Origin of the sequence: Aurantimonas marina (genome assembly GCF_017183135.1) — a bacterium.
Taxonomy (GTDB): domain Bacteria; phylum Pseudomonadota; class Alphaproteobacteria; order Rhizobiales; family Rhizobiaceae; genus Aurantimonas; species Aurantimonas marina.
This window is the reverse complement of the sequence record NZ_JADDXW010000012.1, coordinates 55,985-113,655: the sequence shown is the minus strand read 5'-3', so window position 1 is coordinate 113,655 and position 57,671 is coordinate 55,985. Positions and strand designations below refer to the sequence as shown.

Genomic DNA, 57,671 nt, shown 5'->3' with positions numbered 1-57,671 from the left:
AGCCGCCTGATCTGTGGAGAGAGGGTTCCGGTCACCAATGATCTCGAACTCCGCCCAAATGGGCAGGTGGTCGGAAGCGATCCGGGCGAGCCTGTCGGCGATGACGGCGCAATCGGTGAGAGCGAGATGATCATTGTGGTAGATGCGGTCAAGCGGGGTCAAGGGCCGCCGGGACGGATAGCTGGGCCCGGTCGGGGTCAACGACATCTCTTTCTCAAACAGGCTCAGGCTGTTGGGAGTGCGTCCCCATCCATTGAAGTCACCCATGATAATCGCCGCACGTTTCACGTCCAGTTCAGCTGCGGCGAGCAGCGCTTGCGACTGTCTATAGCGGTACCGGGCGAGCAGGCCCAAATGTGTGGCAATCATCCGCAGGGGGCGCTCTCCGGCGGTCAAATCGGCAAGGACCGCGCCTCTCGGCTCCAGGCCGGGCAGCTCGAGACAACGTGTCTGCCGCACGTCGATGCGGTCGCCAACCAGCACAACATTGCCATGCCAGCCGAGGCCTGGCTCATCGTGGTCAAGCGCGGCGAGCCGAAGGCCGGTGCGTTCATGTATCTTGGCCGCGTCGAAAATCGCCCGTCGTTGGTTGAAGCGATAATCAGCTTCCTGCAACGCAACGATGTCAGCGTCCAACGAGGCGACCAGACCGAGGATACGTTCCGGGTCCCGTCTTGCATCGCGACCGATCGCCTTGCGGATGTTATAGCTGGCAATCCTGATCCGCATCGTAACCTCGTCGCTTTGCGTCCCGCCGACCTCCAGCCATGTAGAACGAGGCAGAGCAAAACCAGGGCAACGACGAAATCCCTGAATCGGTCACCATCGCATGCAAGGGTCATTGGACCTCACTGACGTCCATGCCGCCGTGTCTGCCCGTGGGATATCTCATGTGGTCAATGTTTGATGGTGGCTTGGCTCAAGCCGTCGTCAAGTGCTCTTCCTGTCGGCGCCCGCGTCCTATTCGGTCAATTGCCCCGCCGGCCTGTCGTCTTGGGCCGCGACGTGATGCTCGTCCGGCGCGTCCGGTATAAACCGCGAGACGAAACGGCCCAGCAGACCGCCATAGGTGAGGCATCGGCACCACGACGAGCATCAGCAGAGTCGAATCTGCCGCCATGGCGGCATTGTAGCACACCTTCTTCGCGGCTTTCGTGGAGGGCGCGCGCTTGCCGAACAGCTTGTGCGCCTCCGCCGACATAACCGCATCGGCCTAGGCGTGACGTGCTTGTGCTATCGCCATCATATTCTTTCTTTTCCCGTGCCCGGCCGCGCCTGCCTGTGTTGCAGGACCGCGCCGAGCACGGCGAGGACGAGCGTTCCGACAATGAGCAGCAGGGCGGCCGCGGCAACGGCGGGGCTGATATTCTCGCGGATCGTCGAGAACATCTGGCGAGCCAGCGTGCGCTGATTGGGCCCGGCGACGAACAGCGTCAGGATCACTTCGTCGAGAGACGTCGCGAAGGCGAAAACCGCACCCGAAACGACGCCGGGGAGAGCGAGCGGCAAGGTGATCTCGCGAAATGTCCGCACCGGTGAGGCGCCGAGGCTCGATGCGGCGCACTCTATCGCCGGGTCGATACCGGCGAGCGAGGCCGAAACAGTGACCACGACGAAGGGTACGCACAGGACGGAATGGGCGACGATGACGCCGAGATAGCTGCTGGCCAGCCCGACTTTGACAAACAGGATCTGCATCCCGACGCCGAGAACGACAGGTGGCACCACCATCGGCAGGATGAAGCCGGTCCGCAAGATCCCGGCCAGCGGAATCCGGTCGCCCCGCAGACCGAGCGCGGCGAGGGTGCCGATGCTGGTTGACAGGACGGTGGCGCTGGTCGCGATGATCAGGCTGTTGACGATCGACCGGCTCCAGGTCTCGTTGGCGACGAGTTCCCTGAACCACCGGCCGGAAAAGCCGTTGATCGGATAGGACAGGAAGATGCTGTCGGTGAAGGCGAGCGGCAGGATCGCCAGGATCGGCGCGATCAGGAAGAACACCACCGCCGCGCCGTAGATTCCGCGCAGGATTCGCCCGGTCATACGCCGAGCCCCGGCGGTGTGCGGGAAAAGCGGCGATAGACCGCGTAGAGAACGAGGGTCGCCGCAAGCAGGATGATGCCGAGCGCCGCTGCCATTCCCCAGTTCGCGGTGCCAGTCGCATAGAACGCGATGACCGACGAGATCATCTGGTCCTCCGCTCCGCCGACCAGCGCCGGCGTGATGTAATAACCGAGCGCCACCATGAAGACGAGCAGCGAACCCGACATCAGGCCCGGAAGCACGAGAGGCAAAAGCACGTGCCGGAACGCCCGAAGCGGGTTCGCGCCGAGCGTGGCCGCCGCCGGCATCAGGTTCGACGGGATCGTCAGCAGCACGCTGTAGATCGGCAGGACCATGAACGGCAAAAGCACATGGGTCATGGCGATCACCACGCCCGCGCGATTGAAGATCAGCGGCAGCGGATGGTCGATCAGACCGATGGTCTGGAGGAATCCATTCACCAGCCCGTTGTTCTGCAGGAGCACCACCCAGGCCGCGGTGCGCACCAGCAATGAGGTCCAGAGCGGCAGCAGCACCGCGAGGAGGAGGAGGGTCCGCACCCAACCGCCGGCAGCGGCGATCAGCATGGCGTAAGGCAGCCCGATGGCGGCGCATAGCGCGGTGACGCTTGCCGCGATGACGAAGGTTCGCACCATGATGACGCGGTTGGCCGAAGCCGCCTCGCCGACTTGGCGGATGTCGCCGTAGGGGCCCCGTTGAAGATCGACGGCGGCAAGGAGATTGCGATCCGTATAGGGTGGCACGGCCCTTGCGAAGCCGCGCCATACCGCCGGATCGCCCCATTGGACGTCGATCGCGGTGAGGTCCACCGGCGCGTCGGCATTCTGGCGAACGGTACGGTAGGTCTTGGTGATCAGCGAACGAAAGCCTGGCACCGCACTGTTGAGGCGACGCACGGCGTCGCCGAGGACGCTGCGATCCTCGATCACGCGCAGGTCTTTCGCCACCGCCGTCTGGATCGCCGCATCGGGCGGCACCGTGCCGTCCCACGATGAGAGCGCCGCCGCCGCCGTCGGAAACGCCTTGCCGACGGCATCGTCACTCACAGCGGTCGTCAGCATGGTGGCCAGCGGCCAGAAGAAGAACACACCGAGAAACAGCACGAGCGGCAGGACAAGGCCGGCCGATCTCAACTCCGCCGCGTTCACGTGTCGACCAACGCACAATCGTCCGGAGCGAAAGAGGCATAGCCGCGCGCGCCGGTTCTAAAGTCGGCGCGGCTGCGATCCCTGCGTCCGACCAGCGATACGCCATCGCCCTCGAGCCGCAACCGGATGTGGTCGCCCTGATACACGCTATCGGCGACTTCGACAGGAATGGTGTTCGCGGCGCCGGGATCGTCCGAGACGGCGATTCGTTCCGGACGAACACAGACGAGCAGCCGCTGCCCAGAGGTAAGATCGCGGTCGGTCCGCGCGAGGAATGTTCGTCCACCCCCGACTGCCAGCCGCGCGACGCCCTTCTCCAGCGACACCACCGTGCCTTCCAGCACATTGGTCTCGCCGATGAACTCGGCGACGAAACGTGTTCGCGGACGGTCGTATATCTCCTCCGGCGGACCGATCTGCTCAATGCGGCCCGACTCGAAGACCGCGATACGGTCGGACATCGTCAGTGCCTCGGACTGATCGTGGGTCACGAAGACGATGGTCAGGCCGAGCGAGCGGTGCAGGTCCCGCAATTCGAGCTGCATCTGCTCGCGCAGTTGCTTGTCGAGCGCGCCAAGCGGCTCGTCCATCAGCACCACCTTCGGCTCATAGACCATGGCGCGGGCGAGCGCCACACGCTGCTGCTGGCCGCCTGACAGTTGCGCAGGCCGCCGGGCGCCGAGTTTGCCGAGCTGGACCATGTCGAGCGAACGCGTGACGCGCTCGCCGATCTCGGCCTTGCCTACCCCGCGCATGCGCAAGGGAAAGGCGATGTTTTCGGATACGGTCATATGCGGAAACAGCGCATAGCTCTGGAAGACGACGCCGAGATCGCGCTTGTGCGCGGGTACGCCTTGAATCTCGCGTTCGTCGAGACAAATCCTGCCCTGCGTCGGTGCGACGAAGCCGGCGAGCATCATCAGGATCGTTGTCTTGCCCGAGCCCGACGGTCCAAGCAGGCTGAGAAATTCACCCCGCTGGATCGTCAGATCGAGATTGTCGACTACGGTCTGCGCGCCAAACGCCTTCGAGATGTTCTCGAACCTGATAAACGCGTCCATTGCATCCCTTCGCGCCCGCATAGCCGCAACGCTCCGACCCGGCGGAACGCGCCGGATCGGAGCAATTTCATCCCACAGCTTACTGTGCGAGCCAGGCGTCGAAACGCTTGGTCAGCGCCTCGACATTGTCGGTCCAGAAGCCGGGATCGAGCGCGACGGCATTTTCGATGTTCTGCGGTGCGGTCGGAAGGTCGGCCTGCAATTCGGCCGGCACTTGCGCCGCCGCCGCTTTGTTCGGCAAACCATAAGCGATGTATTCGGGCAGCTTCGACTGGTTCTCCGGCGCACTGGCGAAGGCGATGAAATCCATCGCATCTTCGGCGTTGGGGCTATCCTTGAGGATGACCCAGCTGTCGACTGCGTAGATGCTGCCGTCCCACACGACCTTGAAGTTCGTGCCCTCGGCTTTGTTGATGCCCGAAATGCGCCCGTTATAGGCGGTCGTCATCGCCACCTCGCCCGAGGCGAGCAACTGCAACGGCTGGGCGCCCGACTCCCACCAGACGATGTTCGGCTTCAACGCGTCGAGCTTGGCGAAGGCCCTGTCGACGCCCTCTGGCGTGGCGAGAACTGAATAGACCTCCGCCGGCGCCACACCGTCGGCCATCAATGCGAATTCGAGCGAGTATTTGGGTCCGCGTCGCAGGCCACGTTTGCCGGGAATTTTCTCCACGTCCCAGAAATCGGCCCAGGAGGTCGGCGCCGTCGTCAGCTTGCTGGCGTCGTAGCTGATCGCCGTCGACCAGACGATCGCCCCGACGCCGCAGTCGCTGACCGCCGCATCGATGAATTTGTCGCGCCCACCGAGCGCCTCCCAGTCGAGCGGCTCGTACATGCCATCGAAACAGCCGAGTTCGAGCTCCTCGGCCTCGACCTGAACCACGTCCCAGTTGGGCACGCCCGCCTGCGTCTTCGCGGCGATCACGCCGATGCCGCCATCCCAGCTCTCGTCGAGAACCGGCTTGCCGATCTTCTGCGAGAATGGCTCGAAATAGATTTTCTTCTGGGCGTCCTGGTAACTACCGCCCCAGGAGACCACGGTCAGGTCCCGCGCCTGCGCGCCGGCGGATGCAATCAGTATCAGGCTTCCAAGCGCCGCGGCGACAGCGCGGTGCAGGTTGGTCGTGCTCATTGACTTTCCCCATTTCGAACCGGTTCGAAATGGGACCACGCTTTGCCTGCCAGCACAATATGCTTTTTCGGCCGTCTCCGTCACCTCTTCAACCTGGCTGTGTCCCGCCTCGCGCAGCCCCTCCTCGATGATGGCGGCGGAGGGGGGGCGGCGACCACGAGAATGGAAAGGGCAGCGCTCATGTCACGGGATCGCGTGTGCGGAGGGCTGTGGCACGGCAATACCAGATCGCCTCAGCGTGTTGCGTCCAGCTTCGGAACCAGCGCGCGCGCTTCCTCGAACGACAGGCCGCGCACGGCCTTGCCGTCGAAATAGACGAAGGCGAGGGACTCGCGCCGTGGCACCATCGCCGCCGGCAGCGGATCATAGCGAAAGCTCTCGCCGCCGAGATGCGGCGCCAATGTGCCGATATCGACGACGTTTTCCTGCGCGACCCCGAGCAGGGACAGCGTAGCGCCGTCCTCGGCCACGGCAACGAGCCGGATGCCGGTCAGCCGCAGGAAACTGATCGGGACCTTGACGGCCGGAAAGGCGTCGGTGAACGCCTTTTCCACCAGATCGAAATCCGGCTCGTGGGTATGATCGTCAGCCGGATGCGCGGCGTCGGGCTCATGCGGCGTCTGCCACTGGGCCGTCGCCTCGGTGTGGTTGCGGCCACGGGCGCCCGTTGCGGGTCGAAAGGGTGGAAGTGGTAGTGATCGTGACGTGGCTGCGATGCATGGCCGGTTGTTCCTCTCGCGATCAATAGGTGACCGGCTTGTCGATGATGCCCTTGTGGTTGCCCATGTTGCCATGGGCGACCATCGAACCCAGCGCCTCGACGCAGACGCCCATTAGCGCAGTGATGTCGGATGTGTTATAGGGCGGCGAGACCTCGACGACCTCCGGCCCACAAATGCCGGGGCGCAGACGAGGCCGAGGATCTTGAGCGCCGCGCGCGGCAGGAAGCCACCCGGCTCGGGTCAGCCGGTGCCGGGCACGAAGCCGCAATCGAGAGAATCGACGTTGAAAGAGACATAGACCGCGCCTGCATCCTTCCAGGCGAGTTCGAGAGCGATTTCGGCGGTCTTCTCGAGGCCGTAGTTTTCGATGTCCTCGACGGTCAGGACATTGGTCCGATGTCCGATGCGATGACGCCTGCACGAATGGTCGCGGAACAGCCCGAACGACGCCGCGGCACGCCTCAGCACCAGCTGGCTTCGTCCGCCGCGGCATTGTGGAACAATTCATGAACATTCGCCTCGAGCAGTCGGTAACCGACATTGCCGAACAGCTTTTGCCGTCCCTCGTTGAGGAGGAAGGTGGGGCTACCCTCGGCGCCGTGTTTGCGGCTCATCTGGTCGTCGGCGGCAAGCCGCGCTAGCGCTTCGGAGGATCTGATCTTGCGATCGACATTGCTGTAGTCGATGCCGAGACGATCGGCGATTTCCTCCTGGACCCGCCAGTCGGAAATATCCTTCGCCGACACGAAGAAAGCGCGTCGCAGTTCCCAACTCGCGTGTGTGGAAAGCCGGTCGAGGTAAGGCAGTTGCTCGGCTTCGCCACCGCTCGCGTCGGCTTCGACCAGTTCGACAGCCTTGACGAACAGGTGAGCGCTCGCCGAGCTTCGCGGCCGGGTTTCGAGCCACAGGCGCTCGTGAACCTCGATATGGGGAAACTTTCGCGCCACCTCGTTGATGTGGCGATTGAAACCCTCGAATCCGCCACGATTCTTCCAGTTGGTCTCGATTTTTCCCCAGGCGTCGGGGAAGACAGGGCAGAAATGCGCGTCGATCGTTAGGTCGGAGCCGAATTTCTCCACCAGTGCCTCGAGGCGGCGCTGAGCGGCATAGGCCCAGATGCACAAGATATCGGAATAATATGATAGCTGGACCGGGGCCATGAGAGTGCCTCTTCTTGCAACGAAAACGAAAAACGGATTGCCAGCGGCGGCTGGCCCGATCGACGGGCCGAGTATTCGCGACCACAGGCGCGAAGGCGGAGACACCGCCAGAAGTCCCCCAGCCAAGATCGCCTGATCTCTTCCGGTCAAGCCGGTTCGCCGGCCGCAACCGCCTCGCGATCATGCCCCAGATATCAGGTGGTCAATCAGTCTTCCGACCACCGCGGGTGCTGGCGCCGAACAGGGCGTAGGCGGGGCAGAAGCGGACCAGCGCGGTGATGATCAGGATCGCCGCAACGGCGAAAGCCACCCACTGCCAAACAGATGCCAGCCCGTAGACGGCATAGAGTGCAAGGGCGACACCGACGACGATGCGCAGGATGCGATCGTTGGTGCCGATATTGGCGGATTTGAACATGGGATGATCTCCTTGTCCGGTTCAGGCTGCCGCAACGTGGCCGGGCGGTGCTTAGCCGAGCCAGGCGGTGGCGCTCTTGTAGAGCATATAGAGGGCAACGACGAAGATCAGTCCGGCGAAAGCCGTGTTCAGCGCGCCCTTCTTCTCCGCGAGCGCGCGTGCAGCGGTGGCGCCGACCAGACCGCCGGCGATCCCGCCACCGATGAAGACGAGGGCGAGCGTCCAGAGCACGTAACCGGAAAAGGCGTAGCTCAAAGCGGTCGTCAAGCCGAAGGAGGCGACGGCGACGAGGGAGGAGCCGACCGCGTTGAGGATCGGCATGCCGGTCGAGGCGATCAGCCCCGGCACGATCAGAAAGCCGCCACCGATGCCGAAGAAACCCGAGAACGCGCCGGTGGCGGCGCCGAAGCCGAGCACTTTCGGCGCGTTCTCGCGATTGCATTCGGCACAGGCATCGCCCGCACCGCCGCGGCGGCGGAACATCAAGACTCCGACGACGAGCATCAGGATGGCGAAAAGAAACAGCAGTTGCCGCCCGTCGATGGCCTTGCCAACGGCCGCCCCGCCGAGAGCGCCGAGGACGCCGGCGCCGCTGTAGAGCGCAGCGCAACGCCATTTCACATTGCCGTGGCGGGCGTGGCTCACCAGATTGGCACCGGCATTGACCGCGACCGCCAGGGCGCTCGTGCCGATCGCCATATGCGCGCCGGGCACGCCGACGAGATAAACCAGCAGCGGCACCGCCAGAATCGAACCGCCGCCGCCGAACAGGCCGAGGGTGAAGCCGACGAGCGAGCCCGAGAAGGCGCCGAGCAGATATTGGGTGAGGTCGAGGGCCATCGGACAAGCTTTCGGCGGCAGCGGAGCGCGGGCCACCTGGGCTCGCGCTTCCGGTTTCTTTTACAACGGTCGGACGGGAATCAGGACGTCTCGACCGGCAGGCCGCATTCGCGCCAGCCCTTAAGGCCGCCCTCGATGCTCCTGGCGGTGTAGCCCATGGCGGTGAGTGTCTTGGCGGCCATGGCGGCGCGGGCACCCGATGCGCACAGCACGTAGACCGGCTGGTTCTTGTCCAGCGCCTCGGTCAATCCGGCATGTGCGGTCTCCGCCGATGGATCGGCGCGCGCTTCCAGAAATCCGCGCGGGACATGCACCGACCCGGCGACCCGGCCGGTCTGCGCGAGTTCTCCGGCCTCGCGCACATCCAGAATGACGGCATCGGCGCCGTGCGCGTCACGCGGGGAGATCGAGCCTGCCGTCGCCATCGCGGCGGCGATGAAGTCTTTAATACCCATGGTCATCAATTGCTCCCTTGGAACCGGTTTGCGGGAATCTTGAAATAATGGTGCCCGTCGCCTTCGGCGGGCGGCAGCCGTCCGCCGCGCAAATTCACCTGCAGCGCGTGGAGCATCCGGTCGGGCAGTGGCAGGGTGCGGTCCCGCTTCTCGCGTGTCTCGACGAAGTCGCTCTCCGACGTTCCGTCCTTGACGTGGACGTTCTTGCGCTTGTGCTCGTCGACCGTTGCTTCCCAAGCCGGACCGTCGCGCTCGTCCGACCCGTAGTCATGGCCGACGAACAGGCGCGTGTCGCCGGGAAGTGCCAGGATCGTCTGGATCGAGTTCCAAAGCTCCTTCGCCGATCCGCCCGGAAAGTCGGCGCGCGATGAGCCCTTGTCGGGATACATCAGCGTGTCATGGACGAAGGCTGCGTCGCCGGCGACATAGGTGATCGAGCCGAGCGTATGGCCTGGCGACAGCATCACCCGGACGTCCAGTTCGCCGATCTTGAAACTCGCTCCGTCGTCCCAGAGGACATCGATGTCCCGCTCGGGATCGAAGCCGCCGGGCAAATTGTAGAGGCCTTCCCAGAGCGAGGCGATTTCCTTGACCTTCGCCCCGATCGCGGTAGGAGCGCCGAGTTTCTCCTTCAGATAGGCCGATGCCATCATGTGGTCGGCATGCGGATGGGTGTCGAGAATCCACTCGACGTCCAGGCCTTCCCTTTGCACATGGGCGAGAATCTCGTCGGCGGCGTCGGTCGATGTCTGCGCCTCGCTCGGGTCGAAGTTCAGCACGACATCGATCAACGCTGCTTTTCGCGTAGTCGGGTCGGCGCAGACATATTGAACGGAGCCGGTGTCTTCCTCGTAGAAGCCCCAGATGTCGGGACTTCCCTTGCCGCGGGATGGGCTATGTCGCGTGAGCGTCATTGAATACCTTTCCTTTCCAGATTCAGGGGGGGTGAAGCGTTCCGCGAAACTGTCAGCGCGGGCGGATTTCTTGCCCGGATACGTCCGACGTCCCCAGCCGCACTCCCGACGATAGGGGTTGGGCAGCCGAGCCGGCGTCCAGCGTGGCCGCTGGGAGGGGCGCCAACGTTCCGTGGGCCATCAGGACTTCGTCCGGGATCGGCGAGGAAGCGGCCGAGACCTAACGGCAGCCGCCATGGCTACCTTAGTCTCACCGCACGCGCGGCTGGACCGGCCAGGCTTGAGAGCCGGATCCGGGCAGAACGCCTTCTGCAACGCTTCGATGACCAGCAGGAGTTCGCTCCGAGCAATCTTATAGTAGACGGTCGTCCCGACGCGTCGCGCCTCGACCAGTCCATCGGCCCGCAGCCGCATGAGCTGCTGGGACATCGGCACCTGGTCGATCGCGAGCTCTTCGCGCAACTGACTCACGGGCTTCTCCCCGTCGGCCAGCGCGCAGAGCACGAGCAAGCGTTGCGGATGGGACAGGCTGCCCATCAGATCCGCCGCTTCTTCCGAGGCCTGAATCAAGTCATCTACTTTCATGATCTTGAATTTAAGGAATTTGAATGTTAGATGCAACCCCAGTGGGAAGCCCTCGGATTTCGGAGGGTGCGGGCGTGGCCCGGCTGTTGACAAAGGAGACGAAGATGACGCTCGATCGTGTGGTATTGTCCTTCGCGGGAATGATGGTCCTGCTGTCGGTGGCGCTCGGGGTGTATGTTTCTCCGTACTGGCATCTGTTGACGGTCTTCGTCGGCCTGAATCTGATTCAGTCCTCGTTCACCGGCTTCTGCCCCGCCGCCATCGCATTCAGAAAGCTCGGCGTGAAGCCGGGTTGCGCTTTTTCCTGAGGGTAGGCGGGCCGTTCGATCGGCCCGTCAGCCCGAACTTTTGATGCGGAGACCTTTCATGGAATCATTGCGGGCCGGAGGGTTCATGATCCTTGCCGCCGTAATGTCGTGGTCGGTCGCGGCCGCAGGCGCGGCGGAATTCGTCGTGCGCGTGCAGACGATCGAGGAAACGAAGGCCGTCTTCGGTCAGGTCGAGAGCCGCGACGTAGTGCCCGCCCGGGCCCGCATCGGCGGGACCCTGCGGCAGATCTCCATCGACGAAGGCGTGCAAGTGGAGAAGGGCGAGGAGATTGCGCTTGTCGTGGACGACAAGATCGCGCTTCAGCTTGATGCCGCCGACGCGCAGATCCGAGCGCTGCAATCGCAACTGGCCAATGCCAGGAGCGATTTGAGCCGTGCCCAGGAGTTGTTGAAGCGCGGGATCGCGCCACAGTCGCGCGTTGATCAGGCCAAATCCCAGGTGGATGTCCTGACCAACCAGATCACCGCCGCCGAGGCCGACCGTGCGGTCATCGAGCAGTCCTCGCGCGAAGGCAAGGTTCTTGCGCCCGCATCGGGTCGGATCCTGACGATTCCGGTGACGCCGGGCTCGGTCATCATGGCCGGCGAGACGGTCGCTCGCGTCGCCGGCGGGGGCTATTTCCTCCGGCTGTCACTGCCCGAACGCCACGCGGCGGCCATCGTCGAGGGTGACACGGTAAAGGTCGGTCAACGAATGGTGTCGCGATCCGCCAACGGCCATCCGCCGGAACTGCGCGAAGGCCGCCTGGTCCAAGTCTATCCGGAAATTACCGAGGGCAAGGTTCAGGCCGATGTCGAGGTGGAGGGGCTCGGCGATTACTTTGTCGGCGAACGGACTTTGGTCTGGATTCCCGTCGGTCGCCGGGATGCCATTACCATTCCGCCGGAAGCGGTGATCACCCGCCACGGCGTGGACTATGTCCGCCTGGCAGCCGAACCGGACCCGCTTGATGTGGCCGTTATCCTGGGCGACAGGGTCGTGCTCGACGGAAGCGAAAGAATCGAAGTCCTGAGCGGCCTGCGCGAGGGCGACCGGATCGTGCTGCCATGAATCTCGGCATCGCCGGTCGCCTGACCAAGAGCTTCATCAACTCGCCGCTGACGCCGCTCTTCCTGCTCGCGGCCTTTGCGCTCGGATTGGTCGCGCTGGTTTCCCTCCCGCGCGAGGAAGAGCCTCAAATCTCGGTGCCGATGGTCGATATCCGTGTGCGTGCGGACGGGCTCAAGGCGGAAGATGCAGTCAAGCTTGTCACCGAGCCGCTGGAAACCATCGTCAAGAGCATCAACGGCGTCGAGCACGTCTATTCCCAGACGCAGGACGACGGTGCCCTTGTCACCGCGCGGTTCAAGGTCGGCACCAGCGCGGATTCGGCGATCCTGCGGGTTCATGACAAGGTTTTCGCCAATCTCGACCGTATCCCGGTCGGCATCCCGGAACCGCTCATCGTCGGGCGTGGCATCGACGACGTCGCCATCGCCGTCGTTACCTTGACGCCGACAGCCGAGGCTGCCGAACGCTGGACGGCCAACGGCCTGACACGGCTTGCGCGCGAACTCCAGGTCGAACTGTCCAAGCTTCCCGATATCGGCCTGACCTACATCGTCGGACAGCAGCCCGAAGAGATCAGGATCGAGCCGGATCCCGAGCGGCTGTCGCTCTACGGAATCACGCTGCAGCAACTCACCGGCAAGATTCAGGGAGCCAACCGCTCCTTCCAGGCAGGATTGATCCGCGGAGGCGGTCAACAAGAGGTTCTTGTCGCCGGGCAGACGCTGCAGACGCTTCCGGAAATCGGCAATCTGCTGCTCACCGCCCGCGACGGCCGTCCGGTCTATGTGCGCGACGTCGCCGATGTGGTGCTCGCCACGGACCCGAACGAGACGCGGGTGACCGCGGTGCGCAGGAGCGGAGAGGATCTGGAGCGCGTGCCAGCGGTCTCCCTGGCGATCGCCAAACGGGCGGGAACCAACGCCGTGGTCATCGCGGAAGAAATCGTCCATCGCCTGGAACAGGTGCGCGGCCAGATATTCCCGGCGGATGTCGAGATGACGATCACGCGCAACTATGGCGAGACGGCCAACGAAAAAGCCAACGAACTGCTGTTTCATCTCGGTCTGGCGACTATTTCGATCGTCGTGCTGGTGGCCTTCGCGATCGGCTGGCGCGAGGCGATGGTCGTGGCCGTCGTGATCCCGACGACGATCCTGCTGACGCTCTTCGCCTCATGGCTGATGGGCTACACCCTCAACCGCGTCAGTCTTTTCGCGCTGATCTTCTCGATCGGCATCCTGGTCGACGATGCGATCGTGGTGATCGAGAACATCGCCCGCCATTGGGCCATGAAGGATGATCGCAGCCGTGCCCAGGCGGCGATCGAAGCCGTGGCCGAGGTTGGCAATCCGACCATCGTGGCGACATTGACGGTGGTGGCGGCGCTTCTGCCGATGCTCTTCGTCTCCGGGCTGATGGGCCCCTATATGAGCCCGATTCCCGCCAACGCTTCGGCGGCGATGCTGTTTTCCTTCTTCGTCGCGGTGATGCTGACGCCCTGGCTGATGCTCAAGCTCGGCGGCAAGGGCGGGCACGGCGATTCGAACGGCGGTCACGACGCGATCGGACGTCTCGGCCGCGCGTACATGGCGGTCGCGCGCCCGATCCTGAAGACGCGGGCGCGGTCCTGGCTGTTTCTCGTCATTGTGGGCGTGGCGACGCTGGCCTCGCTGACGCTGCTTTATACCAAGGACGTCACCGTCAAGCTTCTGCCCTTCGACAACAAGAGCGACCTCCAGGTCGTGGTCGATCTGCCGGAGGGCTCGACGCTCGAGGATACCGACCGCGCGCTGCAGGCCATGGTGGAGCGGATGTCCCCGATCCCCGAGGTCGTCTCCTTCCAGACCTATGCCGGGACGTCGGCGCCGTTCAACTTCAACGGCCTTGTCCGGCATTACTACCTGCGAGCGTCGGCGGAGATGGGAGACGTTCAAGTGAACCTTCTTCCCAAGGGCGAGCGCGACCGGACCAGCCACGACGTCGCCCTGGACATTCGCAGCCGCCTCGACGGGCTCGACCTGCCCGAAGGTACGAGCGTCAAGGTGGTGGAGCCGCCGCCCGGCCCGCCGGTACTCGCCACGCTGCTGGCCGAGATCTACGGCCCCGATGCGCGGACGCGCCGGGCCGTGGCGCAGAAGGTGCGCGAGATCTTTGCCTCGGTGCCGTTCATCGTTGACATTGATGATTCCTACGGTGTCCAGGCCACGCGCGCCCGCGCCAGTATCGATCAGGACAATCTCGAATATTACCGGGTCGAGCAGGGGGATATCTACGACACGCTTCGCGCGCTCTATTCCGGCAACACGGTGGGGTATTCGCATCGCGGCGAGGGACGTCAGCCGATCCCGATAACGATCGCGATGGCGAAAGGCGATCAGCGGCTCGACGAGCGCGCGCTCGCCACGCCCGTCCCCGCCAATGCCTTGCCGGGAGACCGGGGCATCGTGGAACTCGGCGACGTCGTCTCGATCACGCGGGAGCCGGCGTCGTTCCCGGTGTTCCGTCGGAACGGGCGGGCCGCGGAAATGGTCACGGCGGAACTCGCCGGCACGTTCGAAGCGCCGATTTACGGCATGCTGGCCGTGGCCGACGCGATCGAAAAGGCCGACTGGGGCAACCTGCCCAAGCCGGTCATCGCGTTCAACGGCCAGCCGGATGACGAGAGCCAACCGACCCTTCTGTGGGACGGTGAATGGGAGGTCACCTGGGTGACCTTCCGGGATATGGGCGCGGCGTTCATGGTGGCGATTCTCGCCATCTACATTCTCGTCGTCGCCCAGTTCAGCTCCTTCAAGCTGCCGCTGGTCATCCTGACGCCGATTCCGCTTACCTTCATCGGGATCATGTTCGGCCACTGGCTGTTCGCGGCGCCGTTCTCGGCGACGTCGATGATCGGCTTCATCGCGCTCGCCGGCATCATTGTGCGCAATTCCATTTTGCTGGTCGATTTCATTCGCCACACCCGCCACCCGGACCGCCCGCTCGCCGACGCGCTCTTGGAAGCCGGCGCGATCCGCTTCAAGCCGATCCTTTTGACCGCGCTCGCCGCCATGATCGGCGCGGGCGTGATCCTGACCGACCCGATTTTTCAGGGGCTGGCGATCTCGTTGCTGTTCGGGCTTGCGTCATCCACGGTGCTGACCGTTCTGGTCATCCCGGCGATCTACGTGGCGCTGAGGGGCGGGCGCTCCTCCAAGATCCCCGTGGAGGACACAGAGCCGAACGCCGCGACACCCGGCTGATTCATCATCGGCGAAGCGCAACTGCGATCCGGGCACTGCAACATCACGGCGATCAGTCCCACGCATACTTCGTGCGATGCTCCGAGGGCCGCGGGTTAGTGTAACGTCCGCTGAAACCTCGCGGAAGCGCGGGTCAACCCACGCTGGTGTCTCTGTCGGCCAACAGGCTGGCGAAGAGACTTTGGAGTGTGATGAGCAACTCCGTGATCTGCGGGTTCGCGAGGCTGTACCTGACGGTGGCGCCGTCCCGTCGACATGTGACCACTCCCGCCGCCCGCATCTTGGCCAGGTGCTGGGAAAGGGCGGATTGCGATAGTCCGACCGTTCGGGCAAGCGCGCTGACGTTCACCTCCCGCCGCTTGACCAACTCGCCGACGATCATAAGCCGCCGCTCGTTCGCGAGGATGCGAAGCAATTCCACGGCGGCTGTCGAGTTTCGTTGCGTGGCGGGATTTCCGGATGAATTAACGGTCATTTTTCAAGTCAAATTCCAGGGCTGCCATGTGCGGGCTCGATGAAATGTCGATCCGCAGTCGGTTTCGCCGTGAAGTTTCGATATGTTGCCGCGCCCGGCTCCGACCATTCGGACCCGGGCGCGATTACTGAAGGCGCATCGGCATCGGCTGCCGATAGCGAGCCTGTCTCAAGCCATCGCCCGGCTAACCCTCACCGGCAGGCCCTGGCGCACGCTGGCGCCGCTGATCGGCTCCAGCCATGTGCCGGCGACGCGGCGCGTCGGGTCGGCGAAGCCCAGATCGTTGAGGTTCACCCCGGCACCGATCCACTCGTTGCCCGGACGCTCCTGTCCATCGATGACATGGGTGCCGGCGCCCAATTCGCGGTGACCGAAGCTGTGCTCGATGCCGAGGCAACCGCGCATGACCCCATCGCCGACCAGCGCGAGACCGGTCAACGCGCCGCCAGGGCTTTCGATGCGGATGGTATCGCCGTGGCTGATCCCCCGTTGGGCTGCATCGTCGCGATGTATCAGGATGGGGTTGTACGGCTTGATCATCCGCAGCCGTTCCAGCCCGATGGCGTAAGAGTTCATCAGGTTCGACTTGTAGGAGAACGCCAGCAGTGGCCAGTCGTCCTCGTTATAGACCTCGCGCAGGGGGCTCCCGTCAGCCAGTTCGGCCTGCCGGAACTGGGGTACGCCCCGGTGCCGCTGGCCGGTCTGGCTGTCGATCGCGGTGCCGACATCTTCATTGTAGATGCACAACGTGCGTTTCCACGGATTGCCCAGGTTCTCGCCATCATGCGCGGCCTTGTAAGGCTGGAAGCGGCCGCCGCGGGAATAGAGATAGGTGACGGCGCCGCGTTCTTCCTCGGGAAGCACGGCGTCGATCTTGGGCAGCAGCAGGTCCAGCCCGCTCAGCGCCACATCCTCCTCGCTCGCGTCCGGCAGGCGATCGCCCTGATAGGCGATGTTGGCCCCCGCCCGTAGGAAGAAATCCTCGGCGGTTTCGAGCGGCAGCATGGTTCCGTCGGCCGCTGGGATCGCCTCGACGCCGAAACCGGCCAGCCCCAGCTGTTTCGCCGTGGCAATGAAGAATGTCTCCATGCTCACCGGTTGGCCGCCCTCCGTTTTCTGCTGGCGCGGCTCGACCACCGGCCAGCAGGCCGTGGTCATCTTGGTCAGGTTGCCCGACCATGCCCCGGTAAACCCCCAGACCTCGTACATCACCGAATCCGGCACGATGTAGTCGGCATACAGGTTGGTCTCGTTGATGAAGCCGTCCACTGCTACGTACAAACCGAGTTTCTTGGGGTCGGCGAGCTTCTCCTCGATCAGGGTGTGCAACCCGGCCTGACCGTAGATCGGGTTGGCCATGCACCCGATCAGCGCCTTGATGGGATAGGGATACCCGTCGAGCGCGGAGGACAGGTGCTCAGTCAGCGTCGGTGGCGCGAGCGACCGCCAGGGCGCCGTTGCTGGATAGGGGTTCTCGCCGGCCGCGGCCTTGCGCTTGTATTCGGACGATTTCTCGTAGGGAAAACCCGAGCGGGAGAGGAAGAGCCCCTTCGGCTTGCGCATGCCGGGGAAGGTCTTCAGATCATAGCGCGGACCCTTGCCCATGCCGTTAAAACTGCCGCCGCCCTGGGCGGAGCCGCCGGTGTGGTTTATCGACCCGGCCAGCAGATTCAGCATTTGCACGCCGAAGGTGGCGTAGAATCCGGTGCTCGACATCATGCCACCATGACTGTCCGAGACCGCACGGCGGCCCGCCGCCTTGAACCGCTGCGCGATGTCGACGATCCGCGCTTCGGGGATGCCGCACTCGGCGGCATAGTCGGCCAGCGAACGCTCCTGGGCGGATTCGAGCAACAGGGCGAGGCTGCTTTTCACCGCGACCGTCGCGCCATCGGGTAAATCGACCCGAGCCGACACGAAAAGATTCGCCTTGCCGGCCGCATCGGACGACACAAGGCCTTCGTCGGCCATGACCATCGCCGCGTCATCGTCGGCACCCGCTTCGACCTGTCTAAGGTCGGAGCGGCGCAGGAAATATCCCTGACGCGGATGCCCTTCCTCGACGATCACCAGATGGGTCGCATTGGTGTGCCCCACCTCACCGGCCGCCTTTGCCGCATCGCCCGAGGGAAGGGCCAGGAAATCGACGGCATAGCCGTCATTCTCCAGCAGCCAGCGGATCAGCGCCATCGCCAATGCGGTATCCGTGCCGGGGCGGATTGGAACCCAGTTCGATGACGCTCCGGCCGATTTGGTGACCGAGGCATTCAACGCCGGATCGACCACGACGTAGTCCAGATTGCCGCGCGCCCTGGCTTCGGCGATCAGCCGTCCCTGCCGCTTGAACGGGTTGCCCGCCTGGCTGGGTGCTGTGCCAATGAACAGGCCGAAAGCGGCATTGGCGAAGTCCGGCTTCGTGTGCGCGTACTTCTTCATGTCGTTCATGACCGCGCCCGATCCCATTCGGAACGCCAGCCCGCAATAGGATCCATGATGGCCGTAATTGCGGGTGCCGAACGCGTTGAACACGAACCGCTTGAGCAGAGCCGAACGGCCGTAATCCGTCGCCTCCATCACCAGAAGCTGGTTGGTTTTCGGCCCGTATTCGGGGTTGTCCGGGTCGATCAGCGTATCGTAGTCGTTGATCGCGCGCAGGCCCTCCACCGGACCTTCGCCGAACAGGTCGCCGCCCTCGCAGATCTCCTCGATCACCTGTTCGAAGGGGACTTGCGTCCACTGGCCGCTGCCGCGCGGCCCGGTGCGTTTCAGGCAGTGGGTCACGCGGTGCGGGCTGGTGATCTGGGCGATCATCGCATTGCCACGCGCGCAGGCCGTCGAGCGGCTTTCCTGTCCCTGGTCCTGCCAGGCGCTGACGCACCGCAACGCCTCCTTGACCGGGGACGACTGGTCCAGGTGCTGATCCGCCGAAAGTGGATTGTATGGGTTGCCGGCGACGCGCAGAACCTGGCCGGTCTTGTTGTCGATCCGGACACGAACGCCGCACTTTGTCGTGCAGCCGTAGCAAACGGTGAAGGCCATACGCTGGTCCGGGTTCGGGGTCAGATCTCCAGTATCGAGATCGACATGATATTCCGGTGCGGGCGCATTGCCGAAGATCGGATGCTTGGGCTTTTCGCCGGCGCTGCCGGTTAAACCGTGGGCCATTTTCGCCAGAGGTTCGGAATAACCCGCGGCAAAGGTGGCCGCGCCACCGACGGCAACGGCGCCCTGAAGCAGTCTGCGACGTGTCTTATCCATAGCTCGGGGCTCCTTCGGAGTGAGAAGGGGTGAGAGATTGGTGGTCCTTCAGCGTCCGGGAGCCACCAAGGGCCGCCCGCCAGGGGACGAACAGATTGACCAGCAGAACGACAGCCAACCAGAGCCCGAAGGTGCCAAGGATTCCCAGGAGGCCTTCCGAACCAGCCGATAAGTGGTAGTCACTGTATCCGGCGCTGTTTCGCGCCACGGTCTGCACATCCATCAACACGGTCCAGCGGAACATCCAGGCGACGTGCAGCGCGAGGAGGCCGACGATCCAGCGAAGGCCGCGCAGGGGCCGCAGCACCACCATCAGTCCTGCGCTCAGGAACAGCAGGATGCCCGCGCCCGCGCCCCAGAAGGCGATGGCTCGCCACTCGGCACTCTGGCGGACCGAATCGAGTGCGGCGGCGACCGACCCTTCGTTCGACATGAGCCCTTGGGCAAACCAGCCGGCAGCGGCAAGGCCCGCCAGAACGATCGCACCGAGGATGACGGCCAGCATCTGATTGCCTCCCGTCAAATAACGCAGGCCTGAAAAGCGATTGAGGACCAGCACCAGACCCGCCGCGCCGATCACTCCGGTCAGGAGGAACATCGCCGGCAGGTATTCTGTGTGCCAGAGCGGCCGGCCCTTGAGCACCGCGACCTCGGCGCCGGTATAAAGCATGACCGTCAGTGACATGACGATCGCCGCAACGCCGGTTAGCACCACCAGCCAGCGCGGGCTTTTCCAGTCGCCCAGCGGCGCGATGCGGGCGACGGTACCCTGCAGTCCGGGCGCGTTGGCCCAGGCTTTCATCGGCTCGCGCCAGACCAGCCAGGCTAAGACCACAACCAGTCCGACATAAACCGGCAGGAACAGGCTGCCCAGCGACATCCAGGACCACGGCGTCGGATAGGCATAGAAATGCCAGAAACGGAGCGGCTGGTGCAGGTCGGCCAGAAGCGAGACGGGCGCGATCACGGCGGTGGACATCGCCGCCAGCAGCGCCAGCCGCGCCGTCGGCTTCCACTTCTCGTGGTTGAAGATAAGGCCCGGTACGGCCAGCCACAGCGCCCCGTAGGAAAGCGCGATCAGGAAGAAATACTGTACGGCCCAAGGATACCAGGCGATGCCATAGCGCGGGGCGATCAGCTCAATGCTCAGCGAATTCATAACCCAACTCCTGCCCGTTCTCGCCGCGCACATCCCAAAGGCCCGGAACGGCCTGGGGGCGGGTGATGAACCGCTCGTCCATGCCGAGATAGAAGACATGCGGCCGCGTGTTCTTCTCCGGTTGAAGCACCATCAGCTCGTCTCGATGTGCCTCGATCATCCTGGAAATCTGGCTGTCCGGATTGTTCAGGTCGCCGATGATCCGCGCGCCCCCCACGCAGGATTCGACGCAGGCCGGTAGCAATCCCGCCTCCAGTCGATGAGCGCAGAAGGTGCACTTGTCGGCGGTCTGGGTCCGCTCGTTGATGAACCGTGCGTCGTATGGACAAGCCTGGACACAGTAGGCGCAACCCACGCAGCGGTCGCTGTCGACCACGACGATGCCGTCCTCACGCTGATAGGTAGCCTGCACCGGACAGACCGGCACGCAGGGCGGGTTATCGCAATGATTGCACAGACGCGGCAGCATGAACTGCGCAAGCTCGCCCGTCTCCACGCTTTCGACCTCATATTGCGAGACGATCGTTCGGAACTTGCCCAAAGGAGCTTCGTTCTCGATGTGGCACGACACGGTGCAGGCCTGACAGCCGATGCAGCGGCGCAGGTCGATGAGCATGGCGTAGCGCTTGGCGGGGTCGCCGCCGCGCCGCGGTGGCTGTCCGTTGATCGCGGCGTCTGCCACGCTGGCAAACGGCACGAATGCCGCGCCGGCGCTGATACGCGCGATCTGTCCTAGAAAAAGTCGGCGGGCGCTGTCCATGATGCCTCCGGTCTGAATGTCGGTCCGCCGACGATCTTCGGCGACTTCCGTCAGATCGGTGGTGCTCCCGTGCTGCGCCGCACGCTTTGACCTGGATCAAGCGAAATGCGCTCTCTTGCGAGAAGGGTGTTTCGCTCCGGTCGCGTCACGTCAGCGGTATCGAAAGCCATTATATTCCGTTAAAAACTTGAGGATAACGCCTCATGGCCGGCGTGAAGTCTCATGCGGCAAGATACAAGGTCGAATTGTGCGGCGCAGAGATCGGCACCCCGCAGGCCGATCCGACCTGGACAACGTGTCTATGCCTATCGACGTGGCGTGCCACAGGCGGAGGGCGGCCGCCCTCCGCCCTCCTCGTTTCGCTTGGCGTCGACGCCGGCCCTCCGGTCAGCTCGAAGGGACGATCACCATCTGGTGGGCCGTGCCCTCGACCTTCACCTCGCTGATCGTGCTCAGGTCGTTGACGTCCAGCACCCAGAACTTGGGTTCCTCGGCGCTGCTGACGTAGATCTTGCCTGTTCCCGGGATCGTTCTCAGGTGATAGGGCGCCGGCGCCAGCTCCGCGAAGCTTACCTCGCCGCTCACCAGGTCGACCCGGCCGATCCGGCCGGTCTCCCGCACCGCCGCGAAGAGCGTCTTGCCGTCCTCGGACAAATCGAGGCCGTGCAGCATTCCGCCCATCTCGAAGTTGCGGCGGACCGTCATCGTCTCCGGGTCGATCTCGCTGACCGTGCCGTCGCCGTCATTGGTGACATACAGGGCGCTTTCGTCCGCGGCCATCACCAGATGCCCAGGATTCGCGCCAGTGACGACCTTCGGCCCCACTGTCCAGCCATCGACGGTGATGCGGCTGACGATGCCGGCGCCGGCACTGCCGACGAACAGCGCCTTTCCATCTTGACTGAAGATGGCGTAGTTCGGCGTCGCCGCGGTCTTTATCGTGGTGATCAGTTCGAAGTCCTCGAGCCCGATCACCGAGACCGCATCGGCGTTGATCAGCGTCACCACGGCGAAGCGCCCATCCGGGCTGACCGTGACGTGATGCACGGCGCCCGGCACATCGACCTTGCGTAGGATCTCCCCGCTTTCGCGGTCGATGATCGAAACCGTGCTGACGAGCTCTTCGGACGATTTCTCGGAGGTCTTCTCCGACATCCCGTGGTGCGCTTCGTGGTCCTCCTCGGACACGCCGGCAGGTTTGTCGGGCGCCTCTCCCGCCGGGCGGGCGGAGAGGCTTCCGGCGATCAGCAGACGCCCGTCCGGGGTTCCACCCAGCCCATGCACCGCCTCGGTTCCGGCAATGCGTCCGACCTCGGCGTCCCTCGCCGCGTCGATGGCCAGAATCTGATTTTCCTCGCCGAGCGGTATGTAGACCAGCGGCTCCGCATGGGCGGAACCGAGGCCGAAGAGCATCATCGCCACAGCGATCGGTGCCGCCGAGTGGAGGAAGTATCTGTGGGTTCTCATCATTGTCTCCAATTCTTTTCGGGATTCAGCGTTTGCGACAGGAACGGCCGACGCGGCGCAGACCCTGGCGCTGCCTGGGTGGCTGCATCGCAAGGCGGCTTCGCGGCAGGGAGGCGCGATCGACGCCGACCGTTCGTAAAATCAGCTGATCGGGGGGTTATGAGGTGGGCTTACCGTCCGTTCCCGGAGCGGGTCGCAGACCGTTGCGATCACCCGGTTCGATTCTTGCGCTCGCAGTCGCGGGCGCTCCGGGGCGACGAAGAAATGCACACAAGGCGCGTGCTGAGGGCACGCAGCGGTCGCGAGAAGGACTTGCCAGGCATCGGCCTGACCATCTGTGGCGGCAGCGTTGAGGAAACAGCCGCCGGTCTCATCCTTGGCCAGTGCGCTCATCTCGACCGTCGACCAGCCGCATCCGGTCATTGTCATTGTCATGGCCATCGGCCCGGCCGCGGTTCCGTGGCCGAGGCCGGAGAGCACGAGGGCAAGGACGACGAGAACGCCGACAAGCAGCCTGAACGCCGACCGGTGCGCGCGCTCCATCAGATCCGGTCGCCGCAGGCGCCGGCCCGGTCGTGCTGTGACCGTCCGCATGGTTCACCTTTCCCCCGCCGGCTGCCAGGCCATTCCGGCATCGAGCTTGTAGGACCAGGGAAGCCCGGCGTTCTGCCACCCGTTCACGTCGCGCCGGCCGTTCTTTTTGTTGGTATCACCCTCGAAGCCCTCGACGATGCTCCAGACATTGCTGTAGCCGGACTTGGCCAGTGCCGCGGCCGCCGCCGCCGATCGCCCGCCGGAGCGGCACATCACGAATACCGGATCGTCCTTGTCGCGTCCCTCGCGCGCCATCACCGCGTCGACGCCGGCAATAAAGTTCGGATTGCGCGCCATCGCATAGCCGCCGCGCTTGGGGTCGAAATCGTGCGTGGCGAAGGCGAGCGGGACATTGGCGTCCGTCCCCTCGGCATTGCCGACGAAGTTGATTTCAAGCGGGTCGCGGACGTCGATGAAGACGACGTCTGGCTCCTCGGTCAGGGCCGCGTGCGCGTCCTCTGGCGTGAGATAAAGCCCGAGCGGCGTCGTCTTGCCCTTCGGCAGGTCGCGCGCATCGACACTGCTGGCGATCTCGCCCGCAAAGGCGGGGAAGGCGGCGAAAATCGCCACGGCAGCGACGGTTGCCAGCCCGAATTTCATAACGCTGACCTCCTTTCGATGGAGAGTGCGGCGCGCCAAGCGTGCCGCGAGATATGTCCAAAAATTGGCGTGCCATGGATGCAAATCTGCTCCCGTTCGGATTGTTCGCGCCGGTCGCGAGCTACGCCACTGTCACGGCGGACGCTAGGCGCGGCGACCTTCGCGGGATTTGACTTGGATCAAGTCGAGGGGGCGTCCAGCGCACTATATTCGCATATCCGTGTATTATAATATTAAAATATAGGAGGGTTCCTGATGGCCCTGTCATGGAAAACGGGAGGCGTGCTGCTGGGCGTCGTATTCTTCCTGGCCGTGGCGCTGGTGAAGCCCATTGGCGTTTCCACCCAGTTCGTGATTCTCGACGGCATCCTGTGGAATGCCGTCGATACCTCGATCGTGGTGGAGGATGCGGCCAGCAAGACCGGCTTCGCCTCGCCCAACGCCTATCTCGACAAGAGCGGCGGGAAATACGCTGCGGCGGTGGCCGATCCCGTGAATTACGGCTTCATCTTCGTCCTCGCCATCCTGATCGGTGCCGCTGTCTCGGGCTGGTTGCGCGGCAGCTTCCGCGCGGCGCACCGCTTCATGCCCGAGGTCTGGCTGGCCAATTTCGGGTACAGTCCGGTGCTTCGCTTCACCGCCGCTTTCGTTGGCGGCTTCCTGGTGCTCTACGGCGCCCGGCTGGCCGGCGGCTGTACGTCGGGCCACATGATGAGCGGCATCATGCAGTCCGCCGTCTCCGGTTACATCTTCGCGGCTGGCGCCTTCCTTGCGGCGATCCCGACCGCCATGCTCCTTTATCCACGGGAGGTCTGACATGACCATTGTTCTCGCACTTTTGATCGGCGCCGCGTTCGGCTTCGCGCTCGACCGGGTCGGCGCGACCAGCCCAAACCTGATCATCGGCATGCTGAGCTTGCGCGTCCTGCACCTGATGAAAACCATCCTGCTGGCGATCGGCACCGCTTCGGTGCTCATGTTCGCCGGGCAGATGGCGGGCCTCGTCGAGGTCGGGCACATGTCCGTCAAGGCCGCCTATGGCGGGGTCTTCCTCGGCGGTATCCTGCTCGGCCTCGGCTGGGCGGTGTCGGGTTTCTGCCCCGGTACCGGTCTGGCTTCCGCAGCGACCGGACGCTGGGACGCGCTGGTCTTCGCCGGCGGCGGGCTGGTCGGGGCGGCGGCCTTCATGCTGACCTATCCCTGGTTCGAAGGCACCTTCCTGATGGCGGAGATCGCCGGCGGGAAGGCCACCGTCGGAGCCGTACCCGGCACCGACTATCCAGCGCTCATCCCGGGCTTGCCGGGCGATGTGATCGGCGTCGCGCTGGGACTGGTCTTCATCGCCGTTGCCTTCGCGCTGCCGGACCGGCTGTCGGGCAGCCGAGCCCGCGCGGTTCCGGCGGAGTAGGTGCCGATTCCCTGATGCGGTGAGGGGCCCGCATTCTTCCCGGGCCCCGACCCCGAGATTCTCGCGTGGAGCCGATGAGGAAGGGTGCGGCGGCGATCGTCTTGATCGCCCCGCACCCTCGAATTCTGGTTGTCGTCCGGCGGCCTCGCCGGAATCGCGCCAGGTCGGCGGTTTTTCTTCCAAGCGAAACGGTGCGTCGAGCCGCCGAGGCCCCCGCCGGGTCACACACTGCCCCGGCGACGACGGCCGGGAGTGTGCGCAGCCCGTTGACGTTGAGGATCGTGCGATCCTCCGGTTTCGCTGAAATTGATCTTGGCACGGCTGTGTCGGCGTCCTACGCATTCTTCGGAGGACCATCGAAGAATGCAATCAGAACGATCAGGACGCTTGTATCCGACTGGGGCCGTGTCGCCCCGCTGACCCCGCCCATCCGAAACCTGGAGAAACCGGAGAACGAGAATGTGGTGTGGAGTCATGCCCGCCGTAACGACGAAGTTCGGCGAGGACGGAAAGCTGGACCGCGCCGAAAACGAGCGCTGCTTCGGCCTTCTGATGGATGCCGGATGCGATGGCCTGATCGTTTGCGGCTCGCTCGGCGAAGGGCCGATGCTGACGCTGGCGGAGAAGCTCGAACTTCTGCGGATCGCCAAATCGGCCGCGAACGGCAAGCCGGTGCTGATGACGGTCGCCGCCGCTTCCACAGCCGAATCCTGCGATATCGCCAGGGCCGCCGCCAAGGCCGACGCCGACGGGTTGATGATCGTCCCGAGCCTTGTCTATTTCACCGATCGCCGGGAGACGCTGGACACGTTGCGGGCGGTGGTCGAGGCGGGAGATCTTCCGGCGATGATCTACTCCAATCGGGTCGCCTACAAGGTCGACGTGACGCCGGATATGATGGAAGACCTCGCGCCCGACGCGCGCTTCGTCGCGATCAAGGAATCCTGCGACGATATCCGCCGCACGACCGAAATCATCAACCGCCTCGGCGATCGTTACGACATATTCACCGGTGTCGACAATCTGGCCTTCGAGGCGTTGGCGGTTGGAGCGGTCGGCTGGGTGGCGGGTCTCGTGGTTGCGTTTCCTCGCGAAACCGTCGCGATCTATCGCCTGATGAAGGTCGGTCGCGCCAAAGAGGCGCTCAGCATCTATCGCTGGTTCCGACCGCTGCTCGATCTCGACGTGTCGCGCACCCTCGTTCAGAACATCAAACTCGCGGAAATTCACGCCATCCAGTCGAACGACCGGGTCCGCGCGCCTCGTCAGCCGCTCCAAGGCGCCGAGCGTCAGCGGGTGGAGAAGGTGATCGCCGACGCCCTCGCGACCCGCCCGCAACTTCCATCTTTCGCCTGAGGTCGGTCTCGGATGAACCCGTCGCCAGATCACAGGGTCGACGTCGCCATTGTCGGTTCTGGCATTGTCGGAATTTCCATCGCCCATGCGCTCGTGCGGGACGGCCTGACGGTGACAGTCGTCGATCGGGAAGGCGTCGCCTGCGGCGCGAGCCGCGGCAATGCCGGCGCATTGGCCTATTCGGACGTGCTGCCGCTGGCCTCGCCCGGGATCATGCGAAAGGCCCCCCGCTGGCTCCTTGACCCGGCCGGCCCGCTGACGATCCGACCGGCTTACCTGTTGCCGATCGCCCCCTGGCTTCTCCGGTTCTGGCGGGCGAGTTTTCCCGCCGCTGCCGCACGCTCGATGGCGGCGCAGGTCGCGCTCATGAAACTTGCGCGGAGCGAGATGCAGCGTCAGGTCGCGGAGACGTCGCTGTCGCATATGCTGGTCAGCGACGGAGCACTCGAACTCTACGAGAGCGAGGCCGAACGGGAGGCCGCGCGCCCGGGCTGGGATGCGCGCGGCCGGGAAGGCATCCGGTTCGAGCATGTCGGCAGAGACATGATCGACAAATTGCAGCCGGGGCTGGACCGCCGCTTCTCGCATGGGACTTTCCTGCCCGAGTGGCGGTCGGTCACCGACCCCTATGACTTTGCCGTGGCGCTCGCCGACAGGTTGCGGGAACGCGGCGTTTCGTTTCGCACCCGCGAGGTCGCGGCGATCGAGCCGGGCGAGGATGGCGTCGTCCTTCGCTGTGCCGGCGGGCAGGCGATCCGCGCGAGACAGGCCGTGATCGCGGCTGGGGCGTGGTCGAAAAGCCTCGCCGCGTCGGTCGGCGACAAGATCCCCCTCGATACCGAGCGGGGCTACAACACGACGCTGCCGTCGGGCGCGTTCGACCTCCGGCGCCATCTGACCTTCGGCGGTCACGGCTTCGTGGTGACCCGGCTCTCCTCCGGCATCCGGGTCGGCGGAGCAGTGGAGTTCGGCGGCCTGCGCCTGCCGCCGAACATGCGCCGGGCCGACGTCATGCTGGCCAAAGCCAAGGCCTTCCTGCCGGCGCTCGACACGACGGGAGGCAAGAAATGGATGGGCTACCGGCCATCGCTTCCCGATTCCCTGCCGGTGATCGGGCGTTCGCCGCGAGCCCCCGCCGTCCTCTACGCGTTCGGGCACGGCCATCTCGGCCTGACGCAATCGGCGGCGACGGGCCGCCTCATATCCGATCTCGTCGCCGGCCGCCCGACCGCGATCGACGTCGCACCGTTCAGGCCCGACCGCTTCTAGGCTGCACATCTTGGAGGAAGTTTCGATGGCACGTCACGCATTCTTCTGCATAGACGGTCATACCTGCGGCAACCCGGTTCGGCTTGTCGCCGGTGGCGGGCCGGCGCTGGTGGGGAGCACCATGATCGAGAAGCGCGCCCACTTCCTGCGCGACTACGACTGGATCCGCACCGGCCTGATGTTCGAGCCGCGCGGCCACGACATGATGTCCGGTTCGATCCTCTATCCCCCGACGCGGCCGGACTGCGATACGGCGATCCTCTTCATCGAGACCTCGGGCTGCCTTCCAATGTGTGGCCACGGCACGATCGGCACGGTGACGATGGCGCTCGAACACGGCCTGATCTGTCCACGGGAGCCGGGCGTGGTCCGGCTCGACACGCCGGCCGGGCTCGTCGTCGCGACCTATACCGAGGCGGACGGTTACGTCGCCGAGGTTCGATTGACGAACGTTCCGGCCTTCCTGTTCCGCGAGGGGCTGAAGGTGGAAAGCCCGCATCTCGGCCGGCTCACGGTCGACGTCGCCTATGGCGGCAATTTTTACGCGATCGTGGACCGCCAGGAGAATTTCGACGACATGGCGGCGTTTTCGGCCGGGCAGCTGGTGGAGATGTCCGGCGCGCTCCGCCAGGCCCTGAATGACGCCGATGAGTTCGTTCATCCGGAAAAGCCGGAGATCAAGGGTCTCAGTCATATCTTGTGGACCGGCAAGCCGACCCGGCCGGAGGCGACGGCCCGCAATGCCGTCTTCTACGGCGACAAGGCGATCGACCGCAGCCCCTGCGGTACCGGCACCTCGGCCCGCATCGCGCAATGGGTGGCAAAGGGCCGGCTGAAGCCGGGCGACGACTTCGTCCATGAAAGCATCATCGGCTCGCTGTTTCGCGGCCGCGTCGAGGAGAACGCCCAGGTCGGCGACCTGCCGGGGATCATCCCGTCGGTGGCCGGCTGGGCGAGGATGACCGGTCTCAACACCATCTTCATCGACGACCGCGATCCCTTCGCGACGGGATTCCAGGTCGTCTGAGTCAGAAAATGAGAGGTTCCGCATGAAGATCACCGGCATCAAGGCGTGGCAGGTCGACCTTCCGTTGAAGGAGGGACGCTACACCTGGTCGAGCGGCCATTTCGTTGAAATCTTCGACAGCACCGTCGTCGCCGTCGAGACGGATGCGGGCATCACCGGCTACGCCGAGTGCTGCCCGCTCGGCTCAGCCTACCTTCCCGCGTTCGCGGCCGGCGTGCGGGCGGGGCTGGCGGAGCTCGCGCCGCAATTGCTGGGCCTCGATCCGACCGACCTCGATGTCGTGAACGCCCATATGGACAGGGTTCTCAGCGGCCATCCCTATATCAAGGCACCGCTCGACATCGCCTGCTGGGATATCCTCGGCAAGGCGGCCGGTCTGCCGGTGTGGAAGCTGCTCGGCGGCAAGGCGCAGGAGCGCGTCGCGCTGTACCGCGCCATCAGTCAGCGGGGCTCGGCGGAGATGGCGGCGAATATCGAGGGCTACCGGGCGGAAGGCTATCGCAAGTTCCAGCTCAAGGTCGGTGGCGACGCCGACGCGGACATTGCCCGCATTCGCGCGACCCGTTCGGTCCTTCAGGACGGGGAGGTTCTGGTCGCCGACGCCAACACCGGCTGGACCCGGGCCGAGGCGGCGCGCGTGGTGCTGGCGGTCCGAGACCTCGACGTCGTAATCGAACAGCCTTGCCCGACCTACGACGAGTGCCTGTCGGTGCGCCGGCGCACCCCGCTGCCCTTCGTGCTCGACGAAGTCATCGATTGCGTCGCGACGCTGCAGCGCGCGCTGGCCGACGACGCCATGGATATCGTCAATTTGAAGATCTCCAAGGTCGGCGGCCTGACCAAGGCACGGCTGATGCGCGACCTTTGCGTTGCCAGCGGAACGCCAATGACGATCGAGGACACCTGGGGCGGCGACATCGTCACCGCCACCATCGCCCATCTGGCGCAGTCAACGCCCGCCGAATTCACCTTCTCGGCGACCGACTTCAACTCCTACGGAACCGTCTCGATCGCCGAGGGAGCGCCGGTACGGGAGAACGGGACCATGGGCGCGTCGGACCAGCCGGGGCTTGGCGTGGCCCCACGCTGGGAGGCGCTGGGCGAGCCCTGTCTTGACGTCGATCGCTAGACGCAAGCGCGGCTCCAAACTCGTTCACCTACCAGGCCGCCCGGTAGATCGACAGCGCGTCAGCCTGCGCAACCTCGCGCGGATTGTTGACCAGAAGACGCTGCTGCTTCATCGCGTCGGCCGCCATCTTGGCCAGATGCTCCTCGCCGATCCCGACATCGCGCAGGCGCGGCGGCAGGCCGAGGCGCTTCGACAGCGCGGCGAGTTCCTCCACGAACGCGGCGCAGCGCCCTTGCGTGCTTTCCTCGCGTTCCAGCGCCGGAAAGGCGTCGGCGGCGATCTCGGCGTAAAGATGCGCCGCGTCGGGCGCGTTGAAGCGCAGGACGTGCGGCAGCACCAGCGCGTTCGACAGCCCGTGCGGGATATGGAAGGTGCCGCCGATCGGGTAGGCGAGGGCGTGGACGGCGGCGACCGGCGAATTGGCGAAGGCCTGGCCTGCGAGCATCGAGCCGAGCAGCATCGCACCGCGCGCTTCGACATTCGCCGGTTCGGCGATCACCGTTTCGATATTCGCGCCGATGAGCCGTAAGGCTTCGCGCGCCAGCATCTTCGACAGCGGGTTGTTGTTGGCGCTCTTCGACGCATAGGCCTCGATCGCGTGAACCATGGCGTCGACGCCGGTGGCGGCGGTGATCGCCGGCGGCAGGCCGAGCGTCAGTTCCGCGTCGAGCACGGCGATGTCCGGCAGGATCAGCGGCGAGGAGACTCCGCGCTTTTCCTCCTCGCCGACGGTGATGATCGAGACCGGGGTTACCTCCGAGCCGGTGCCGGCGGTGGTCGGAACCAGCACCAGCGGCAGTCTCGGGCCCTTGGCGTTGCCGACGCCCCAGGCCTCGTCGAGATTTTCGCCGGAGCCGGCGATGAGCGCGGCGAGCTTGGCGACGTCGAGGGACGAGCCGCCGCCAAAGCCGAGGACTCCCGTCGCGTCCAGAGATCGGGCAGCGTCGGTCGCGGCAACCAGGATCGACAGTTTCGGATCGGCGGCAACGTCGTCGAAGATGGTGACGGCGGCGCCGGACTCGGTCAGCGAGGCGATCGCCGGGTCGCAAAGGCCGAGCACGCGGAGGCCCGGGTCGGTGACCAGCAGCACGCGCGCGCCGAGCGTTTTCGCCGCGATCGGCCCGAGTCGCCTGGCGGCGCCCGGCTCGAACACGATCGACGGCGTGGTGTTGAAGAGGAAGGGCGTCATGGCGAGATCTTTCCCGTTATCGTCACGTTGTCGAAGCGCAGCCGCCAGTCTGGCGCGGAAAGCGCCGTTCGCCCAGCCATGCGCGTGGGCGCCCCGTTTGCGGCGCGCCTTTTTTCGGCGCGTGTGAAATGAGCTTTGCCGTCAGCTTGGCCCGCGAAATTTCTCCACCAGTCGGAACACCAGACCCGCCGTGGTCATCACCAGGAAAACCCTGGTTACATGGTGGGTTGCGACGAAGGCCACCTCGACGTGGAGGGCCAGCGCGATGAGGCTTGTCTCGGTCAGGCCGCCGGGGGAATAGGCCAGCAGCAGGTCGAGGACCGGCAAGCCGATCAGCCGGTTCAGTCCCAGCGAAAAGCCGAGCGTGATCGACAGCAAGATCGCGGTCGAGCCCAGCGCGAGCCCAAGAATCCGAACGATTTCGGTCAGCCGGGTTCCGGCGAAGCGACAGCCGAGAGCGGTGCCGAGCACCAGCTGCGCGGCCGCCACCAGCTCATAGGGCGGGCGGAACTCGGTGACCCCGGTCAAATGTACGGCGGCGCTGGCCAGCATCGGACCCATCAGAAAGGGCGCGGGCAGCCGCAGCATTCGTCCCAGGACGATCCCGACCAGCCCGGTCACGAGCAGCCACACCTCCACCGACCACGGCGCGTCGAAGACCGAAAGCCCGGTCGTCGGCCGGGCGATCACCTTTTCGCCGGTTACCACGTCGAGGATGAAGGGCAGCGAGAAGACGATCAGCATGATGCGGCTGGAATGGATGAGCGCGATGATACGCGGATCGCCGCCCTTGGCCTGGCCGACCGTTACCATCTCGATCAACCCACCCGGCATGCCGGCGAAATAGGCGGTGGGCAGATCGAAGCCGGCGACGCGGTAGAAATAGGTCACGCAGGCCGCCGCCGCGACCAGGAGGAAGACCATCAGGCCGAGGAGGCTCGGCAGCCAATCCGCTATCCCGGCCATCATCCCAGGCGTAAAGCCCGCTCCGAGCAGGACTCCGACGAGCACGGTCATGGGAGGACGCAGGATGGTGGGCGCGGTGATCGGCGCTCGTAGGAGCGAGGCGAGGAGACACGCCGCGAGCGGCCCGAGCATCCAGGGTAACGGCAGTGACAGACGCAGGAAGAAGATGGCGCCCAGGAGGCCGATCCCCAGCGCCAGTGCGAAGCGTGCATAGGCAAAGCGCTTCGGCGCGAGAGGCTCCAGGGCTTTGGCCAGCCGGTCGCGTATCGCGCTCATCGCCATCCGTTCGCGAAAGCGCTGCGGTCGGACAGACCAAAGCCATCGCCGGCCTGCGGTCCGCGGTGGCTCGCGGTTCTCTTCATTGTGCGGAATACGGTCATATCGGACAAGGTACGAGGAACGATCTCGCCGTCGGGGCGAGACAGGAGGGACCAAGGGGACGCCACTCCGTCCCCTTGGAGCGGAGTGCCGCTCGCGGCGGAACGATCTAGTCCTAAACCATGCTTACGGCCGGCGGAACCGGGTACCGATGTCGCGTGAAGCTCAGGCGGCTCATCTGCAGCGTGACGTCCGGCACCGGGTCGTGGGTTTCGGGTCGAACGCTCTGTTGCGAGTCACGCCTTAGAGGTGGCAGTGCCATATTTGCGGCGGAGGTGAGGCGTTGCTGTTGACGGACGCGGCCGGGGCACTGGCCGCAGCCGCCTGAATTCGACCACACCGTCGTCGCGGTTCGTGGCAATGTCGAATGACGCCCTATATCGCCCGCTAAGGGACACGCAGGCGGCGCATTCTCGCAGGAGGTCGCCTGGCTAACGACCAAAGGGCGGCATTATGCAGTGGCGCGGGCGCAGGCAGTCAAGCAATATCGAGGACAGGCGGGGCTCTGGCGGCGGCTTCGGCCGGCGCGGCGGCGGGGGCTTGCGGCTGCCGATACGAGCCGGGGGCGGCGGTACGATCGGCATGATCATCATCGCGCTGGTGCTGTGGCTTGGCTTCGGGATCAACCCCTTGCAGCTTCTCGGCATGGCGGATGGTGGCGGCAGCAGCAGCTATCAGACCAGCCAACGCTCCGGGCCAGGCGTCGCGGGCACCGCCGACGAGACCGATGATTTCGTCGCCACCGTCCTTGCCGACACCGAGGATGTCTGGACTCAGCGATTTCGTGAGGCGGGCGAGACCTATCCGGCGCCGACGCTGGTCCTGTTCACCAACCGGGTGGATTCGGCCTGCGGCATCGCCGGCGCGGCAACCGGACCTTTTTACTGCCCGTCAGATTCCAAGCTCTATATCGATCTCGGCTTTTTCGATCAGCTGCGCAACCAGCTCGGCGCGCCCGGAGACTTCGCCCAGGCCTATGTCATCGCCCATGAGGTCGGCCATCATATCCAGAACCTCACCGGTGTCCTGCCGAAGTTCCATCAGGCGCGCTCGCGCATGAGCGAAGCGGAAGCGAACGCCATGTCGGTGCGGGTCGAGTTGCAGGCCGATTGCTATGCCGGCATCTGGGCCAATGGCAGCCGTGAGGCCGGGTATCTGGAGGCCGGCGACATCGACGAGGCGCTCAACGCGGCGCAGCAGATCGGCGACGACACGCTGCAAAAGCGCAGCCAGGGCACGGTCGTCCCGGACAGCTTCACCCACGGCACGTCGGCGCAGCGCCAGGAGTGGTTCCGGCGCGGCTTCGAGAGCGGCGATTTCGGCGCCTGCGACACGCTGAGCGGCGCGATCTGAGGCGCGTCGGTCGGGGATAGCGCCAGCTTGCAATCGCCGGTGGGGCGTGGTGCAAGGCGTCGACCTTTTCCAATGTTGATGCCGAGCCATGCCTGACCTTCTGCTTGAACTGCGCTCCGAAGAGATTCCCGCCCGCCCGCGCTCCCGCAGCGCCATCGGCGCGAGGAAGCGCAACCAGGCGAACGGCATGCGGGCGGAGAGACACTGATGCCCGACCTTCTGCTTGAACTGCGTTCCGAGGAAATCCCAGCCCGCATGCAGCGCAAGGCGGCGGGCGATCTGAAAAAGCTGGTCACCGACGCACTGGTAGACGCCGGGCTGACCTATGAGGGTGCGCGGGAATATTGGACGCCGCGGCGCCTGACCCTCGACATTCGCGGCGTCGAGGCCCGCTCCAAGGACGTCGCCGAGGAGCGCAAGGGACCACGTACCGACGCGCCGCCAAAGGCCATCGAGGGGTTCCTGCGCGGCGCGCGGCTCGCCTCGATCGACGATGCGGAGATCCGCTCCGACCCGAAAAAGGGCGATTTCTACGTCGCGACGATCAAAAAGCCCGGCCGACCGGCCGAGGCGATCATCGCCGAGGCGATGCCGGGCATCATCAAGGATTTTCCCTGGCCGAAATCCATGCGCTGGGGACCGGCGTCGCGCGAGCCGGGCTCGCTGCGCTGGGTGCGGCCGCTGCAATCGATCCTGTGCACCTTCGGTCCGGAGACCGAGGAGCCGGTGGTGGTCGATTTTGCCGTCGACGGCATAAAGGCTAGCAACACGACGCGGGGCCACCGGTTTCATGCGCCGCAGGAGTTTGCCGTCCGCCGCTTCGACGATTATGCGGCGAAGCTCGAAAAGGCCTGCGTCGTGCTCGATGCCGAGCGACGCAAGGAGATGATCCGCCACGACGCGGAAAACCTCGCCTTCGCCAAGGGCCTGGAAGTCGTGCCGGACGACGGGCTGCTGGAGGAAGTGGCGGGTCTGGTCGAATGGCCGGTGACGCTGATGGGTGAGTTCGAGCCGGAGTTTCTTGAGATCCCACCGGAAATCATCCGCTCCACCATCAAGGCCAACCAGAAGTGTTTCGTGCTGCGGCCGCATGGCTCGGTCGAGCCGGAGGCTCGCAAGGCCGACCGGCCGTCGCCCGGTCAGGGCGCCCCCGCGGAGCCGTCTGCGCAGCAGGCCGGCGTGAGCGATAACAAACTCTCCCACCATTTCGTCCTGGTCTCGAACATCGAGGCGAGCGACGGCGGCGTGGCGATCGCCAGCGGCAACGCCAAGGTGGTGCGGGCGCGGCTGTCGGATGCGCTGTATTTCTGGCAGACCGACCAGGCCGATCTGCCGGATATCGACAGCCTCAAGCCCTCGGCGGAAAAATTCGGCCTCGACCTGACAAAGCCGCTCGACCAGCGCATGGCCAAGCTCGATGCGCTGGAGGTGACGTTCCATGCCAAGCTGGGCACGCAAGGCGAGCGGGTGAGCCGCATTGCCGCGCTGGCGCAAGAGATCGCGCGCACGGTCTATCCGGACGGCGCGACGCTGGGCGGCGAGGCGGTCTCGGCTGACGATCTGGCGGCGCTGGCCAAACGCGCGGCGGTGCTGGCCAAGGCGGATCTCACCACCGAGGCGGTCGGTGAGTTTCCCGAACTGCAGGGGCTGATGGGCCGATATTACGCCGCGCGGCAGGGCGAGCATCCGTCCGTTCAGGCGGCGATCGAGGAGCATTACAAGCCGCTCGGGCCGACGGATACGGTGCCGAGCGATCCCGTCGCGATCTGCGTGGCGCTGGCCGACAAGCTCGACATGCTGGTCGGCTTCTGGGCGATCGACGAGAAGCCGACGGGATCGAAGGACCCCTATGCGCTCAGACGAGCGGCGCTGGGGATGATCCGGTTGGTGGTGGAGAAAACGCTCTCAGTCTCGTTGGTATCTCGCATCCTCGATGCACTTTTCTCACTCAGACGCTCTCATATCAGCGCGAGAGGGCAAGCGGAGACGGCCGCATACCGCGAGTTGGCTGAAAAGATTGACCTGCTGCCAATTGCACGTCGCTTCGACGAATATTTTGAGGAGGTCAGGCAAGATGTGGTGGACATCGAGAAAGAGCGCGCACGAAGTATTTTAGCCGACCTTCTAACCTTCCTCCATGACCGCCTCAAAGTTCAGCTGCGGGATCAAGGCGCTCGGCACGACCTCGTCGACGCGGTTTTATTTGGCGGAGAAAAGACCAACGACGACCTCCTCGACATCACCCGCCGCGTCGAGGCGCTGGGCCAATTCCTCGACACCGAGGACGGCAAGAACCTCCTCGCCGGCACCCGCCGCGCGGCGAACATTCTCGCCGCCGAGGAGAAGAAGGGCACCCGCATCGCCGAAACCGTCGATCTCGCCCTTTTGACCGAGCACGAGGAAAAGGCGCTCGCTGGCGCCGTCGACCGGGCCGAGATCGAGCTGGAAGAAGCGCTGGCGGTCGAAAATTACGCACATGCCATGGCCGCGCTCGCCGATTTGCGCATTCCCGTCGATGCGTTTTTTGACAAGGTGCTGGTCAATGCCGAGGACGAGGCCGTCCGCGCCAACCGGCTGGCGCTGCTCGCCCGCATCCGCGCCGCAACGCGCAAGGTCGCCGATTTCGGCACGATTGCCGGCTGATCCAAAATCCACAATCGGGGCAGATTCGACCGGGAAAATCCGGTCGCGCGACCGGATTGTGAGGCCTGGGCGCACGGGCTTGTTAACCAAACATTAACCCAAACTACCGGAATCTCCCGCCTTTGTGGCAAATTGGTCAGGTCAGCGCGGCAAACTCCCTGGGTGGAGTTGTAACATTTCGTGATCGATCTTGCCCGGAACCCGCCAGATTTGAACGAAATAGCTGCGTCCAGCCGCTTGGGACGGATTTGAGCCTTCGGGTTCAGGGGGCCGGCCCGCAAAACAGACTTCGAGCGACTTCGAGGGGAAACCAGCGAATGACGAAGCCCAGCGCCGTTGCGACGGCTGCCGTGAAATTCGCCTGCGCCATTGTCGTGGGCACGCTGTTGATCGGCGGTTCGGCTCAGGCCGAATGGAAAGCTCCGTGGAAGTCGGAGGATAAGGCGCTCGTGATCGACGCCTATGAGTTCAATCCGATCAACTGGCAGGAGCTGACCTCGGACGACCGCATTGCCGGCTTTATCAACAAGGCGTCCGATGGACTGCCGCCGGAGTGGAATTGCGGCAAGGCCGACGGCGACGACTACAAGCTGTGCAAGAACCGCTGGTGGAAATATTCCGTCACCAAGGAACTCTATATGACCCGCCGCGAGATGGCGAAGATGAAGGGGCTTGTTTGGGGCGCCTATCATCTCGGCCGTCCGGGCAACCCACGCGAGCAGGCCGATCATTTCATCGATTTCGCCGAGCCGGCCGAGGACGATCTGATCGCGCTCGACATCGAGGACAATTCCGAGGAGTGGATGAGCCTCGCGGACGCCGAGATCTTCGCCGACCAGATCAAGATCCGCACCGGCCGCTATCCGGTGCTCTACACCAATGGCTCGACCGCCAAGGCGATCTCGGACAGCCGAGCACAATATCCGCTGCTGTCGCGCCTGCCGCTCTGGTATGCGCGCTACCGCGACGACATCACCGGCAAGTTTCCCGAGGAGACCTGGCCGAGCTATGCCCTGTGGCAGTTCTCCTCGATGCACAATTGCGACAGCCGCAGCTGCCCGTACCGGGTGAAGGGCGCCAAGACCGATATCGACGTCAATGTCTCGACGATGGATGTCGCCGGCCTCAAGGCCGCCTGGCCGTTCAACGATCTGATCGAGCGCGCGCCGGAAGTCGACGATCCCTCTATGATGATCGCTTCGCTGGACGACGAGACCAAGACTGCGGTGGCCGAGGTCGCCGTCGCACCGGAAACCTCCGCGGCGACCCCGCCCAAGCCTCGGGCCAAGCCGACCACGAGCCCGCTGGTCGCGGCCTATGGTCCAGCGGAGCAGCATGCGAGCCTGGACCCGCTGAAACTCTTGACCAACGTCGCCCGCAGCGAGGCGAAGGCCGACAAGCCGGCGCGTGTGGCGGATGCCGTCGCCCCGGCCGAGGAGCCGTCGGGTGAGGCCGTCCGCGAGTTCCAGACCCATCTCGCCGCGCTGCAAGAGGCGGTCGCCTATGCCGCCAACGAAGTCGATCGGCTGTTCATCGGCCGGGCCGAAGCGGCGACGCGCTCGGACGAGTCGCGGCCCTCCAAGGCTGGCGAGAAGAGCGCCTCGCTCGACGCGCGGCAGCGCTCGCGGTTCGTCGAGATCGTCACGGCGGCCGAAGCGGCCAAGAAAGCCGGCGCCCTTCCGATGCCCGCGCGGGTTCTCACCCAACTGGGCGCCGAAGGCGCTGGCCGCGGACCGCGCCTTGCGGTTGCTGCGGCGGAGCGGCGCTTCGCCGGTCTCGACCTGCCGGCGCGCCGCATCGGTGCGGCGTTTGAAGCGACGCGCTGATGGCGCCGGTTCTCCTTTCCCAGGCGATCACGGAGATTTTTTTGGAACCGACGGAACCAAAGGTATTCGCAACCGTTTTGACCCCGAACAGTTTTGCTCACAAGTTAAATGACGGGTGCTTGGAATGAATAGAACAATTGGCTGGGTCGTCGGTATCATCGTTCTCCTGATCGTCGTCTGGTTCGCCTTCACGATGATCAACGTTGATCAGACTCAGGAAGGCGAGTTGCCGGAGGTCAGCGTCGAGGGCGGTCAGATGCCTGAGGCGGACGTCACTACTGGCGATGTCGACGTCGGCACGGAAGAAAAGACGGTCACGGTTCCGACCGTCGACGTCCAGCCGGCGCCCGAGACGGACACGCCGGAACAGCCGGCGCCCGCCAACTAAGCTCTGGCGAGCCGCTTCCGGTTCCGGTAAAGACGAAAAAAGGGCAGTGGCGAAAACCACTGCCCTTTTTCTGTTTGTGGGCTGCTCCGCTCTTGGGTCCCGCATGAGGTTTCGTTTGGAAGTCGGCTATGACGCTTGGACGCGCTGCCCCTGATGTCGCCCTGATGCCTTCGGGGCACGGTGGTCTCGGCTCGATCGAGACGGTCTGCCTATCCGCCGAAAGCGAAGACGCCGTTGGGCGCGCGGTCGCCTGTCTGCGCGGCGGTGGGCTCGTCGGCCTGCCGACCGAGACGGTTTACGGCCTGGCGGGTGACGCCACCAATGGCGAGGCCGTCGCGCGCATCTTCGAGGCGAAAGGCCGTCCCGGTTTCAATCCGCTCATCTGCCACGTCAGCGACCTGGACATGACGGCGCGACTGGCCGTCATGGACGACGTCGCGCGGGTACTGGCGGCGCGGTTCTGGCCCGGACCGCTGACGATCGTCCTGCCGCAAGCGGAGGGGACGCCGGTTCACCCCCTGACGACCGGCGGCCTTGCCACCATCGCGCTGCGTCAGCCGAAGGGGATCGCCGGCGACATCATCGGTCGTCTGGGCCGCCCGCTCGCGGCCCCGAGCGCCAATCCCTCCGGGCGGGTCAGCGCCACCAGCGCTGCGCAAGTGATGCGGGGCCTCGGTGGCCGGATCGAGATGATCCTCGACGCGGGTCCGTCCGAGCTCGGCCTGGAATCGACTATCGTCAAGCCCGAGCGGGACCGTCTGGTGCTGTTGCGCGCCGGCCTTGTCGGGCGGGATGCGCTGAGGGAGGCGACGGGGCTCGCCGTCGTCGCGCCGGACGCGGATTCGGGCATCCAGGCGCCGGGCCAGCTTCGGTCGCATTATGCGCCGCACGGCACGGTTCGCCTCGATGCGACCCATGTCGAGCCCGGCGAGTATCTGATCGCTTTCGGCGCGACGCCGACCGCCAGCGCGGCCGCGGCGGCCGAATGCGTCAATCTCAGCCCGTCCGGCGATCTGCGCGAGGCGGCGGCGAATCTGTTTGCGGCACTGGCCCGTTTCGACCGGCCGGAGATCGGGCGCATCGCTGTGGCGCCGATCCCGCAAGATGGCCTCGGCGAGGCGATCAACGACCGACTTCGCCGTGCCGCCGCACCACGGGGCTAGGAGCCTCCTCACGGCTCGACGGATCGTCGCCAACCTTCTATGTCTCGATCTTATGCAAGACGTTGAACACAAACTGCCCGACGCTCTCCTTGCCCGCTTCGCGACAATCGTCGGCGACCGCAACGCTCTGCGGGACGCCGACCTGATGGAGGCGTATCTTAATGAACCGCGCGACATGTTTCATGGCCGCGCCGCGCTGGTGCTGCGGCCGGGCAGCGTCGATGAGGTCGCCGCGATCATGCGCCTCGCCAGCAAAACGCGGACGCCCGTCGTGCCTCAGGGCGGTAATACCGGCCTTGTCGGCGGTCAGTCGCCGCGTTCCGCGTCCGAAGTCCTGGTCAGCCTGTCGCGGCTCGATCATATCCGCGATGTCGATCCGATTGGCCGCACGGCAACCGTCGAGGCGGGCGTCGTTCTGAAGCGAATTCAGGAGGCGGCGGACGAGGCGGACCTGTTGTTTCCGCTATCGCTCGGATCGGAGGGCACCTGTCAGATCGGCGGGAACCTCGCCTCGAATGCCGGCGGAACCGGCGTTCTGGCCTATGGCAACACGCGCGAGCTTTGTCTCGGAATCGAGGCGGTGTTGCCGTCCGGTGAGGTGCTGCACGGGCTGCGACGTTTGAAGAAGGACAACCGCGGCTACGATCTCCGCAATCTGCTGATCGGGTCGGAGGGAACGCTCGGGATCATCACCGCCGCCGTGCTGAAGCTGTTTCCCAAGCCCGCCGGCCGCGAAGTCGCCTATGTCGGGCTGGCGTCGCCAGATGACGCCCTGACGCTGCTGCAGTTGGCGGAACGCCGGGCCGGATCGCAGCTGACCGCCTTCGAGTTGATTCCGCGCCTCGGCATGGAGTTCACGCTTCGCCATACGATCGGTTCCCGCGACCCGCTTGAGGCGCCGCATCCCTGGTACGTTCTCATGGAGATCTCTTCCGGCCGCTCGCAAGGCGACGCGCGCGAGACGCTGGAGGGAATCCTGGAGTCCGGCTTCGAGAATCATGTCGTCGCCGATGCCGCGATCGCCAAATCGCTGGCCGAGGCTAACGCATTCTGGATCATGCGCGAGGAGTTGAGTTGGGCCCAGAAGCCCGAGGGCGGATCGATCAAGCATGATGTGTCCGTCCCTGTCGCCCGAATTCCGGAATTTCTCGCCGCGGCCGACAAGGCGGTGCTCGAGGCGATCCCGCAGGCCCGGATCGTTGCTTTCGGCCACCTCGGCGACGGCAACATCCACTACAATGTTTCCCAGCCCATCGGTGCCGACAAGGACGCCTTTCTCGCCCGCTGGCACGAGATCAGCGAACGCGTCCACGGCATCGTCCGCGATCTGGACGGCAGCTTTTCCGCCGAGCACGGCATCGGTCAGCTGAAACGCGACGAACTCGCGCGGACCAAGGAGGGCGTCGAGATCGATTTGATGCGGCGGCTCAAGGCGGTGTTTGATCCTGACAACATCTTAAATCCTGGCAAGCTCGTTTAGAGTTGATTCAAGTTTTCGACTTGCTAACCGTCTTTTCCGTCATGAAGACTTAACCGAATTTCTTAGCGCGACTTCAAGGCGGCGCCCCTACTGTCATCCCTATCGAAGGCCGGGATTACATCGGCCCGAACGAGAGACCGAAACATCGGCTCTCAGGAGAGGCAGAAGGCGTCATTTCATGAGCATTGCTCCGAACCCACTCGCGACCAAGCCCGAATGGGCGAACGTCCCGGTCCGCCTCGATCCGGCGGCGTCGGATCGTCGCCAGACGATCGAAATGGTCGAGGACGGGGAATTGATCACCTACAAGGTCGACCGCCGCGGCGCCGTCGTCCACCGGCGCCTGGAAAAATCCGGACTGCCGGTTTCGATCGCGCTGCCGCCGCGCGCCTTCCGGGGCGTCGCCGCCCGCGCGATGGAGGACGGCAACGGCGAGGTGACGGTGACGCTCGAGCTGCATCACAGTGATCCGCGCTGCACGGTGCCGCTCTTGGTCGCCTGCGACCTCTACGACGTTGCCGCCGACTGGCGGGGATGGTCGGAGCTGTTCAACCTGCCGATGCTGATGATCGAGGCGGATGGCGCGTTGCGCACCCTCGAAGAGACGCTCGGGCACATCCGGGCCGCCGCGCCGGCACCGCGTCGCCGGTCGCCCAACCGCCAGCGCCGGCCGCGCTTCCTGGCGCGCCGCAAGCCCGGCGGGCTCGGGATGCGCATGGTCGTCGCCGGCGAGGAAATCATCGCGCGTCAGTAGCGCGGGGGTTATCCCGCCGCCAGCGGGAAGGACAGAGCCCACAGAGCCGAGAAGATCAGGCCGAAGAAGATGATCCAGCCGAACACCGTGTTCGACTTGAACAGCCTCAGGCACTGGTCCGCATCGTCGATGTCGAGGGTGCGAATCTGCCAGATCATTTGGAAGGCGCCGGCCGCAAGGCCCGCATAGGCGGGCCACGCGGGTCCGCCGCCCGTGCCGGAACCGGTCAGCGTGAAGGCGCCGGCGAACAGGGCGATCGCTCCGAGATAGAGGATCGTCAGGGCCAGTCTGGTCCGTTCGCCGAACAACCGGGCCGTCGAACGGACGCCGACCAGCGCGTCGTCCTCCTTGTCCTGATGTGCATAGATGGTGTCGTAGCCGATCGTCCAGAGGATGCTGCCGGCGTAAAGCAGACCGGCGGCGAGCGACAGCGTGCCCCAATATCCGGCCCATCCCATCAGCGCGCCCCAGGAAAAGGCGAGGCCGAGCCCCAGTTGCGGCCAGTCGGTGAAGCGTTTCAGGAATGGATAGATCGCCACCACCCCGAGCGATGCGATGCCGAGCATAACCGTGAACAGGTTGAACTGAATCAGCACCAGCAGCCCGACCAGCGCCTGGACGATCAGAAACAGCTTGGCTTGGAACCGCGAGACCCGGCCGGACGGCAGCGGCCGGGACCTTGTGCGCGCGACGAGCGTATCGATCTTCTCGTCGACGAGATCGTTGTAGGTACACCCTGCACCCCGCATCGCGATCGCCCCGACCAGGAAGAGAAACAGCTGCCACAAGCTGGGCAGGCCTGTGTGAACGGCCCCCGTCTGCACCGCTTGGGGCGCCAACGCGGCCGCCCACCAGCAGGGCCATAGCAGCAACTGCCAGCCGATCGGCCGGTCCCAGCGCGCCAATTGGGCATAGGGCCAGACGCCGCGCGGCAATGTGCGGTAGACCCAGTTGTTCGACGGCGCATCCGCCACGCGGTCGATTTGGTCCGCGAGGCTTCCTTTCAGATTCGACATGGCACCGAGATTGATGGCCAAAAGGCCGCAGTCAAGGGGTTTTCGCATTATCAACGCATAAGTATCGCCTTGCTGAACTTGACCGCGGCCGTTGCCCGCCCGTAATCGGCGCCTGTCGGCCGGCCTGGGCGGCGAAACTGCGCTGGTGGGGGCGAAGCCATGACGATCAATGTTCTTCTCATCGGCGGCGGTGGCCGCGAACACGCGATCGCCTGGAAACTCGCGCAATCGCCCGATCTGGGACGCCTCTACGCCGCGCCGGGCAATCCGGGCATCGCCGAGCATGCCGAGACCGTCGATCTCGACACCGCGGATCACGCGGCTGTCGTGGCGTTCTGCCGCTCGAACGCGATCGGTCTGGTGATCGTCGGTCCCGAGGCGCCGCTCGTTGCCGGGCTTGGCGATAGGCTTACCGCCGCCGGCATTCCCGTGTTCGGCCCCTCCGCCGCCGCCGCGCGGCTCGAGGGCTCGAAGGGCTTCACCAAGGACCTGTGCACCCTCCACGACATTCCGACGGCCCGCTACCGTCGCTTCGACGATGCAGCCGCCGCGCGCGACTATATCCAGGCCGGCGGCCTGCCGATCGTGATCAAGGCAGACGGGCTCGCCGCCGGCAAGGGCGTCACCGTCGCCGAAACGCGCCAGGACGCGCTTGCGGCCATCGACGCATGCTTCACGGTCGATTTCGGCGGACCCGGCGCGGAGGTCGTCATCGAGGAGTTCCTCGAGGGCGAGGAGGCGAGCCTGTTCTGTATCTGCGATGGCGAGCGGGCGCTGTTCTTCGGCACGGCACAGGATCACAAGCGCGCCTTCGACCGGGATCGCGGCCCGAACACCGGCGGCATGGGCGCCTATTCGCCGGCTCAGCCGATGAACGATGCGATGGTGCGCCGGGCGATGCGCGAGATCGTCGAGCCGACGCTCGCCGGGATGAAGGCGGTCGGGGCCCCGTTCAAGGGCGTGTTGTATGCCGGACTGATGCTGACGGAGTCCGGGCCGAAGCTGATCGAATACAATGTCCGCTTCGGCGATCCGGAATGCCAGGTGCTGATGATGCGGCTCGAAAGCGATCTGCTGCCGATCCTCCTTGCCGCCGCGATGGGGGAGCTCTCCGCCGTTCTGCCGCAATGGTCCCAGGAACGGGCACTGACCGTGGTGATGGCCGCGGAGGGCTATCCGGGTGCCCATGCCAAGGGCACGGTGATCCGCCATTTGCCCGCAGCGAGTGAAACAACCCGGATATTCCATGCCGGGACGCAACGCGACGGCGACCGACTGCTCGCCGTCGGCGGACGTGTCCTCAACGTTACCGCTACCGGCGCCAGCGTGAAGGAAGCCGCGCGCCGCGCCTATGAGACCGTCGAAGCGGTTGAATGGGACGAGGGATTCTGGCGTTCCGACATCGGCCACCGGGCAATCATGACCGAAAGCGCCTGATCCTCCGTCCGCCGCATCGTCACGATCGGTCCCGGGGCGAGCCGCGCGAATGGGGTATCACTCGCCACCCCGAGTTGACCTTTACGTAAAATGCGGGAAATGTCGTCGCGCAGCGCTGGGAAACCATCGGCGCGGCCATACATTCATCCTTAACGAGAGCCGCGAACCCCGGAGCGAAGCCATGTCATTTCGTCAGGAAAAGCTGACGCGGCCGATCTATCGATGGGCCAAGGGCGTCATGCCACCGATCTCGGAGACCGAGCGGGAGGCGATCGACGCCGGCACGGTCTGGTGGGACGGCGAACTTTTTACCGGCAACCCCGATTGGAACAAGCTGCTCGCCATGCCGCCGGCGCGGCTGTCGCCGGACGAGCAGGCGTTTCTCGACGGTCCGGTGGGCGAACTCTGCGCCATGATCGACGAGTGGAAGCTGGTCTGGGAGGATCGCGACCTGCCGCCCGAAGTCTGGGACTTCCTGCGCAGGAACAAGTTCTTCGGCATGATCATCCCGAAGGAATACGGCGGCCTGGGCTTTTCCAACACGGCGCACTCGGAGGTCGTGCGGAAGGTCTCGTCCTGTTCCGTCGTCGCCGGCGTCACCGTCATGGTACCGAATTCGCTCGGGCCCGGCGAACTGATGCTGCATTTCGGCACCCAGGAACAGCGCGATTACTGGCTGCCGCGTCTCGCCGACGGACGCGAAATCCCGTGCTTCGGCCTGACCTCGCAGGAGGCCGGCTCCGATGCGGCCGCGATGCTCGACACCGGCATGGTGGAATATGGTGAACACGAGGGCGAGCGCGTTCTTGGCATCCGGCTGAATTTTCACAAGCGCTACATCACCCTCGGTCCGGTCGCGACGGTGATGGGCCTCGCCTTCAAGATGTTCGACCCCCAGAACCATCTCGGCAAGGGCGAGGATCTCGGCATCACGGTGGCGCTGCTGCCGACAGCGACCAAGGGCGTTCGCCACGGCGAACGGCATGTCCCGCTGCTGACCTATTTCCAGAACGGCCCGCTTTACGGCGACGACGTGTTCATTCCGCTCGACTGGATTCTCGGCGGACCGGATCAGATCGGCCAGGGCTGGACGATGCTGATGACGGCGTTGGCCGCCGGTCGCGGCATCTCGCTCCCCTCGCAATCCTCTGCCGCGGCCGCGGTTTGCGCACGCACCACCGGCGCCTATGCAAGGGTGCGCACCCAGTTCAACGTGCCGATCGGCATGTTCGAGGGCATCCAGCAACCGCTCGCCGACATCGCCGCCAACGCCTATCTGATCGATGCCGCCCGCCGGCTGACCGTCGCGGCGCTGGACGAAGGCCACAAGCCGTCGGTGGTGTCGGCGATCATGAAGGCGCATGCGACCTATCGCATGCGCGAGTCGGTCGAGCGGGCCATGGATATCCATGGCGGCAAGGCGATCATCGATGGGCCGAAGAATTACCTCGCCGCTCAGTACCGGTCGGTGCCGATCGGCATTACGGTCGAGGGCGCCAACATCCTCACCCGCAATCTGATGATTTTCGGGCAGGGGGCGATCCGCGCCCATCCTTACATGCTGAAGGAACTTCTCGCCCTGTCCGAGGAGGACGAGGAGAAGGGGCTGGCAGACTTCGACAAGCATTTCTGGGCGCATGTCGGTCATTCGGCCAAGAACGCGTTGCGCAGCTTCGTGCGTGGCTGGACCGGCGGTCTCGCGGCTCCGGCGCCGAGGAACGCGGCCTTCACCAGCCACTGGCGGCAATTGTCGCGCTATGCCTCGGCCTTCGCCCTCCTGTCCGACCTGTCGCTGCTCACGCTCGGCGGTGCGCTCAAGCGCAAGGAAATGCTGTCGGCGCGGCTCGGTGACATTCTTTCCGAACTCTATCTGCTCGGCGCTGTCCTGAAGCGGTTCGAGACGGAAGGGCGGCCGGAGGCGGACAAGCCGCTGGTCGAGTACATCATAGTGAAGGGCTACAATCGCATAGCCCTTGCCTTCAACGGCGTCCTCGACAACCTGCCGGCGCGATGGGCCGCGATCCTGACCCGGGCAATCGCCTTCCCGCTGGGCGTGCCCTATCATGAGCCGCCGGACGAATTGACCAGCGAGGTCGCGGCGATCCTGATGCGTCCGTCCTCGCAGCGCGACCGGCTGACCCCCGACCTTTATCTCGGCGAAGGGCACACCCATCATCCGATCAAGGACCTGGAGTTGGCCTTCGAACTGGTGACCGAGGCCGCGTCGATCGAGAAGAAGCTGCGCGCCGCCAACATCCGTGACCCCGAGGAAGCGCGGGAGGCAGGCGTGATCTCCAACGCGGAGTTCGTTCGGCTGGCGGAGGCGAAGGAGGCGGTGGACAAGGTCATCGCGGTCGACGCGTTTCCGATGGCGGAAGTCTCTCCGATCGCATCCCAGCACGATCGCGCAACCGGAAGCGGCGAACAACGTGAGGCAGCGGAATAATGGCAAAAGCGGTCTATCTCGTCGACGGCGCCCGGACGCCCTTCATCAAGGCGCGCGGCAAGCCGGGTCCGTTCTCGCCCGTTGATCTCGCCGTCCAGTGCGGGCGGCCGCTGTTGATGCGGCAAAGCTTTGCGGCGGACGCGATCGATCTGGTCATCCTCGGCTGCGTCAATGTGGTGGCCGACGAGATGAACCCGGCGCGGGTTGCGGCTCTGCGGCTGGGCCTCAAGGACGAAATTCCGGCCTTCACGGTTCAGATCAATTGCGGCTCCGGCATGCAGTCGATCGACACGGCGTTTCGCTATATCGAGCGCGGTACGGCCGACATCGTTCTGGCCGGCGGCGCCGAGGCGCTGAGCCATTCGCCGCTCGTCCTCAGGCGGGGCGCCGTCGACTGGTTCGCGGCGCTCAACGGCGCCCGCTCCGCGACCGACCGGTTGAAAGCCTTCACCGGGCTGCGGCCGGAGTTCCTCAAGCCGGTCATTGGGCTCGAGCGGGGCCTCACCGACCCGATCACCAATCTCAATATGGGCCAAACCGCCGAAGTGCTCGCCCATCTCTTCGACGTGTCCCGCCGGGATGCCGACACCTACGCGGCCGAAAGCCACAACCGGCTGGCCAGCGCGACGAAGCAGGGCTGGCTGAAGGACGAGATGCTGCCGGCCTTTTCCCGCGACGGCGAGGTCTTCGACCATGATGACGGGGTGCGGCCCGACTCCTCCGCCGCAGCTCTCGCCAAGCTGAAGCCGGTCTTCGAGCGGCCTTACGGCAAGGTGACGGCCGGCAATTCCTCGCAGATCACCGACGGCGCGTCCTGGGTCGTGCTGGCCTCGGAAGAGGCGGTCGAACGGCACGGCATGACGCCGCTGGCGCGCATCGTCGATTCCGAATGGGGCGGGCTCGACCCGTCGATCATGGGCCTCGGCCCAGTCGTGTCGACCGCGCCGATCCTGAAGCGACAGAACATGACGGTGTCCGACGTCGATCTGTGGGAGCTGAACGAGGCCTTCGCGACCCAGGTGCTGGCCTGCCTCGCGGCCTTCGACGACGCGAATCTGGTCGATCCGGTGCTCGGCCTGGAAGGCCGTGGCGGCCGGATCGACCACGCCAACATCAATGTCGACGGCGGTGCGATCTCGCTCGGTCATCCGGTCGGCACCAGCGGCAATCGCATCACACTGCATCTGGCCAACGCCATGCGGCGGCTCGGCCGCAAGCGCGGCATCGCGACCGAATGCATCGGCGGCGGCCTCGGTGGCGCGATGCTGCTGGAAGCCGCCTGAGCGCGCGACGAGACACCATGCCGGCGCGGGGCTTCGCGCCGGCTGTTCGCCCGAAACCCGATTCGGCGCCGCGATGTCCCAACCCCTCGCGGCGCGTTCCGACAAGAAGACGAGATCAGAACCATGGGCAGAATGCTGAACGCACTTTCCGATCGCGCCCTCGAACTCGGGCCGGCACGCGCGGCCGAGCAGCACGGTAACTGGCGGGCCGCCACCGACGGCGACTATGTCTACTGGCTGGTGCTCGACCGCCCGGACAAGGCAGTCAACACCATCGACCGGAGCGTCATCGAGGAGCTCTCGCAGCACGTCGACAGGATCATCGACCAGAAGCCCTCGGCGGTCGTGATCCGCTCCGCGAAGCCTTCCGGCTTTGCCGCCGGTGCCGACATCCAGCAATTCGCCGGCGCTTCGACCGGCGAGATCCGCGGCATGCTGAAGGAAGCGCATCTGGTCCTCGACCGTCTGGCCGAGGTCCAGGCGAAGACGATCGCGGTGATCAACGGTCATTGCCTCGGCGCCGGGCTCGAACTGGCGCTGGCCTGCGACCTTCGGATTGCGGTCTCGGATGCCAGCCTGGGCTTTCCGGAAGTGATGCTCGGCTTGCATCCCGGCCTCGGCGGTACCTACCGCGCTACGGCCATCGCCGACCCGCTGGAGGCGATGACGATGATGCTGACCGGCAAATCGGTCACCGCGAAGAAGGCCAAGGTGATCGGCCTCGTCGATGCGGTCGTCGAGGAGCGGCATGTCGGAGCGGCCGTGCAGGCCGCGCTCTACAACGAGCTCAAGACCGCCGCCGGCGGCTTCAAGACCCAAGCCTTCTCGCTGCGCCCGGCCCGCGCGCTGGCGGCGAGCCAGATGCGCAAGAAGACGGAGGAGAAGGCCGCCAAGGCACACTATCCGGCGCCGTATCGGCTGATCGACCTGTGGGAGGCCCATGGCGGCAATGCCAAGGCGATGCAGGAGGCAGAGATCGACAGCTTCGCGGAGCTGATCGAGACCGATACCGCGCAGAACCTCGTCCGGGTGTTCTTCCTGCGCGAGACGATGCGCGGGCTGAAGCAGGGCGAATCGGCGATCAAGAACGTCCATGTCATCGGCGCCGGCGCGATGGGCGGCGATATCGCCGCCTGGGCGGCGCGCGAGGGCTTTCATGTGACGCTCGGCGATGTAGCGACGCAGCCGATCGGCAAGGCGATCCGCGCGGCGACAAAGATGCTCACCGCGACGCTAAAGGACCCGCTGAAAATCCGCGACGCACTGGATCGCCTGACGCCGGACCCGAGCGGCCTTGGAATCGCCCACGCCGACATCGTCATCGAGGCGGCGCCGGAAAAACTGGAGCTGAAGCGCAAGATCTACGCCAACATCGAGCCAAGGTTGAAGGATGGGGCGCTGCTGGCGACGAATACCTCGGCGCTGCCGCTGGCGGACCTCGCCGAGGGGCTCGCCGATCCGTCGCGCCTCGTCGGCCTGCATTTCTTCAACCCGGTCTCCCGGATGCAACTCATCGAGATCGTCAGCCACGACAAGATCAGCTCCGAAACCGCCCGCCGGGCGACCGCCTTCTCCGTCGAATTATCGCGCCTGCCGGCCCCCGTGGCCTCGGCGCCGGGCTTCCTCGTCAACCGCGCGCTGACCCCGTACATGGCCGAGGCGCTGATCATGGTGGACGAGGGCATTCCGAAGGAGCGGATCGATCGCGCCGCCGAGGATTTCGGCATGCCGATGGGACCCGTCGAACTCGCCGACCAGGTCGGGCTTGATATCGCCGTCGAGGTTTCAGCCTCGCTGCGCGAGCGGCTGGACAGCGACTTTCCGGAAACGCCGGCCTGGCTGGAGAGGATGGTTGCCGATGGCAAGCTCGGTCGCAAGACCGGCGCCGGGCTCTACGCATATGATTCCGATGGCAAGCCCAAGAAGCAGAAGATCGAGGCGCTGCCGGATTCGGCCTCGGACGATGCCGACATTCTGGATCGATTGATCCTGCCGATGCTGAACGCGGTCGTTGCGTGCCTGCGCGAGGGCGTCGCAGAGAGCGAGGATGTTGCCGACGGGGCGATGATCTTCGGCACCGGCTTCGCGCCGTTCCGGGGTGGGCCGATCCACTACGCCAAGAAGCGCGGCGTCGATGAGATCGTCGCCAAGCTGAACGCGCTGGCGGACAAACATGGCGCTCGTTTCAAGCCCGATGCGGGATGGGACCGCCTGAAGGAAAAATCCACCGCTGTTACAGGCTGACGCAGGTGGAATCCTGCGACCCGAGCCCGGTGCCGCCGAGCGTCACCCGGTCGCCGGACTTCAGGAAACGTGGCGGGTCGTAGGAAAGGCCGACGCCGCCGGGCGTTCCGGTCAGGATCACGTCGCCGGGCTCGAGCCGCATGAAGCGCGAGATGTAGGAGATGAGATACGGCACCTTGAAGATCATGTCCGCCGTATTGCCCGACTGCTGGCGCTCGCCATTGACGTCGAGCCAGAGGTCGATCTCCCCGTAATCGGGCAATTGGTCGGGTGGGACCAGCCACGGGCCAAGCGGGGCGAAGGTGTCGTGCGACTTGCCCTTCGACCACTGCCCGCCGCGCTGCAGCTGAAAGCTGCGCTCGGTGATGTCGTTGCCAAGCGTGAAGCCCGCGACGTGCCGGAGCGCGTCCTCGACGCTGACATATTTTGCCCTGCGGCCGATCACCACGGCGAGTTCCACGCCCCAGTCGACCCGTGTGGACAGCTTGGGCAACTCGATCGGATCGGTGGGTCCGCAGGCCGCCGTCGCCGCCTTCAGGAAGATCGTCGGCTCCGGATTGACCTTGAAGCCGGCGAGGCTGGCGCTGTCGTGGTAGTTCGGTCCGACGCCGACGATCTTGCCGATTTTCTGCACCGGCCTGCACAGGCGCACGCCCTCGGGCACGAGCGGCAGCGAAGCGGGATCGAGGCGCCCGCAGGCGGCGAGTTCATCAGGGTCCAGGGATGGCCCGGCCAACGAGGAAACATGCTCGGAGAGGTCTCGTATACGGTTGTCGTCGTCCATCAAGCCCGGCCGCTCGGAACCGCGGTGGCCAAAGCGTACAAACCGCATCAACTTCCTCCTGATTGCTGTATGACGGAAATGGTTGAGAACGTATTTCGGTTCCTTGCGCTAAATTGACTTTTACGTAAGATGCGATCCGGTGGATTTGTTCGATATCCCTTGAGGATCGCTCGCTTCAACGCCGGTTTTGGAGGATATTTCATGTACAAGGCACCAGTCGGCGAGATCGCCTTCGCCCTCAAGAAGGTCGCCGGTCTGGAGCCGGCGATGGAAAAAGGCCTGCTCGGCGAACTGACCCCCGATTTGCTGGACGCGGTGCTTGAGGAAGCCGGTCGCTTCGCCAGCGAAAAGGTCGCGCCGCTCGCTGAAATAGGCGATCGAGAAGGGACGTCCGTGACCGACGGTGTGGTGACGACGCCGACCGGCTGGAAGGAACTTTACGCCGACTGGATCGCCGGCGGCTGGAACGCCCTGACGGGTCCGGAGGAATATGGCGGCCAGGCCCTGCCGACATCGCTGTCTGCCGCCGTTTTCGAGATGTGGAACTCGGCGTCGATGGGCTTCGCGCTCGGCCCGACGCTGACCGTCGGAGCGGTGGAGGCGCTGGAGACGCACGGTTCGGATGAGTTGAAGGCGGCGTATCTGGCCAAGCTCGTCTCCGGCGAGTGGAACGGTACGATGAACCTCACCGAGCCGCAGGCGGGCTCCGACCTGTCGGCGCTGAAGACCAAGGCCGAACGGGCCGGCGATGGCAGCTACCGGATTTTCGGCCAGAAAATCTACATCACCTATGGCGAGCACGATTTCACCGACAACATCGTGCACCTCGTGCTGGCGCGGCTGCCCGATGCGCCAGCCGGCGTGAAGGGCATCTCGCTGTTCCTGGTGCCGAAATTCCTGGTCGAGGCCGACGGATCGCTCGGCCGCCGCAACGACGTCTTCTGCCATTCCGTCGAGCACAAGCTGGGCATCCACGGCTCGCCGACCTGCACGATGATCTACGGCGACGGCAGTGTCGACGGCGAGGAGGCCGGCGCGGTCGGCTATTTGATCGGCGAGGAAAATCGCGGTCTCGCCTGCATGTTCACGATGATGAACAACGCCCGGCTCCTGGTCGGCGTGCAAGGTGTCGGCGTTGCCGAGGCGGCTTTCCAGATGGCGCTCGACTATGCGCGCGAGCGCCGCCAGGGCCGCTCGACGCGGCTGGTCAAGGGCGCCGAGCCTTCGGGGCAGATGAGCCCGATCGTGGAGCATCCCGATGTCGCCCGCTCACTGCTGACGATGAAGGCGCTGACCGGCTCCGCGCGCGCCATCGCCTATGCCTGCGGCCACGCCAGCGACATGGCCAAGGCGAGCCGCGACGAGGCGAGCGAAGCGCTGGCCTGGAAGGAGCGTGCGAATCTGTTGACGCCGATCGCCAAGGCGTTCGCCACCGATATTGGCGTCGAGGTCGCCTCGCTCGGCATCCAGGTGCATGGCGGCATGGGCTTCATCGAGGAGACCGGCGCCGCGCGGCTGCTGCGGGATGCGCGGATCGCGCCGATCTACGAGGGCACCAACGGCATCCAGGCGATCGATCTCGTCACCCGCAAGATCGGCCAGTCGGACGGCGCCGCGGTCAACGCCTATCTGGCCGAACTCGCCGAGACGGTCGACGCCGTGCGCGGCCGGAACGCGGCTGATTTCGGCGTCACCGGCGAGGCTTTGGCGGCCGCGCTCGACGATCTGAAGGAGACGACGGCATTTCTCGCAAAGGCGCTCGCCGACAAGGACATGGACACCGCGCTCGCCGGCGCGACGTCCTATCTCAGACTGTTCGGCCTGACCGCGGGCGCCGTCTATCTCGCCAAGGGCGCGCTGGCCGATACCGGCCGCACCGAGCGCACGCATCTCGCCCGCTTCATGGCGGAGAATCTCCTGACCGAAACGAGTGCGCTGAAGCGGCAGGTCGTTGCGGGCGCCGCCAGCTTCGCCGCCGCCCACGCGATTCTCCAGTAGGTCCCATCATGAGCGATTTCATCGAGACCGGCATCGAATCCGGCGTCCTCACCATCCGGATGAACCGCCCGGACAAGAAGAACGCCATCACCCGGGACATGTATCGGGCAATGGCCGATGCCTTGGTCGCCGCCAGTGGCGACGAGGGGGTCCGGGTGGTGCTGATCTGCGGCACGCCCGGCACCTTTACCGCCGGCAACGACATCAAGGATTTCATCGCCATCGCCGAGGGCGGCGCCCGGCACATCGACGTGCATGATTTCCTGCGCGCCATCGCGACGTTTTCCAAACCGTTGGTCGCCGCAGTCGACGGGCTTGCCATCGGCATCGGCGCTACCATCCTGATGCATTGCGATCTGGCCTATTGTTCGCCCGGCTCGATCTTCAGGACGCCGTTCCTCGACCTCGGCATCACGCCCGAGGCCGGTTCCACCTTGATCGCGCCGAAGCTGATGGGCGACCAGCGCGCCTTCGCCTTGCTGGTTCTTGGCGACACGTTCGGCGCTGAAGCCGCGCGTGAAGCCGGCCTCGTCTACGCGATTGTGGAAGAGGGAATTGAGGCCACGGCGCGCGATGCCGCCCTGCGACTGGCCGCGAAGCCGCCGAAGGCCCTGGCGATCGCCCGCGAGCTGCTGCGCGGCCAGCGCGAGGATCTCCTCGAACGCATCGATCTGGAGGTCGAGTATTTCTCCGAGCGGATGACCTCGGACGAGGCCAAGGCGGCGTTTCGGGCGTTTATGGCGCGGTAGAGGGTTTTTCTCATCCCCGGGGCGGCTCACCCCCGCGAGTCGGGGGCCGTCGGCTCGTCGGCCTCGTCGCTCTCTTGCTCCGCATCGTTGAACAGGAAGCGATAGGTGCCGACGATGCCGACGAGGCAGACGCCGCCGGCAATCAGGATGATCGGCCAGGTGCCGACTTCGGCGAAGACATGCCGGAACGCGGTGCCGAAGACATAGGCGCCGAGGCCGTAGGCGCCGGCCCACAGCGCCGCGCTGATGCAATTGTAGAACAGGAAGACCGGCCAGTTCATCCGCATGGTGCCGGCGACGAAACCGTTGAGCTGCCTGAGAATGATCACGAACCGCGCCACCAGCACGACGGCGAAGCCGTAGGTCTGGAAGCGCTCCTCGACCATGGCGAAACGCTTCTCGCCGAGGCCGAAATGCGCGCCCCAGCGCACGACGATCTTGCGGCCGTAGCGGCGCCCGACCAGATAGCCGAGATTGTCGCCGACGATCGAACCGGAAAAGGCCGCGATCAGTACCGCGACAATGTTGAAGGAGCCTTCCCCCGACAGCATGCCGGCGGCCACGATAAGGCTTTCGCCGGGCAGCGGCAGGCCGGTCGATTCAAGCAGGACGACGACGAAGATGAACGCGTAGCCGTACTGGATGAGATATTCGGTCAAGGCGTCGGCGTCTCATGGCTTGGGGGCCACTGTGGCTCGCATGGTTGGCGCATCGCCGCAAGCCTTGCGCCGGCTCAGCGCTCCAGAAGCGCAACGACCTCCACATGCCGCGACCATAAAAACTGGTCGATCGGCGTCACCGATGTCACGCGGTAGCCGCCGTCGGAGAGGATCTTGAGATCGCGGGCGAGCGTCACCGGATTGCACGAGACCGCGGCGATCCGCCCGACCGTCGAGGCCGCGAGCTCACGCGCGAGGCCTTCCGCCCCGGCGCGCGGCGGGTCGAAGACCGCACCATCATAGGGCTTGAGCTCCTTCGCCGGGATCGGACGGCGAAAGAGATCGCGCCGTTCGGTCGTCAGCGGCTTCAGGCCGGGCCGCGAGCGCCAGGCGGCGAGGAGCGCGGCGAGCTGCGGCACTTCGGCCTCGACCGCGTGGACGGTGGCGTGTGGCGCCAGACGCAGGGCGAACGTCCCGCAGCCGGCGAAGAGGTCGGCAACGCGCTTGGCCCCTGCCAAATGCGACAGCACCTGCGACGCCATCGTTGCCTCGGCCGCCGCGACGGCCTGGACGAAGGCGCCCGCGGGCAATTCGACCGTCACGCCGCCGAAGTCCATGGTCGGCGGCTGCGTCACCACCAGCGTCTCGCCGCCGACCGACAGCCGCGCGAAGCCTTCGCCAAGCGCCAGCGACACCGCCTGCCGGTGCATTGGCTCCGACAGTTTCGCCGCGTCGGCAATCGCGACGTCGAGGCCGGTGAGCGTCGCGGTGACCGTCAGCTTCAGGGGCCGCTTGCGGTCGACCAGGATCGCAGCGAGCTTTTGCAGTGCCGGCAGAGCGCGTTCGATGGCCGGCAGCGCGATCGGGCAGACGGTGATCGGGACGATGCGGTTGGAATGGGCGGCGTTGAAGCCGAGCAGCACCTGATTGCCGGCGCGCACGGCGGAGAAGGCCACGCGCCGCCGGGAGGCCGGCGGGCAGGGCACCAGATCGCCGACATCGGCTTCGACCTCGGCGCGGGCCAGCGCCTCGACGACGAGATCGCGCTTGAAGGCGCGATAGAAGGCGTCGTCGGCATGCTGCAGGTCGCAGCCGCCGCAAGTGCCGAAATGCGGGCAGGGCGGCGTCTGGCGATGCGGCGAGGGCGTGAGGATCGTGGCGGCCTCGGCGCGCGGCCCCCCTGTGGCGATCTCGACCGTCTCACCGGGAAGCGTGAACGGCACGAAGATCGAGCCGGCCCCGGTCTCGGCGATGCCGTCGCCCTGCGCGCCGAGCCGGTCGATGGTGACGCGCTCGCTCATGGCTTTTCCGCCGCGAGCAGGAATTCGTGGTTGCCGTCGCCGCCGGCGATGGGCGAGGGGATCATCTCGCCGACCCGCCAGCCGGGTTGCGCGGCCAGCCAGTCGCGAAGCGCTTCGGCCACGAGCGGCGCGCTGTCCAGGTCGCGCAGCAAGCCGTTCTTGGCGATCGCCTCGCGGCCGGCCTCGAATTGCGGCTTGACGAGGATCACCGCCGATGTCCCCGGCTCGGCCAGATCCAGCGCCGGCGGCAGGGCGAGCCGCAGCGAGATGAAGCTGACATCGGCGACGAGGAGATCGAAGCGGTGGCCGTTGAGGTCGAGGCGGGTGAGATCGCGGGCGTTGAGCCCCTCGATCGCGGTGACGCGCTTGTCGGCGGCAACGCGCGGGTGCATCTGCCCGTGGCCGACGTCGATCGCCACCACATGCGCCGCGTCGCGCCGCAAGAGCGCCTCGGTGAAACCGCCGGTCGAAGCGCCGAGATCGAGCGCGGTGCGGCCTGCGACGGGAATCGCGAAATGGTCGAGCGCGGCTTCCAGCTTCAGTCCGGCGCGCGAGACGTAGTCCGCCGCCGGGTCGTCGAGGGTGATCTCGCTTTCCGGCGGCACGTTGAGGCTCGGCTTGGTGACGACGAGCCCGTCGACCTTGACGTGGCCGCGCAGGATCGCGTCGCGGGCGCGCGCCCGGCTGGCGGCGAGGCCGCGGTCGGAAACGAGGGTATCGAGCCGCACGCGCGACAGATGCTGTTCTTCGGTGGAGGCCATCGGCAGGTCATGCGGCGGGCGGGGAGAAATGGCAAGCGGTGATTGGGAAGACGCGGCAAGGCGTTCCCGCGCCGCGATGCGGCCGGGGCATGATGTCCGCCGACGCCCTGCCGGGACGCTGGCGGGAAAAGTTTCGCCGTTCCGTCCCCGCCATTCGGCGCGGTCAGGTCGGCGGCACGCCGGAGGCGGACCTCCAGAGTGTAGGGTAGCGGTCCACCTTCGGCGTGCCGCGCGGGATTTATCGAACCCGATTCACCGGGCGCCGAAGGGGCGGGCCGGCTTGCGCTGGCCCAATTCCTCCGGCGGTCTGCCCTCCTCCCGCCATCGCAAGACGACGCGACAAGGGCCCCAATGGCAGCCGACTCTTCGCAAGGCCGAAGCCAAGCTCAAGCGGATCGATCCGCAGACGCCCCGTAGTAGGCGACGGGCCGGCAGTACCTCGGGTCGTCCGGGATGCGGTCCCTCCGGAAGAGGCCGCAGCGCAGACGCCGCCCGCCAGCCCCCGAACGATCCCGGTGATCATTCGTGCCCGATCGCGGGCCGGCGGTGAGGGGAGTATGCGGGAGGGGAAAGGGGTGGGGATATTTTTTTAGAAGGGTGAAGCGGTTGGGTCGATAGCGGAACGTCCAGTTTGGGTGGTTAAATGGACAACTAATCGCTAACCGACTGAAACAGTGGGAAAAATCGTCTAAAGCGCCTGTAAGTTGCCACGTCAGCGGGATCGAAATCGAAACCAAGGGTGTCATTGAGGGTTGCCCCCTCGTTTCGTTCGACCATGTCAAGAGCGTGACGCTCTCGAGGCGAGAAATCCGGTATCGTCAGACGCTCTACATTGCTCCAATCGCGTGCGGTATGCACCCAACCACGCAAGCCAAATATATCGTCGTCTGCCTCGTTGGCGAAGAGGACAGTGACCGTCACCATTCGAGTGGTGTCGGTGTAATCGGTCAGCAATATCGGCACCGCGACCCTGTTGGCGCCCGAATTCCGAATACCCATTTCACAAGCCCGTCCGACGCAGCGCGCCAAGGCCACGCCGATGTCATCATTTGAGATCTGCTCAATGGAGCCGGGAACATAATCATTCAACTCCTTTTTTAGGATGACGGCCCTTTTCCGCTCCATCGGTAATTCTTTTTGCGCTGGAGTCAGTTGGGCTTCTCGCTTTCTTTCCAGTGTTGCGAATTCGGCGTTCAACGTTACCCGGAGCATGTCGCCAGGCTGGAGAAC

The 57,671-nt window shown here is 65.3% G+C and carries 49 protein-coding genes and 1 pseudogene (2 of these 50 running past the window's edge); 22 read left to right on the top strand and 28 right to left on the bottom strand.

All coding sequences use genetic code 11. The features are described 5' to 3' along the window. The 13 genes and pseudogenes from ING15_RS14245 to ING15_RS14185 form a co-directional block, all read right to left on the bottom strand. Positions 1-729 carry the 5' portion of an endonuclease/exonuclease/phosphatase family protein gene (locus ING15_RS14245; RefSeq protein ID WP_206455494.1) on the bottom strand. The gene continues 42 nt to the left of window position 1, outside the view, so the window shows 729 of its 771 coding nt (coding positions 1-729); its start codon is at positions 727-729; its stop codon lies beyond the left edge, outside the window. A 513-nt stretch (positions 730-1,242) separates the two neighbouring features. Beyond that, the gene (locus ING15_RS14240; RefSeq protein WP_206455493.1) at positions 1,243-2,043 is read right to left on the bottom strand and encodes an ABC transporter permease; all 801 of its coding nucleotides are present in this window, start codon (positions 2,041-2,043) and stop codon (positions 1,243-1,245) included. Further along, the gene (locus tag ING15_RS14235) at positions 2,040-3,197 is read right to left on the bottom strand and encodes an ABC transporter permease (RefSeq protein WP_232845771.1); all 1,158 of its coding nucleotides are present in this window, start codon (positions 3,195-3,197) and stop codon (positions 2,040-2,042) included. The genes ING15_RS14240 and ING15_RS14235 overlap by 4 nt, the downstream gene beginning before the upstream one ends. A gap of 11 nt (positions 3,198-3,208) precedes the next feature. Then, positions 3,209-4,273, bottom strand: a complete 1,065-nt coding sequence (locus ING15_RS14230; RefSeq protein ID WP_206455492.1) for an ABC transporter ATP-binding protein — start codon at positions 4,271-4,273, stop codon at positions 3,209-3,211. A gap of 79 nt (positions 4,274-4,352) precedes the next feature. Then, on the bottom strand, positions 4,353-5,405 hold the full coding sequence (locus ING15_RS14225) for an ABC transporter substrate-binding protein (RefSeq protein ID WP_206455491.1): 1,053 nt from the start codon (positions 5,403-5,405) through the stop codon (positions 4,353-4,355). A 233-nt stretch (positions 5,406-5,638) separates the two neighbouring features. Next, on the bottom strand, positions 5,639-5,959 hold the full coding sequence (locus tag ING15_RS14220; RefSeq protein WP_206455490.1) for a hypothetical protein: 321 nt from the start codon (positions 5,957-5,959) through the stop codon (positions 5,639-5,641). A gap of 187 nt (positions 5,960-6,146) precedes the next feature. Next, positions 6,147-6,520: pseudogene (locus ING15_RS14215) on the bottom strand (arginase family protein); the annotation flags it as partial. Positions 6,521-6,588: 68 nt separating this feature from the next. Beyond that, positions 6,589-7,287: a DsbA family oxidoreductase gene (locus ING15_RS14210; protein ID WP_206455489.1), complete on the bottom strand. Its 699-nt coding sequence runs from the start codon at positions 7,285-7,287 to the stop codon at positions 6,589-6,591. Positions 7,288-7,489: 202 nt separating this feature from the next. Further along, entirely contained in the window at positions 7,490-7,705 is a 216-nt protein-coding gene (locus ING15_RS14205; protein ID WP_206455488.1) for a YgaP family membrane protein, read from the bottom strand. A gap of 51 nt (positions 7,706-7,756) precedes the next feature. Further along, complete coding sequence (locus ING15_RS14200; protein WP_206455487.1) at positions 7,757-8,545, bottom strand: sulfite exporter TauE/SafE family protein; 789 nt, start codon at positions 8,543-8,545, stop codon at positions 7,757-7,759. A gap of 80 nt (positions 8,546-8,625) precedes the next feature. Next, a complete protein-coding gene (locus ING15_RS14195; protein WP_206455486.1) occupies positions 8,626-9,006 on the bottom strand; it encodes a rhodanese-like domain-containing protein in 381 nt (126 codons plus the stop codon). After that, positions 9,006-9,914 (bottom strand): MBL fold metallo-hydrolase, encoded by a 909-nt coding sequence (locus ING15_RS14190; protein ID WP_206455485.1) that lies wholly within the window; start codon positions 9,912-9,914, stop codon positions 9,006-9,008. Before ING15_RS14190 ends, ING15_RS14195 begins: the two co-directional genes overlap by 1 nt. A 180-nt stretch (positions 9,915-10,094) precedes the next feature. Beyond that, positions 10,095-10,499 (bottom strand): ArsR/SmtB family transcription factor, encoded by a 405-nt coding sequence (locus ING15_RS14185; protein ID WP_206455484.1) that lies wholly within the window; start codon positions 10,497-10,499, stop codon positions 10,095-10,097. A gap of 104 nt (positions 10,500-10,603) precedes the next feature. On the opposite strand from ING15_RS14185, the gene ING15_RS14180 reads away from it, so the two are divergent. From ING15_RS14180 to ING15_RS14170, 3 genes are read left to right on the top strand one after another with little or no spacing between them, the layout of a single operon-like run. After that, entirely contained in the window at positions 10,604-10,807 is a 204-nt protein-coding gene (locus ING15_RS14180) for a YgaP family membrane protein (RefSeq protein ID WP_206455483.1), read from the top strand. 58 nt (positions 10,808-10,865) lie between these two features. Then, positions 10,866-11,879, top strand: coding sequence for an efflux RND transporter periplasmic adaptor subunit (locus tag ING15_RS14175; protein WP_206455482.1), 1,014 nt, complete (start codon positions 10,866-10,868; stop codon positions 11,877-11,879). After that, entirely contained in the window at positions 11,876-15,121 is a 3,246-nt protein-coding gene (locus ING15_RS14170; protein ID WP_206455481.1) for an efflux RND transporter permease subunit, read from the top strand. Before ING15_RS14175 ends, ING15_RS14170 begins: the two co-directional genes overlap by 4 nt. A gap of 133 nt (positions 15,122-15,254) precedes the next feature. Here the strand turns inward: ING15_RS14170 and ING15_RS14165 are convergent, their stop codons facing one another. From ING15_RS14165 to ING15_RS14135, 7 genes are all read right to left on the bottom strand, one after another. After that, a complete protein-coding gene (locus ING15_RS14165; RefSeq protein WP_206455480.1) occupies positions 15,255-15,596 on the bottom strand; it encodes an ArsR/SmtB family transcription factor in 342 nt (113 codons plus the stop codon). Positions 15,597-15,764: 168 nt separating this feature from the next. Further along, positions 15,765-18,854, bottom strand: a complete 3,090-nt coding sequence (locus ING15_RS14160) for a molybdopterin dinucleotide binding domain-containing protein (protein WP_206455479.1) — start codon at positions 18,852-18,854, stop codon at positions 15,765-15,767. After that, positions 18,847-20,013 (bottom strand): NrfD/PsrC family molybdoenzyme membrane anchor subunit, encoded by a 1,167-nt coding sequence (gene nrfD, locus ING15_RS14155; RefSeq protein WP_206455478.1) that lies wholly within the window; start codon positions 20,011-20,013, stop codon positions 18,847-18,849. The genes ING15_RS14160 and nrfD overlap by 8 nt, the downstream gene beginning before the upstream one ends. After that, positions 19,994-20,773 carry a sulfate reduction electron transfer complex DsrMKJOP subunit DsrO gene (dsrO, locus tag ING15_RS14150; RefSeq protein ID WP_206455477.1) on the bottom strand — a complete coding sequence of 260 codons (780 nt, stop codon included), beginning with the start codon at positions 20,771-20,773 and terminating at the stop codon, positions 19,994-19,996. Before dsrO ends, nrfD begins: the two co-directional genes overlap by 20 nt. Before the next feature lie 387 nt (positions 20,774-21,160). After that, a complete protein-coding gene (locus tag ING15_RS14145) occupies positions 21,161-22,240 on the bottom strand; it encodes a YncE family protein (RefSeq protein WP_206455476.1) in 1,080 nt (359 codons plus the stop codon). A gap of 141 nt (positions 22,241-22,381) precedes the next feature. Beyond that, positions 22,382-22,834 carry a hypothetical protein gene (locus ING15_RS14140; RefSeq protein WP_206455475.1) on the bottom strand — a complete coding sequence of 151 codons (453 nt, stop codon included), beginning with the start codon at positions 22,832-22,834 and terminating at the stop codon, positions 22,382-22,384. Between the two features lie 3 nt (positions 22,835-22,837). Continuing rightward, complete coding sequence (locus ING15_RS14135) at positions 22,838-23,434, bottom strand: rhodanese-like domain-containing protein (protein WP_206455474.1); 597 nt, start codon at positions 23,432-23,434, stop codon at positions 22,838-22,840. Between the two features lie 255 nt (positions 23,435-23,689). Between ING15_RS14135 and ING15_RS14130 the strand changes: the two genes are divergently transcribed. The 6 genes from ING15_RS14130 to ING15_RS14105 all read left to right on the top strand — a co-directional run bounded on the left by ING15_RS14130 (position 23,690) and on the right by ING15_RS14105 (position 29,623). Then, positions 23,690-24,250, top strand: a complete 561-nt coding sequence (locus ING15_RS14130; RefSeq protein ID WP_206455473.1) for a YeeE/YedE thiosulfate transporter family protein — start codon at positions 23,690-23,692, stop codon at positions 24,248-24,250. A 1-nt stretch (position 24,251) separates the two neighbouring features. Then, positions 24,252-24,842, top strand: a complete 591-nt coding sequence (locus ING15_RS14125) for a DUF6691 family protein (protein ID WP_206455472.1) — start codon at positions 24,252-24,254, stop codon at positions 24,840-24,842. A 459-nt stretch (positions 24,843-25,301) separates the two neighbouring features. Beyond that, complete coding sequence (locus tag ING15_RS14120; RefSeq protein ID WP_206455471.1) at positions 25,302-26,198, top strand: dihydrodipicolinate synthase family protein; 897 nt, start codon at positions 25,302-25,304, stop codon at positions 26,196-26,198. A gap of 12 nt (positions 26,199-26,210) precedes the next feature. After that, positions 26,211-27,467 (top strand): NAD(P)/FAD-dependent oxidoreductase, encoded by a 1,257-nt coding sequence (locus tag ING15_RS14115; RefSeq protein ID WP_206455470.1) that lies wholly within the window; start codon positions 26,211-26,213, stop codon positions 27,465-27,467. 25 nt (positions 27,468-27,492) lie between these two features. Further along, on the top strand, positions 27,493-28,494 hold the full coding sequence (locus ING15_RS14110; protein ID WP_206455469.1) for a 4-hydroxyproline epimerase: 1,002 nt from the start codon (positions 27,493-27,495) through the stop codon (positions 28,492-28,494). A gap of 22 nt (positions 28,495-28,516) precedes the next feature. Continuing rightward, a complete protein-coding gene (locus ING15_RS14105; RefSeq protein ID WP_206455468.1) occupies positions 28,517-29,623 on the top strand; it encodes a cis-3-hydroxy-L-proline dehydratase in 1,107 nt (368 codons plus the stop codon). A gap of 28 nt (positions 29,624-29,651) precedes the next feature. Here the strand turns inward: ING15_RS14105 and ING15_RS14100 are convergent, their stop codons facing one another. Continuing rightward, positions 29,652-30,812, bottom strand: coding sequence for an iron-containing alcohol dehydrogenase (locus ING15_RS14100; protein ID WP_206455467.1), 1,161 nt, complete (start codon positions 30,810-30,812; stop codon positions 29,652-29,654). 141 nt (positions 30,813-30,953) lie between these two features. Continuing rightward, a complete protein-coding gene (locus tag ING15_RS14095; RefSeq protein WP_206455466.1) occupies positions 30,954-32,054 on the bottom strand; it encodes an AbrB family transcriptional regulator in 1,101 nt (366 codons plus the stop codon). Positions 32,055-32,609: 555 nt separating this feature from the next. On the opposite strand from ING15_RS14095, the gene ypfJ reads away from it, so the two are divergent. The 7 genes from ypfJ to ING15_RS14060 all read left to right on the top strand — a co-directional run bounded on the left by ypfJ (position 32,610) and on the right by ING15_RS14060 (position 41,763). Beyond that, positions 32,610-33,509: a KPN_02809 family neutral zinc metallopeptidase gene (gene ypfJ / locus ING15_RS14090; RefSeq protein ID WP_206455465.1), complete on the top strand. Its 900-nt coding sequence runs from the start codon at positions 32,610-32,612 to the stop codon at positions 33,507-33,509. Between the two features lie 207 nt (positions 33,510-33,716). Next, a complete protein-coding gene (glyS, locus tag ING15_RS14085) occupies positions 33,717-36,152 on the top strand; it encodes a glycine--tRNA ligase subunit beta (RefSeq protein ID WP_206455464.1) in 2,436 nt (811 codons plus the stop codon). 317 nt (positions 36,153-36,469) lie between these two features. Then, positions 36,470-37,978, top strand: coding sequence for a GH25 family lysozyme (locus tag ING15_RS14080; protein WP_206455463.1), 1,509 nt, complete (start codon positions 36,470-36,472; stop codon positions 37,976-37,978). Between the two features lie 124 nt (positions 37,979-38,102). Beyond that, on the top strand, positions 38,103-38,366 hold the full coding sequence (locus ING15_RS14075; protein WP_206455462.1) for a hypothetical protein: 264 nt from the start codon (positions 38,103-38,105) through the stop codon (positions 38,364-38,366). A gap of 128 nt (positions 38,367-38,494) precedes the next feature. Beyond that, complete coding sequence (locus tag ING15_RS14070; RefSeq protein WP_232845770.1) at positions 38,495-39,529, top strand: L-threonylcarbamoyladenylate synthase; 1,035 nt, start codon at positions 38,495-38,497, stop codon at positions 39,527-39,529. 73 nt (positions 39,530-39,602) lie between these two features. Then, positions 39,603-41,009 carry an FAD-binding oxidoreductase gene (locus ING15_RS14065; RefSeq protein WP_206455517.1) on the top strand — a complete coding sequence of 469 codons (1,407 nt, stop codon included), beginning with the start codon at positions 39,603-39,605 and terminating at the stop codon, positions 41,007-41,009. A gap of 178 nt (positions 41,010-41,187) precedes the next feature. Further along, positions 41,188-41,763 carry a DUF6101 family protein gene (locus tag ING15_RS14060; protein WP_206455461.1) on the top strand — a complete coding sequence of 192 codons (576 nt, stop codon included), beginning with the start codon at positions 41,188-41,190 and terminating at the stop codon, positions 41,761-41,763. 8 nt (positions 41,764-41,771) lie between these two features. On the opposite strand, the gene ubiA is transcribed toward ING15_RS14060, so the two are convergent. Beyond that, entirely contained in the window at positions 41,772-42,779 is a 1,008-nt protein-coding gene (ubiA, locus tag ING15_RS14055) for a 4-hydroxybenzoate octaprenyltransferase (protein WP_206455515.1), read from the bottom strand. A gap of 165 nt (positions 42,780-42,944) precedes the next feature. On the opposite strand from ubiA, the gene purD reads away from it, so the two are divergent. From purD to ING15_RS14035, 4 genes are all read left to right on the top strand, one after another. Further along, complete coding sequence (gene purD, locus ING15_RS14050) at positions 42,945-44,216, top strand: phosphoribosylamine--glycine ligase (RefSeq protein WP_206455514.1); 1,272 nt, start codon at positions 42,945-42,947, stop codon at positions 44,214-44,216. A gap of 181 nt (positions 44,217-44,397) precedes the next feature. Beyond that, positions 44,398-46,662 carry an acyl-CoA dehydrogenase gene (locus ING15_RS14045; RefSeq protein WP_206455460.1) on the top strand — a complete coding sequence of 755 codons (2,265 nt, stop codon included), beginning with the start codon at positions 44,398-44,400 and terminating at the stop codon, positions 46,660-46,662. Beyond that, positions 46,662-47,945 (top strand): acetyl-CoA C-acetyltransferase, encoded by a 1,284-nt coding sequence (locus ING15_RS14040; protein WP_206455459.1) that lies wholly within the window; start codon positions 46,662-46,664, stop codon positions 47,943-47,945. Before ING15_RS14045 ends, ING15_RS14040 begins: the two co-directional genes overlap by 1 nt. A 123-nt stretch (positions 47,946-48,068) precedes the next feature. Then, positions 48,069-50,189 (top strand): 3-hydroxyacyl-CoA dehydrogenase NAD-binding domain-containing protein, encoded by a 2,121-nt coding sequence (locus ING15_RS14035; RefSeq protein WP_206455458.1) that lies wholly within the window; start codon positions 48,069-48,071, stop codon positions 50,187-50,189. On the opposite strand, the gene ING15_RS14030 is transcribed toward ING15_RS14035, so the two are convergent. Then, complete coding sequence (locus ING15_RS14030; protein ID WP_206455457.1) at positions 50,179-51,021, bottom strand: fumarylacetoacetate hydrolase family protein; 843 nt, start codon at positions 51,019-51,021, stop codon at positions 50,179-50,181. The genes ING15_RS14035 and ING15_RS14030 overlap by 11 nt on opposite strands. 153 nt (positions 51,022-51,174) lie before the next feature. On the opposite strand from ING15_RS14030, the gene ING15_RS14025 reads away from it, so the two are divergent. Then, positions 51,175-52,971 (top strand): acyl-CoA dehydrogenase, encoded by a 1,797-nt coding sequence (locus tag ING15_RS14025; RefSeq protein WP_206455456.1) that lies wholly within the window; start codon positions 51,175-51,177, stop codon positions 52,969-52,971. Positions 52,972-52,979: 8 nt separating this feature from the next. Then, positions 52,980-53,720: a crotonase/enoyl-CoA hydratase family protein gene (locus tag ING15_RS14020; protein ID WP_206455455.1), complete on the top strand. Its 741-nt coding sequence runs from the start codon at positions 52,980-52,982 to the stop codon at positions 53,718-53,720. Positions 53,721-53,746: 26 nt separating this feature from the next. Here the strand turns inward: ING15_RS14020 and ING15_RS14015 are convergent, their stop codons facing one another. The 4 genes from ING15_RS14015 to ING15_RS14000 form a co-directional block, all read right to left on the bottom strand. Then, on the bottom strand, positions 53,747-54,379 hold the full coding sequence (locus ING15_RS14015; protein ID WP_206455454.1) for a DedA family protein: 633 nt from the start codon (positions 54,377-54,379) through the stop codon (positions 53,747-53,749). 74 nt (positions 54,380-54,453) lie between these two features. Next, positions 54,454-55,680 carry a class I SAM-dependent RNA methyltransferase gene (locus tag ING15_RS14010; protein WP_206455453.1) on the bottom strand — a complete coding sequence of 409 codons (1,227 nt, stop codon included), beginning with the start codon at positions 55,678-55,680 and terminating at the stop codon, positions 54,454-54,456. Further along, positions 55,677-56,441, bottom strand: a complete 765-nt coding sequence (locus tag ING15_RS14005) for a TlyA family RNA methyltransferase (protein WP_206455452.1) — start codon at positions 56,439-56,441, stop codon at positions 55,677-55,679. The genes ING15_RS14010 and ING15_RS14005 overlap by 4 nt, the downstream gene beginning before the upstream one ends. A gap of 651 nt (positions 56,442-57,092) precedes the next feature. Next, positions 57,093-57,671: the 3' portion of an O-methyltransferase gene (locus ING15_RS14000; RefSeq protein WP_206455451.1), read on the bottom strand. It continues 399 nt past the right edge of the window; 579 of the gene's 978 nt are visible here — the last part of the coding sequence; its start codon lies beyond the right edge, outside the window; it ends in the stop codon at positions 57,093-57,095.

What these genes read in the sequence shown, in the direction of transcription:
- ING15_RS14200 (WP_206455487.1), bottom strand. Translation starts at nt 8,545, where the DNA reads ATGGCCCTCGACCTCACCCAATATCTGCTCGGCGCCTTCTCGGGCTCG.
- ING15_RS14075 (WP_206455462.1), top strand. Translation starts at nt 38,103, where the DNA reads ATGAATAGAACAATTGGCTGGGTCGTCGGTATCATCGTTCTCCTGATC.
- ING15_RS14020 (WP_206455455.1), top strand. Translation starts at nt 52,980, where the DNA reads ATGAGCGATTTCATCGAGACCGGCATCGAATCCGGCGTCCTCACCATC.
- ING15_RS14025 (WP_206455456.1), top strand. Translation starts at nt 51,175, where the DNA reads ATGTACAAGGCACCAGTCGGCGAGATCGCCTTCGCCCTCAAGAAGGTC.
- dsrO (WP_206455477.1), bottom strand. Translation starts at nt 20,773, where the DNA reads ATGGACAGCGCCCGCCGACTTTTTCTAGGACAGATCGCGCGTATCAGC.
- ING15_RS14225 (WP_206455491.1), bottom strand. Translation starts at nt 5,405, where the DNA reads ATGAGCACGACCAACCTGCACCGCGCTGTCGCCGCGGCGCTTGGAAGC.
- ING15_RS14205 (WP_206455488.1), bottom strand. Translation starts at nt 7,705, where the DNA reads ATGTTCAAATCCGCCAATATCGGCACCAACGATCGCATCCTGCGCATC.
- ING15_RS14165 (WP_206455480.1), bottom strand. Translation starts at nt 15,596, where the DNA reads ATGACCGTTAATTCATCCGGAAATCCCGCCACGCAACGAAACTCGACA.
- ING15_RS14140 (WP_206455475.1), bottom strand. Translation starts at nt 22,834, where the DNA reads ATGCGGACGGTCACAGCACGACCGGGCCGGCGCCTGCGGCGACCGGAT.
- ING15_RS14095 (WP_206455466.1), bottom strand. Translation starts at nt 32,054, where the DNA reads ATGAGCGCGATACGCGACCGGCTGGCCAAAGCCCTGGAGCCTCTCGCG.
- ING15_RS14045 (WP_206455460.1), top strand. Translation starts at nt 44,398, where the DNA reads ATGTCATTTCGTCAGGAAAAGCTGACGCGGCCGATCTATCGATGGGCC.
- ING15_RS14160 (WP_206455479.1), bottom strand. Translation starts at nt 18,854, where the DNA reads ATGGATAAGACACGTCGCAGACTGCTTCAGGGCGCCGTTGCCGTCGGT.
- ING15_RS14070 (WP_232845770.1), top strand. Translation starts at nt 38,495, where the DNA reads ATGACGCTTGGACGCGCTGCCCCTGATGTCGCCCTGATGCCTTCGGGG.
- ING15_RS14175 (WP_206455482.1), top strand. Translation starts at nt 10,866, where the DNA reads ATGGAATCATTGCGGGCCGGAGGGTTCATGATCCTTGCCGCCGTAATG.
- ING15_RS14005 (WP_206455452.1), bottom strand. Translation starts at nt 56,441, where the DNA reads ATGGCCTCCACCGAAGAACAGCATCTGTCGCGCGTGCGGCTCGATACC.
- ING15_RS14180 (WP_206455483.1), top strand. Translation starts at nt 10,604, where the DNA reads ATGACGCTCGATCGTGTGGTATTGTCCTTCGCGGGAATGATGGTCCTG.
- ING15_RS14040 (WP_206455459.1), top strand. Translation starts at nt 46,662, where the DNA reads ATGGCAAAAGCGGTCTATCTCGTCGACGGCGCCCGGACGCCCTTCATC.
- ING15_RS14185 (WP_206455484.1), bottom strand. Translation starts at nt 10,499, where the DNA reads ATGAAAGTAGATGACTTGATTCAGGCCTCGGAAGAAGCGGCGGATCTG.
- ING15_RS14210 (WP_206455489.1), bottom strand. Translation starts at nt 7,287, where the DNA reads ATGGCCCCGGTCCAGCTATCATATTATTCCGATATCTTGTGCATCTGG.
- ubiA (WP_206455515.1), bottom strand. Translation starts at nt 42,779, where the DNA reads ATGTCGAATCTGAAAGGAAGCCTCGCGGACCAAATCGACCGCGTGGCG.
- glyS (WP_206455464.1), top strand. Translation starts at nt 33,717, where the DNA reads ATGCCCGACCTTCTGCTTGAACTGCGTTCCGAGGAAATCCCAGCCCGC.
- ING15_RS14105 (WP_206455468.1), top strand. Translation starts at nt 28,517, where the DNA reads ATGAAGATCACCGGCATCAAGGCGTGGCAGGTCGACCTTCCGTTGAAG.
- ING15_RS14240 (WP_206455493.1), bottom strand. Translation starts at nt 2,043, where the DNA reads ATGACCGGGCGAATCCTGCGCGGAATCTACGGCGCGGCGGTGGTGTTC.
- ING15_RS14120 (WP_206455471.1), top strand. Translation starts at nt 25,302, where the DNA reads ATGTGGTGTGGAGTCATGCCCGCCGTAACGACGAAGTTCGGCGAGGAC.
- nrfD (WP_206455478.1), bottom strand. Translation starts at nt 20,013, where the DNA reads ATGAATTCGCTGAGCATTGAGCTGATCGCCCCGCGCTATGGCATCGCC.
- ING15_RS14145 (WP_206455476.1), bottom strand. Translation starts at nt 22,240, where the DNA reads ATGAGAACCCACAGATACTTCCTCCACTCGGCGGCACCGATCGCTGTG.
- ING15_RS14190 (WP_206455485.1), bottom strand. Translation starts at nt 9,914, where the DNA reads ATGACGCTCACGCGACATAGCCCATCCCGCGGCAAGGGAAGTCCCGAC.
- ING15_RS14130 (WP_206455473.1), top strand. Translation starts at nt 23,690, where the DNA reads ATGGCCCTGTCATGGAAAACGGGAGGCGTGCTGCTGGGCGTCGTATTC.
- ING15_RS14125 (WP_206455472.1), top strand. Translation starts at nt 24,252, where the DNA reads ATGACCATTGTTCTCGCACTTTTGATCGGCGCCGCGTTCGGCTTCGCG.
- ING15_RS14080 (WP_206455463.1), top strand. Translation starts at nt 36,470, where the DNA reads ATGACGAAGCCCAGCGCCGTTGCGACGGCTGCCGTGAAATTCGCCTGC.
- ING15_RS14135 (WP_206455474.1), bottom strand. Translation starts at nt 23,434, where the DNA reads ATGAAATTCGGGCTGGCAACCGTCGCTGCCGTGGCGATTTTCGCCGCC.
- ING15_RS14060 (WP_206455461.1), top strand. Translation starts at nt 41,188, where the DNA reads ATGAGCATTGCTCCGAACCCACTCGCGACCAAGCCCGAATGGGCGAAC.
- ING15_RS14170 (WP_206455481.1), top strand. Translation starts at nt 11,876, where the DNA reads ATGAATCTCGGCATCGCCGGTCGCCTGACCAAGAGCTTCATCAACTCG.
- ING15_RS14230 (WP_206455492.1), bottom strand. Translation starts at nt 4,273, where the DNA reads ATGGACGCGTTTATCAGGTTCGAGAACATCTCGAAGGCGTTTGGCGCG.
- ING15_RS14100 (WP_206455467.1), bottom strand. Translation starts at nt 30,812, where the DNA reads ATGACGCCCTTCCTCTTCAACACCACGCCGTCGATCGTGTTCGAGCCG.
- ypfJ (WP_206455465.1), top strand. Translation starts at nt 32,610, where the DNA reads ATGCAGTGGCGCGGGCGCAGGCAGTCAAGCAATATCGAGGACAGGCGG.
- ING15_RS14010 (WP_206455453.1), bottom strand. Translation starts at nt 55,680, where the DNA reads ATGAGCGAGCGCGTCACCATCGACCGGCTCGGCGCGCAGGGCGACGGC.
- ING15_RS14030 (WP_206455457.1), bottom strand. Translation starts at nt 51,021, where the DNA reads ATGCGGTTTGTACGCTTTGGCCACCGCGGTTCCGAGCGGCCGGGCTTG.
- ING15_RS14115 (WP_206455470.1), top strand. Translation starts at nt 26,211, where the DNA reads ATGAACCCGTCGCCAGATCACAGGGTCGACGTCGCCATTGTCGGTTCT.
- ING15_RS14110 (WP_206455469.1), top strand. Translation starts at nt 27,493, where the DNA reads ATGGCACGTCACGCATTCTTCTGCATAGACGGTCATACCTGCGGCAAC.
- ING15_RS14195 (WP_206455486.1), bottom strand. Translation starts at nt 9,006, where the DNA reads ATGACCATGGGTATTAAAGACTTCATCGCCGCCGCGATGGCGACGGCA.
- ING15_RS14035 (WP_206455458.1), top strand. Translation starts at nt 48,069, where the DNA reads ATGGGCAGAATGCTGAACGCACTTTCCGATCGCGCCCTCGAACTCGGG.